Origin of the sequence: Streptomyces sp. NEAU-W12 (genome assembly GCF_026242095.1) — a bacterium.
GTDB lineage: Bacteria > Actinomycetota > Actinomycetes > Streptomycetales > Streptomycetaceae > Streptomyces.
In genome coordinates this window covers 1-57,671 of record NZ_JAPJDM010000024.1, presented here as the reverse complement: position 1 = coordinate 57,671, position 57,671 = coordinate 1, and the positions used below count along the sequence as shown (strand labels likewise).

General features: G+C 73.9%; 19 protein-coding genes and 2 pseudogenes (1 of these 21 running past the window's edge). 13 read left to right on the top strand and 8 right to left on the bottom strand.

The features are described from left to right. A protein-coding gene (locus tag ORI94_RS26955; RefSeq protein ID WP_266080268.1) for a non-ribosomal peptide synthetase/type I polyketide synthase crosses the window boundary here: on the bottom strand, window positions 1-8,289 show its 5' portion. Its footprint begins 4,155 nt before the window's first position; only the first 8,289 of its 12,444 coding nucleotides appear in the window; it begins with the start codon at window positions 8,287-8,289; the stop codon falls past the left edge of the window. Between the two features lie 208 nt (window positions 8,290-8,497). Here ORI94_RS26955 and ORI94_RS26950 point away from each other — a divergent pair, with 208 nt between their 5' ends. Both ORI94_RS26950 and ORI94_RS26945 read left to right on the top strand, forming a co-directional pair. Continuing rightward, entirely contained in the window at window positions 8,498-9,946 is a 1,449-nt protein-coding gene (locus ORI94_RS26950; RefSeq protein WP_266080266.1) for a WGR domain-containing protein, read from the top strand. 205 nt (window positions 9,947-10,151) lie between these two features. Next, window positions 10,152-10,874, top strand: coding sequence for an FAD binding domain-containing protein (locus ORI94_RS26945; protein ID WP_266080264.1), 723 nt, complete (start codon window positions 10,152-10,154; stop codon window positions 10,872-10,874). 291 nt (window positions 10,875-11,165) lie between these two features. On the opposite strand, the gene ORI94_RS26940 is transcribed toward ORI94_RS26945, so the two are convergent. Then, entirely contained in the window at window positions 11,166-12,644 is a 1,479-nt protein-coding gene (locus ORI94_RS26940) for a glutamate--cysteine ligase (RefSeq protein ID WP_266080262.1), read from the bottom strand. A 744-nt stretch (window positions 12,645-13,388) separates the two neighbouring features. On the opposite strand from ORI94_RS26940, the gene ORI94_RS26935 reads away from it, so the two are divergent. Then, window positions 13,389-16,763, top strand: coding sequence for a pyruvate carboxylase (locus ORI94_RS26935; RefSeq protein WP_266080260.1), 3,375 nt, complete (start codon window positions 13,389-13,391; stop codon window positions 16,761-16,763). A 72-nt stretch (window positions 16,764-16,835) separates the two neighbouring features. Here the strand turns inward: ORI94_RS26935 and ORI94_RS26930 are convergent. Both ORI94_RS26930 and ORI94_RS26925 read right to left on the bottom strand, forming a co-directional pair. Further along, window positions 16,836-17,675, bottom strand: a pseudogene (locus ORI94_RS26930) (YceI family protein); the annotation flags it as partial. 230 nt (window positions 17,676-17,905) lie between these two features. Then, a complete protein-coding gene (locus ORI94_RS26925) occupies window positions 17,906-18,283 on the bottom strand; it encodes an ASCH domain-containing protein (RefSeq protein ID WP_266080258.1) in 378 nt (125 codons plus the stop codon). A 166-nt stretch (window positions 18,284-18,449) separates the two neighbouring features. On the opposite strand from ORI94_RS26925, the gene ORI94_RS26920 reads away from it, so the two are divergent. Then, complete coding sequence (locus ORI94_RS26920; RefSeq protein WP_266080256.1) at window positions 18,450-19,646, top strand: 4-hydroxybenzoate 3-monooxygenase; 1,197 nt, start codon at window positions 18,450-18,452, stop codon at window positions 19,644-19,646. A 177-nt stretch (window positions 19,647-19,823) separates the two neighbouring features. Here the strand turns inward: ORI94_RS26920 and ORI94_RS26915 are convergent, their stop codons facing one another. Continuing rightward, the gene (locus tag ORI94_RS26915; RefSeq protein ID WP_266080254.1) at window positions 19,824-20,429 is read right to left on the bottom strand and encodes a TetR/AcrR family transcriptional regulator; all 606 of its coding nucleotides are present in this window, start codon (window positions 20,427-20,429) and stop codon (window positions 19,824-19,826) included. A gap of 840 nt (window positions 20,430-21,269) precedes the next feature. On the opposite strand from ORI94_RS26915, the gene ORI94_RS26910 reads away from it, so the two are divergent. Further along, on the top strand, window positions 21,270-22,586 hold the full coding sequence (locus tag ORI94_RS26910; RefSeq protein WP_266080252.1) for an MFS transporter: 1,317 nt from the start codon (window positions 21,270-21,272) through the stop codon (window positions 22,584-22,586). A gap of 115 nt (window positions 22,587-22,701) precedes the next feature. Here ORI94_RS26910 and ORI94_RS26905 read toward each other — a convergent pair whose 3' ends face one another. Beyond that, complete coding sequence (locus ORI94_RS26905; RefSeq protein WP_266080250.1) at window positions 22,702-25,707, bottom strand: family 16 glycoside hydrolase; 3,006 nt, start codon at window positions 25,705-25,707, stop codon at window positions 22,702-22,704. A 569-nt stretch (window positions 25,708-26,276) separates the two neighbouring features. On the opposite strand from ORI94_RS26905, the gene ORI94_RS26900 reads away from it, so the two are divergent. Then, window positions 26,277-26,849: a chloramphenicol phosphotransferase CPT family protein gene (locus ORI94_RS26900; RefSeq protein ID WP_266080248.1), complete on the top strand. Its 573-nt coding sequence runs from the start codon at window positions 26,277-26,279 to the stop codon at window positions 26,847-26,849. A gap of 10 nt (window positions 26,850-26,859) precedes the next feature. Here ORI94_RS26900 and ORI94_RS26895 read toward each other — a convergent pair whose 3' ends face one another. Further along, entirely contained in the window at window positions 26,860-27,873 is a 1,014-nt protein-coding gene (locus ORI94_RS26895) for a LacI family DNA-binding transcriptional regulator (RefSeq protein WP_266080246.1), read from the bottom strand. Between the two features lie 302 nt (window positions 27,874-28,175). Between ORI94_RS26895 and ORI94_RS26890 the strand changes: the two genes are divergently transcribed. The 5 genes and pseudogenes from ORI94_RS26890 to ORI94_RS26870 form a co-directional block, all read left to right on the top strand. Next, window positions 28,176-29,486, top strand: a complete 1,311-nt coding sequence (locus ORI94_RS26890) for an ABC transporter substrate-binding protein (protein ID WP_266080244.1) — start codon at window positions 28,176-28,178, stop codon at window positions 29,484-29,486. Between the two features lie 98 nt (window positions 29,487-29,584). Beyond that, window positions 29,585-30,580: a carbohydrate ABC transporter permease gene (locus tag ORI94_RS26885; protein ID WP_266080242.1), complete on the top strand. Its 996-nt coding sequence runs from the start codon at window positions 29,585-29,587 to the stop codon at window positions 30,578-30,580. A gap of 12 nt (window positions 30,581-30,592) precedes the next feature. Further along, window positions 30,593-31,513, top strand: coding sequence for a carbohydrate ABC transporter permease (locus tag ORI94_RS26880; RefSeq protein WP_266080240.1), 921 nt, complete (start codon window positions 30,593-30,595; stop codon window positions 31,511-31,513). 110 nt (window positions 31,514-31,623) lie between these two features. Then, window positions 31,624-33,063: a GH1 family beta-glucosidase gene (locus ORI94_RS26875; RefSeq protein WP_266080238.1), complete on the top strand. Its 1,440-nt coding sequence runs from the start codon at window positions 31,624-31,626 to the stop codon at window positions 33,061-33,063. Between the two features lie 235 nt (window positions 33,064-33,298). Beyond that, a pseudogene (locus ORI94_RS26870) lies at window positions 33,299-33,579 on the top strand (hypothetical protein); the annotation flags it as partial. Window positions 33,580-33,785: 206 nt separating this feature from the next. On the opposite strand, the gene ORI94_RS26865 reads toward ORI94_RS26870, so the two are convergent. Beyond that, window positions 33,786-34,454, bottom strand: coding sequence for a lysophospholipid acyltransferase family protein (locus ORI94_RS26865; protein ID WP_266080396.1), 669 nt, complete (start codon window positions 34,452-34,454; stop codon window positions 33,786-33,788). An 891-nt stretch (window positions 34,455-35,345) separates the two neighbouring features. On the opposite strand from ORI94_RS26865, the gene ORI94_RS26860 reads away from it, so the two are divergent. Then, entirely contained in the window at window positions 35,346-36,383 is a 1,038-nt protein-coding gene (locus tag ORI94_RS26860) for a GDP-mannose 4,6-dehydratase (RefSeq protein WP_266080236.1), read from the top strand. Between the two features lie 410 nt (window positions 36,384-36,793). Then, the coding region (locus ORI94_RS26855; RefSeq protein WP_266080234.1) for a type I polyketide synthase at window positions 36,794-57,671 on the top strand (20,878 nt) is incomplete at its 3' end.

Here is a 57,671-nt window from a genome sequence, read left to right as displayed (position 1 = left end):
GGTGTGCCGGGTGGGGGGGTGGCACACCACGGTGGTCGCACCGGTGCGTGCCAGCTGGTCGGCCAGCCGCGCGGTGGGGTGCCCCGGGTCGAGCGGGACCCAGCCGGCTCCGGCGCGCAGGATACCCACGACACCGACGACGGTGTCGGCGCCCGGCTCGGTGAGGAGTCCCACCAGATCACCGGGGCGTACGCCGCGGGCGTACAGGCGCGCGGCGAGCCGAGCGGAGGCGCGGTCGAGCGCTCCGTACGTGAGCGCCGCGTCCGCCGCGTCCGCGGCATCGACGGCGTCCACGGCGATCGCGCCGGGTGCCGTCCGGAACCGGTCGAGCAGCCGCGCGACCAGCGGGACGCTTCCGTCGTCCCGCACGGACGGGGACGGCACGACGAGTGCGGGGCCGGTGTCCGGCGACGGCGGCGACGACCGCGGTGTGCACAGCGCGGCCAGTTCGGCGCGCAACTCCCGGTCCAGACGCGCCACGGTGGTCCGCCGGAACAACGGCTCCGGATAGTTCCACGACAGCCGTAGCTGCGGACCGTCCGCCCAGCACAGCAGACTCAGCCGGGTCGCCGCCGACCCGGTGCCGGCGGCGGTGGCCCGTACCTCCACCGGACAGCCGGCGGCCGGCTCCGCGGGGAAGCGGGCGAAGCTGAAGCCCGCGGGACTCACCGTGCGGCTGCCGAAACCGGCACCAGCACCAGTGCCGGCACCGGGACGCGCGCCGGGGAGCAGCGCGGCCAGGTCCAGACTGCTCAGCCCGGCGTGCCGCTCGTTGCGCAGCCATATCCCGCGCAACCGCTCCGCCAGGTCGGGAACCGACTCGCCGTCCGCCGTCTCACAGAGCAGGGGGAGGGTGTCAGCGAGTGGGCCGACCAGCCGCTCCACGTCCTCGAAGCGGTCCTCGCGACGCGCCCTGGCCACGTTGACCGCCACGTCCGGGCGCCCCGACCACCGTGCCAGACAGCGCACATACGTGGCGAGCAGCAAATGGAACAGGGAGACACCGTGCGCGGCGGCCAGCCGTTCCAGGCCGGTGGTGAGATCGGCGCCGAGCTCGCCGTAGTACTGCACGATCGGGCCTGACGGGCCTGACCGGTCGGGCGCGAGCGCGTCGGGATCGCCGTCGTAAGGCAGCCGGAGCGGTTCGTCGCGCGTGGCGAGCCGCTCGGCCCAGTACTGCCGGTCGGCGTGCCGCCCGGCGGGGCCGGAAGGCGGCAGACTCGTCACGTACCGTGCGAAGTCCGGTGCGGGAAACGCTTGTTGCGGACGCCGTCCGTGGTACAGATCCGTGTACGTGCTCCACAGCTCCTCGGCGAGAATGTTCAGGCTGTAGCCGTCCGCCGCCGCGTGGTGCGCCACCAGCACCAGATGGGCGAGCCCCGGAGCCTGGCGGAGCAGCACGGCCCGGACCGGAGGCACCGCCGCAAGGTCGAACGGCCGGTTGCAGAGGGCCGTCTCGGTGCCGGCCACTTCGTCGGCAGCGCAGTCGCGCACCTCGAACCAGTCCCGCAGCAAAACCGGAGGCACCACGCGCTGCGCGGGCAGCCCGTCCGGGGCCTCCACCCGCAGCCGGAGCATGCCGTGCCGTTCGGCCAGCGCCGCCAGCGCCCGGCCCAGCAGTCCGGTGTCCAGCGGGCCCCGGACGGTCAGCCGCAGATGCCCCCGCGCCGGGACGTCCGGATGCAGCCGGCTGCTGGTGTACAGAGCCAGTTGCACGGGGGTCAGTGCGAAGGCCAGGCCTTCCTCGCACCCGGCCTCCCTCCCGCCCCCGGGCACTGCCCCCGCTCCTCGGTCCCCCGCAGGTGCCTGGACCTGCAGGGGCGCCCCGGTGTGCCCCTCCAGGTCCAGGTGGGCGGAGAGTTCACGCACCGTCCGGTGTTCGAAGAAGAGCGTGGTGGGCAGCTGCCGCCCCAGTTTCCGCTCCAGCCGCTTGACGAGGTCGACGGCGCCCAGCGAGTCCAGACCGAGCCGCAGGAACGGCGTGTCGTCGTCGACGTCCGATGCCGGGACGCCGAGCGACTGGGCCAGCAGTTCCCGCAGGACGGCAGCGGTACCGGACGATGCCACGGTCCGGTGGTGGCGCCGGTCGGTGTCAGGGGGCGCGGCGGAGTCCTCGGCGTCCGTGGACCGCACCGGACGCGCCGGGGCAGTGACCGGTTGCGCCTCGGAGGCCAGGTCGGCGACGACCAGCTGCGTCGCGCCGGTGATGCACGCCGCTCGCAGCGCGGCCAGTGCGGGCGCGGTCGCCAGCGGTCGTCCCCCGCCGCCCGCTCCGGCACCCGCGGTGACCGCGAGGCCCGTCTCGGCGAACGGACCCAGGTTCACCGACAGCCAGCGACGGCCCGCCAGGCGCTCGGCTCCGGCGAAGGAGTCGAGGAAGGCGTTCGCCGCGGCGTAGGCGCCCAACGCCCCCGCCAGCCCGTGCAGCACCGACGACACCGAGGAGAACGCGACGCACACCCCGGGGCGCTGCCCGTGCCGACGCAGCGCCCCGGCCAGCAGGACCGTCCCGAGGGTCTTCACCTCCAGCGCCTCCACGGTCTCCGACGCGTCCGTCCCCCGCAGACTGCCGGGACGTACGACGCCCGCCGCGTGGAACACGGCGTCCAGCGAGGGAAGTTCGCGGACGAGCCGCTCCACGTCGGCGGGCACCGTGAGGTCGGCCGCGACGTAGCGTGCCTCGGCACCGAGACCGGTGAGCTCCTTCAGCAGGCCCGTGGGCGGGTGCGGGGAACGTCCCGCCAGCACCAGAACAGGCCGGCCCCGGCCCGCCAGGTCCCGGGCCAGCGCGGACCCGATGCCGCCCGCACCACCCGTGATCAGGAACGTACCGTCGGCCGGCAGCTGCTCCCGGTCGTACGGCCTGCCCGCTTCTCCCACCGGGCTCGGCTCTCCCCCCGCTCCCGGTACGACGGAACGCACGAGACGCCGTCCGGTCCGCCAGGCGATCGCTCCCGTCGCCTGCGGAGCCGTCAACTCGGCGGCCAGGGAACGCAGCCACCCCTCGTCGTGGGGAGCGCCGGGAACCTCGTGGGACGCGAGGTCGATCCAGTTCGCGACCACACCGGCCGACTCCTCCGGTACGGCCAGGGCCAGACCACCCAGGACCGCCTGCACGGGCACCGGCTGCTCCACACCGTGTCCCGTGACGTGTGCGTCCTCGGTCACGACCAGCAGACGGCGGGCTCCGGTGCGGTCCAGCAGCGCGAGGGCGTCCCGGAACGCCCCGACCGCCTGCCGCAGCTCCTCGCCGAGGCCGCCCGCCGGGCCCGCGGGATCCGCCGCGCGCATCCGGTCCGTCGCGTCCCGTCGGACCGGGCCGCCCAGAAGGACCACAGCCTGCGGACGGACGTCGGCGTGGTCCGCCGTGACCGCCCGTACGCCGAGGCCCGCGAACCCGTCCACCAGCCGGCGCACCGCCGAGGCGTTCGCTCCGGTCACCAGCACCGGGCCGGGAAGACCGGTTCCGGGAAGGCCGGTGCGGGGGAGACCGCCGCCGGAGAGGGGCGCGGGATGCCACTCGACGCGGTGCAGCAGCCCGCGTCCACCGGGCCCGGGCCAGTACCTGCGCCGCTGGTACGGGTACGGCGGCAGCGGCACCCTGCGACACCCCGCGTCGAGCGCCGTACGGTCGAGGGGCACCCCGCGCACCCACAGCCGTGCCACCGTCCCCATCAACTCCCGGGCCCCGCCAGGCGTCTCTCCGCCGTCGAACGCTGCCACGGGGGCGGGCACCACGAGGGCCTCCTGCGTCGTGCCGTCCGTGCCGTCGGCCCGGTGCCGGGCGGCCACCGCGCGGATCGGACCCGCGAGGTCCCCACCCGCGCCGAGTTCCACGAACGTGTCGTAGCCCTCGCCCAGCAGCCGTTCCACGGCCCGGCCGAACAGCACCGGCCGCAGGGCGTGTTCCCGCAGGTGGTCCGGATCCATCCGCGGCTGCCACCGGGCGGTGAGCGTGCTCATCACCGCGAGCGTGGGGGCCGACACCGTCAGCCTGCGCGCCGCGTCGCCCAGGGCGTGCGCGACCGGCTCCATCAGGGGCGAGTGGAAGGCGCGCGGCACCCGCAGCGCACGGACCGTCGCACCGTGCGCGGTGAGCCGCTCCGAAGCCCGCCGGACCGCGTCCGGGGTCCCGGACAGCACCAGCCGCCCGGGGCCGTTGTACGCCGCCACCGCCAGGTCACCCGGGGACGCGGCCACCAGCGCCTCCACCTCCCGTTCCTCGGCGCCCCGCACCGCCGCCATGGCACCCGGCGCGGTCGACCCGCCCATGAGCCGTCCGCGTTCCGCCGCGAACAGCAGCGTGTCGGCCAGCGACAGCATGCCGCCGACACAGGCGGCCGCCAGCTCGCCGACGCTGTGTCCGACCAGCGCGTCGGGCCGCACCCCCCAGGCCGCCAACTGCCGGGCGAGCGCGACGCCGTGCGCCACCAGCAGGGGCTGCGCCACCTCGGTGGCGGCGAGAGCGCCGCCGTCCACGCCGCCGTCCACGCACCAGGCCGTCAACTCCCGCCCGTGCACCGATCCCACCAGCGTCGACGCCTCGTCCAGCGTCGCGCGGTACACGGGTGCCGTGGCGTACAACTCCCTTCCCTGACCCGGCCGCAGCCCACCCTGGCCGGGGAACACGTAGACGGTCCGAGGCCGTCCCGTCACCGTCCCGGCGGCCGCACCCGGCACAAGCGAGCCGTCGGCGGTGCGCACCGAGGCGACCCGATCACGCAGGTCCCCGGCGGCCACGACGGCAAGACGGTGCGGTCGTTCGTCGCGAGCGGCACCCGCCGTCAGACAGACGTCTCCCTCCTCGAACTCCGGATGGCCGCCCAGGTGGTCCGAGATGCGCGCCGTCCACGCGTCGAGTCCGGCCGCGCTGCCCGCCGAGAGGGTGAGCAGGTTCGGGCCGTGGCCGTCTTGGAGCGCCCCGCGGTCGTTCCCGCGCGGCGGCGCCTGCTCCAGGACCGCGTGCGCGTTGGTGCCGCCGAAGCCGAAGGCGTTGATCCCCGCCCTGCGCGGCCCGGACGATTCCCAGGCCGTCACCTCCGTCACCAGGGCGAATCCGGACCGCCCGACGGCGGGGGAGACCGGTGTGTGATGCAGCGAGGCCGGAAGCCGCCCGTGCCCGAGGGCCAGGACCACCTTCACGAGCGAGGGCAGCGCCGCCGCGTTCAGCAGGTGCCCGATGTTGGTCTTCACCGAGCCGAGCAGCCGGGGCCGGCCGTCCGGGCGGGCCGGGAACGCATGGGCGAGGGACCGCAGTTCGATCGGATCGCCCACGGCCGTGCCCGTGCCGTGGGCCTCGACGTACGAGACCGACGCCGGGTCGACCCCGCACTGCTCGTAGGCACGGCCGATCACCTCGCGCTGGCGCAGCGGGTTGGGAGCCATCAGGCTCAGCGACGTACCGTCGTTGTTGACGGCGGTGCCGCGTACCACGGCCAGCACCTCGTCACCGTCCCGCCGGGCCTCGTCGAGCCGCCGCAGGACGAGAACCGCGCCGCCCTCGCCGGGCACGAACCCGTCGGCCGACGCGCCGAAGGCACGGCTGCGCCCGGTCGGCGAAAGGGCCTGAGCCGCCTCCAGGGCCTGGTGGGCCGTCGCGGTGAGATGCAGGTTGACCCCGCCGACGACCGCGATGTCGCACTCGCCGTCCGCGAGACTGCGCCGGGCCAGATGCAGCGCCACCAGGCCCGAGGAACACGCGGTGTCCACGGCGAGCGCCGGGCCGTCCAGATCGAGGCAGTGGGCCAGTCGCGCGGCGACCAGATGGGGAAGGTTGCCGGTCAGGGCCGACGCGGTCGGCGGCGTGCCGGCGGTGTTCGCGTCGGCCAGGAGCTGCCGGTAGCCGCTGTCGCCGACGGCTGCGAAGACTCCGGCCCGCAGGACCCGGCGTCGGGGCCCGGCGTACCCGGCGCGTTCCAGTGCCTCGTGGGCGAGTTCGAGGAAGACGCGGGCCTGCGGGTCCAGCGCGCGTGCCTCCTCGTCGCCGATACCGAAGTGACCGGCGTCGAAGGCGGCGGGGTCGTCCAGGAAGGCTCCCCAGCGTCCTGCCGCCCCGGGCCCTTCGGAACCGTCCGCGGACCGGCTCCCCGTGTTCCAGCGGCCCGGGGGCACCGCGGACACGGCGTCGCGGCCGGCGATCAGCAGGTCCCAGAACTCCTCCGGCGTGTCGGCCCCGGGGAACCGGCAGGCCAAACCCACCACGGCGGTCGCGGACGCCCCGCCCGCGGCGGACGCGCCCTCCTGCCGGTCCGTGCCCGTGCCCGCGCCGTCCGTCGAGGTGCTGTCCGCCCCCGCGTCGTCCGCCTCGACGACGCCCATGAGATGGTCGGTGAGCGTGGCGACCGTGTCGTTGCGCATCACCGCCGGCCCCAGCGGGACACCGAGGGAACGTTCCAGCGCGGCGAGCACCTCCATGGCCCGGAGCGAGGTGCCGCCGAGTTCGGCGAACCGTTCCCGGTCCCCGAACGACGCCCCGGGCACCCCCAGGACCGCGGCCCACACATCCCGCACCACGCGCCGTACGTCCCCACGCGAACGTGGCACCGCGCCCCGGCCCCCGGATGCCGACGGCTGCCGAGACCGTTCCACCGGGCCGCCCGCCACCGCATCCGGCCCCGCCACTGCCCCCGGGCCGGCCACCGCCCCGGAACGGGCCGACGGCCGGTATCCGTCCGCCTCGAACCGGGACCGCATCCGCTGCCGCTGGACCTTGCCGCTCGTCGTCCGGGGGAACGCGGACGGCGGCAGCGCGAACACCCGCACGTCGTCGTGGCCCAGCGCCGCACGGACCCGCCGGGCGACCCGGTCCAGCACCCCGGACGCGGTGCGCGGCGGTCGCGCCCAGGCGACGAACACCACCACCCGCTCCCCACCGGTCACCGGATCGGTCGACCCGACCACCACCGTGGTACCGGCCGGCACCCCCGGCGTGCCGGACGCCACCTCTTCCAGGTCCGGGGCGTGGAACGTACGGCCGTTGACGAACAGGACATCCTTGGAGCGGCCGCTGACACACAGTCGGCCGTCCCGCAGGAAACCCAGGTCGCCGGTGCGCAGCCAGCCGTCGGCGAAGGACCGCGCCGTCGCGTCCGGCAGGCCGTGGTAACCGCGGGCGACCTGCGGGCCGCTCACCTCGACGTGCCCCACCCGCCGGTCGCCCAGGGGCCGGCCCGCGTCGTCGGTGATCCGCACCGAGCAGCCCGCGACCGGCACCCCGACGTCCATCAGCTCCACCAATCCGGTGGCGTCACCACCGGGTTCCCGCTCCACCACGCGGCCCCGACCGAGCGCGGACCGCTCCACGGCCACCGGCACGGCCACCTCGCCCAGCGGCGGGAACGCCACGGCAAGCGTCGCCTCGGCCAGGCCGTACACGGGCGTCGCCGCCCGCGGATCCAGCCCCGACGCCCTGGTCCTGGCGGCGAAGTCCCGCCACACCGCCGCCGATATCGGTTCGGCCCCCACCGTGATCAGCCGGACCGAGCTCAGGTCCAGCCCGGCGAACACCTCCTCGGGGACCCGGCGAAGGGTCAGCGCCAGCGCGAAGTTGGCGGCCGAGAGGACGGTGGCCCGGTGCGCGGCGGCCACGTCGAACCAGAGCCGGGGGTTCTTCGCGAACGCCAGGGGACCGATCTTCACCTGCCTGGCCCGCGCGGCCAGCGGCGCCAGATGCGTACCGATGAGCCCCATGTCGTGGAAGTAGGGCATCCAGCTGACCACCACGTCGTGCTCCGTGAGGGCGGAGGCCTCCGTCAGCTGCCGCAGGTTCGCCAGCACGGCCGCGTGGGTCAGCTCCACGCCCTTGGGCGCCCCGGTGCTGCCGGACGAGAACTGCAGGAAGGCCAGTCCGTCCGGCTCCGGTGCGGCGGGGGAGTCCAGGGGCGGACCCTCCCGCAGCACCTCCGTGCGCAGGACCCGGGCACCGTCCGGAAGTCCGGCGGCCACCGGCACACAGGCCGCGTCCACCACGACCGGGGGACGGCCCAGGTGCTCCCACACCGGCAGGACCCGCCGTACGTCCGGCGCCAGCGGCACGGGCACCAGACCGGCCGCGAGCGCGCCCCAGAACATGGGCTGGAAGTCGGCGCTGTGCTCCGCGAGCAGCGGAACGCAGGTGCCCGGCGCGACGCCCGCGGCACGGAGACCGCCCGCGACGCGCAGCGACCCGGCCACGAGCTCCCGGAAGGTGACGGCCGTCTCGCCGCCGTCGCCCCTGACGTGGACGATCAACTGGTCGGGGGACTGGCGGGCGGCGTCCAGCAGGACGTCCAGCAGGGTCGCGGTGTTCATGAGTCCGTTCGTCGATCGCTCGTGGTGTGCCCGAAGCCGGGGACGCGCGGCGGCGCAGAGGCAGGCGATACAGGGGACTCGCCGCAACCGGGACAGGTTGCTTCCGCGTGCTGATCACCGGCGGCCCCATTGTCGGTGGCGTCGCCTACGGTTCGGTCGGTGGGGCCTGTCGGAACGGCCGGGGGCCCGCTTTGGGGAGGGTTCTGTCATGTCTGGCGGGTCGGTGTCGACGACGTATCTGGAGCTGTCGCAGGATGACGGTGCCGCACACAAGTTCTACGAGGTGGCCGTCGACGGCCTGGTGGTGACCGTTCGCTACGGACGGATCGGCGCCTCGGGGCAGACCCAGATCACCACCTTCCCCTCGGCGGACAAGGCGCGGGCCGCCGCCGCGAGGAAGGTCGGGGAGAAGGTCCGCAAGGGGTATGCCCCCGCCGTTCCCGGGCAGCGCGCGCCGCGCGCGGTGACCCGGCGTCAGGTGGTGTCCGCCCCTTCCACCGCGCGCGCGGTGGCCCCCGTGCTGTGGCGGTTCGGCACCGGCTCCGCGGCGTTCGGCATCCATGTCGACGGCGAGCACTGCTGGGTCGGCAACCAGGCGGGCGACGTCTACACCCTGGACCACGACGGCCGGGTACTGGCCCGCTTCAACCTGCCGGACGGCGTGAAGTGCCTGGTGGCCGACGATTTCTGGATCTACGCGGGCTGTGACGACGGCAAGGTCTACGACCTGTCCTCCAAGCTGCCGTTCGCGGCGTACGACATCGCCGCGGACGTCGACATCTTCTGGCTGGACATCCACGAGGGCGTGCTGGACGTCTCGGACCGCGACGGCAAGCTCACCGTCATCGACCACGAGGACGAGCACCAGTGGTCCCGCCGCAGCCAGGGCGACCACGCCTGGATGGTGCGTGCCGACGACCGGGCCGTCTACCACGGTCATCACAGTGGCGTCACCGCCTACGCGCCCGACGGGGGCGGCGAGTTGTGGCACACGCCCACCCGCGGCGGTGTGCTGTTCGGCTGGCAGGAGGACGACACCGTGTACGCGGGCACGGCGCACCGCGTGGTGCAGCGGCTGTCGAAGGCGAGCGGGACCATCGAGGCCACCTACGCCTGCGACAGTGCCGTGTACTCGTGCGCCACCTCGCCCGGCGGCCGGTTCGTGTTCGCCGGTGACGCGGCGTCGTCCGTCTACTGCTTCGACCAGGACGGCACCAGGCTGTGGAAGCTCGGCACGGGCGGCGGCTCCGCCCTGTCGATGCAGTACCGGGACGAGCGGCTGTACCTGGTCACCACCGACGGTTCGCTGGTCTGTGTCGACGCCGGCGAGACGGCCGTCTCCGCCGCCCAGCAGGGCACGGTGCCGGTCGCGCGGGACGTCAAGCTCGCCGAGGCGCTGCCGACCTACGAGCCGGCCACGACGGCGAGCGCGGTGAGCGCGGTGGCCCAGGCCCCGGCCGGGGCGATCGTCGTCCAATGCGTTCAGGACTCCGGCCGCCTGCGCGTGCACGTGGTGTCCGAGGGGTACGACTCGTCGTGGAACGTGCAGTTCCCGCGCGCGATACGAGAGCCCGGAGCCCGCTATGTCGTGGACGCCCTGCACCCGGCGGCCGGTGGCTTCTACCGGGTCCGCGGGGACATCCGCCGGCTGCTCTGACGCGCCGAGGCCCTTCACGGGCGAGGGCCCTGGCGAAGTTCCCGGGGGCCGGGCGCCGGCCCTCCGGGGCGTAGCACAGGCTCACACGGGGTTCGTGTGAGCCCTGTACGCGCCCCCTCGCCCGTGCGGAGAATGCAGTGTCCATGATCATGCAGCGGAACGGCCGGTTCCGTCGGCCGAAGCCCAGGAAAGCAGGTCGACCGCCGTGCTCTTGCGTCTGCCCACGTCCCTGACCGAAGCACAGAACTGCATGGCCGAGGGAGCGGTGCCCATCGGCGGAGCCACCCTCGTGTGGGCGCTCTGGCAACGGGACGGCTTCCCCGAGCAGGCGATGTCCCTGCGCAGCCTGCCGGAGGCCAACGTGATCGAGCGCGAGGCGCTGGGTGCTGCCGTTCCGCTGCACCGCATCGACGACCGGGTGCCGGAGGTCATGCGCGGCGCGGCCTCCACCGTGGGCACCGGGGCGGTGCGCCGGACGGCGACGGTCGGCGGCAACATCGTGGGCAGCACCCTGCGGTGTCTGCTGCCGGCAGCGCTCGTCCTGGACACACGCGCCACCGTGCTGGACCGGGACGGCGCCTTCGAGACCGACCTGGCCGAGGTGGTGGCCAAGCGCCACCTGCTCCTCAGCCTGCGCTGGCGCGCCCCGACAACCAGCGGATACCACAAGGCGCCCGCCGAAGCGGGCGGACCGCCGCCCCTCGTCGTCGCCACAGCCGTGCACGCGCAGGAGGACGGAGGACGCAGGGTCCGCGTCGCGGTCCGTGACGGCTACGAGGTGACCGGCGGGAGCGCGGACTGCGCGGCCGGTACGGACGAGGCACTGCGGGCCCTGGACACCACGGACCTCGGTTCGCTCCCCCCGGAGATCGGCGACGTGATGCGCAGGGAGGTGTCCGGAGTCCTCGGCCGGACCACCGGCGGCTGACCGGTACGACTGCCGTTCGTGCGGGCCGGCCGTCGCGACGGCCGGCCCGCGGAGGCGCCACCGCCTCCGGTACGGCTCGGCCGACCGCCCGGGCGTGCCGGCCGTGGGGTCCCGGGCCCCGGACCGGCGCAGCGACTGCGGCAGTGCGGGGGGGGGGGGGGGGCCCCCCCGCCCGCGGGGGGGGGGGGGGGCGCGGCCCCGGTCCGTCCACGCCTCGACCGCAGCGGCGCCGGGCGGGGGCGGCGAACGGGATGGGGACAGGAGCGGCGACTGCCCCGGCAGTCGTCCGCGTCAGTCGACGGGCCAGGTGTGCACCGGGGCGTTGAGGTGCATGTAGTCGATGTACTGCTGCGTCATCCGGCGCAGGGCCTCATGGCGGCCGCAGTGGGCGGTGGCGTCGATGTGGTGGAACATCTCCTTCTGCCACACCGCCCCGTTGCGTCCGGTGACGCAGCGCTGCTCGATGATGCCGAGCAGCGGCTCCCGCCAGGCCTCGTCCATCCCGGAGAGTTCCAGCCCGCGGTGCGCCAGGGGCAGCAGACGCCGCAGCACCAGCTCGGGCACCGGCACCTCGCCCATCCCGGGCCAGTACAGCCGGGCCTCGATGCCGTGCCGTGCCGCCGTGTGCAGGTTCTCCTCGGCGGCCGAGAAGGACATCCGGGACCACACCGGCCGTTCCTCCTCCACCAGGGCACGGGTGAGCCCGTAGTAGAAGGCGCCGTTGGCCAGGGTGTCGGCGACGGTGGGGCCGGCCGGCAGCACCCGGTTCTCCACCCGCACGTGCGGCTTGTCGTGCGCGATGGCGTAGACCGGGCGGTTCCAGCGGTAGATGGTGCCGTTGTGCAGGGTCAGTTCGCCCAACTCGGGGACGTCGCCCCGGTCCAGCGTCTCGGCGGGGTTCTCTTCGTCGCACAGCGGGAGCAGCGCCGGGAAGTACCGCAGGTTCTCCTCGAAAAGGTCGAAGACGCTGTTGATCCACCGCTCTCCGAACCACACCCGGGGCCGGACCCCCTGCACCTTGATCTCCTGCGGGCGGGTGTCGGTGGCCTGCTCGAACAGCGGGACGCGGGTCTCGTGCCACAGTTCCTTGCCGAACAGGAACGGCGAGTTGGCGGCCAGGGCGACCTGGACCCCGGCGATCGACTGTGCCGCGTTCCAGTAGTCGGCGAACTGCTCCGGGAACACCTGGAGGTGGAACTGGGTGCTGGTGCAGGCGGCCTCGGGCGTGATCGTGTCCGCGTAGGTGCGCAGCCGGTCGACGCCGTCGACCTCGATGTGCAGGTCCTCGCCCCGGGCCGCGAAGATCTGGTCGTTCAGCAGCCGGTAGCGCGGGTTCTCCGACAGCGCCGACTCACCCACGTCCTCCTGCCGCAGAGTCGGCAGGATCCCGGTCATGATCAGATGCGTGCCGACCGACTTGGCGCGGTCCTCGGCGTGGTTCAGCGCGGCACGGATCTCGGACTCCCACGAGTCGGGGCCGCCCGCCGTCAGCCGGCGCGGCGGAACGTTGACCTCGAGGTTGAACCGGCCCAGTTCCGTGGACCAGGCGGGGTCCGCGATCGCTTCGAGCGCGTCGCTGTTGCGCATCGCGGGCTCCGCCCGGTCGTCGACCAGGTTCAGCTCGATCTCCAGCCCGACCTGGGGCCGCTCGGCCTCGAAGCGGGCCTCCCGCAGCATCTGCGCGAACGTGTCGAGGCACTCCTGCATCTTGATCCGGTACCGGCGGCGGTCCTCACGGGTGAACACCAGCGCCGGGACATCGCGTCCCATCGGATTCCCTCCCGGCCTCCCGTCCGCGGACACCTCTCCACCCCAGCGTCGCACCACCGGCCGGCTCCGACCAGGCGGGACGGGATCCGCCACGACACCCGGTACCCCGCACGGGTACGGGGTACCGGCGGTCGGCGCCGTGCCCGGGACCGCCCGCGGGCGGACGCGCCGATGACGGCGCGTCCGCCCACCAGTGTCCCCCGTCGTCACCGGCAGGTCCGTACGGTGCCCGGCCGGCGGGCAGACGCAGTTCTCCCCGGTGCGGACGGCCGGGGTGGGCTGCGGGGGCGAGGCGGGACCGCGGGAGTGCTCGGTGCCGTCCTGAAGACAGACGTCCGCGGCGCGACGTCCGGGGCGGTGCGGGCGCGGCGGTGACCCGGGGGCCGGGGAAGCGGTACGGCGGGTGGGCATCCGGGCGTCCGTGCCCGGCAGTGGCCACGGTCTGCCGCGGCACCCCCGTCCCCGTACCCGCGGGGGCCGGCGAGCCGCGAGCCGGCCCGGTCGAGTTCGACGACCCGGGCCGCTTCGGTGTCCCGGAGGAGGCCAGCCGTACGAGCCCGGGGAGGACGCACCCGACCCCCGACACCGGTCCCGAGGGCACGATGCGGGAGAGGCACGCACTCAGGTACCCACGGAACCCGAACGCCCCCAGCCCCGCGCCGGACGAGTGGCCCGGCTCACATGGCGTACCCGGCCTGTCACCGACACGATGGTCTTCGTCACCGGAAGGCTGAAGGGATCAACATGTTCCGCAAGGTGCTGGTAGCCAACCGTGGCGAGATCGCGATTCGGGCGTTCCGCGCGGGCTACGAGCTGGGTGCCCGAACGGTTGCGGTCTTCCCGCACGAGGACCGCAACTCGCTCCACCGGCTCAAGGCGGACGAGGCGTACCAGATCGGCCAGGCCGGGCACCCTGTGCGCGCCTATCTCTCGGTCGAGGAGATCGTCGGCGCGGCACGCCGGGCGGGCGCCGACGCCGTCTACCCGGGCTACGGATTCCTGTCGGAGAATCCCGAGCTGGCCCTGGCGTGCGAAGAGGCGGGCATCACCTTCGTCGGACCGGATGCCCGCATCCTGGAGCTGACCGGGAACAAGGCGCGTGCCGTCGCCGCGGCTCGCGCTGCGGACGTGCCGGTGCTGGGCTCCTCGGAACCCTCCACCGACGTGGAAGCGCTGGCCCGCGCCGCCGACGACATCGGCTTCCCCGTGTTCGTCAAGGCGGTCGCCGGCGGAGGCGGGCGCGGGATGCGACGGGTCGAGGACCCCGCCCAGCTGCGGGAATCCATCGAGGCTGCCTCGCGGGAGGCCGCGTCCGCGTTCGGCGACCCCACGGTCTTCCTGGAGCGGGCCGTCGTCGATCCCCGCCACATCGAGGTGCAGATCCTCGCCGACGGCCAGGGCGACGTCATTCACCTGTTCGAGCGCGACTGCTCGGTGCAGCGCCGCCACCAGAAGGTGATCGAACTCGCGCCCGCGCCGAACCTCGACCCCGGGCTGCGGGACCGCATCTGCGCCGACGCCGTGCGCTTCGCCCGCCAGATCGGATACCGCAACGCCGGAACCGTGGAATTCCTCGTCGACCGCGACGGGAACCACGTCTTCATCGAGATGAACCCCCGCATCCAGGTCGAGCACACGGTGACCGAGGAGGTCACCGACGTCGACCTCGTCCAGGCGCAGCTGCGCATCGCCACCGGTGAGACACTCGCCGACCTCGGACTCGCCCAGGAGAACATCACCCTGCGCGGCGCCGCGCTGCAGTGCCGCATCACCACCGAGGACCCGGCCAACGGCTTCCGCCCCGACACCGGCCGGATCAGCGCCTACCGCTCGCCCGGCGGCTCCGGCATCCGTCTGGACGGCGGCACCACCCACGCCGGTACGGAGATCAGCGCACACTTCGACTCCATGCTGGTCAAACTGACCTGCCGAGGACGGGACTTCGCCACCGCCGTGGGCCGGGCCCGGCGCGCCGTGGCCGAGTTCCGCATCCGCGGCGTCTCCACCAACATCCCCTTCCTCCAGGCAGTGCTCGACGACCCGCAGTTCCGGGCCGGACAGGTCACCACGTCGTTCATCGAGCAGCGCCCGCACCTGCTCACCGCGCGCCACTCCGCCGACCGCGGCACGAAGCTGCTGACCTACCTCGCCGACGTCACGGTGAACAAGCCGCACGGCGAGCGCCCCGTACTGACCGACCCGACGACCAAGCTGCCCCGGCCCACCGCGGCCGAGCCGGCGCCAGGGTCCCGGCAGCTGCTCGCGGAACTCGGCCCCGAGGGGTTCGCGAGCCGACTGCGCGCCTCACCCACCGTCGGCGTCACCGACACCACCTTCCGCGACGCACACCAGTCGCTGCTCGCCACCCGGGTCCGCACCAAGGACCTGCTCGCCGTCGCCCCCGTGGTGGCGCGCACCCTGCCCGAGCTCCTCTCCCTGGAGTGCTGGGGCGGCGCCACCTACGACGTCGCCCTGCGCTTCCTCGCCGAGGACCCGTGGGAACGCCTGGCCGCCCTGCGGGAAGCCGTCCCCAACATCTGCCTGCAGATGCTGCTGCGGGGCCGCAACACCGTGGGCTACACGCCGTACCCGACCGAGGTGACCGACGCCTTCGTCGAGGAGGCGGCGGCCACCGGCATCGACGTCTTCCGCATCTTCGACGCGCTGAACGACGTCGCCCAGATGCGGCCCGCCATCGACGCCGTGCGGGAGACCGGGACGGCCGTCGCGGAGGTCGCCCTGTGCTACACCTCCGACCTGTCCGACCCGTCCGAGCGGCTCTACACCCTGGACTACTACCTGCGTCTGGCCGAGCAGATCGTGGACGCCGGTGCGCACGTCCTGGCCGTCAAGGACATGGCCGGCCTGCTGAGGGCGCCCGCGGCGGCCACCCTGGTGTCCGCCCTGCGCCGGGAGTTCGACCTGCCGGTCCACCTGCACACCCATGACACCTCCGGCGGGCAGCTCGCCACCTACCTCGCCGCGATCCGGGCCGGGGCGGACGCGGTCGACGGAGCGGTGGCGTCCATGGCGGGCACCACCTCGCAGCCCAGCCTGTCGGCGATCGTCGCGGCGACCGACCACTCCGAGCGCCCCACCGGCCTCGACCTCCAGGCCGTCGGAGACCTGGAGCCGTACTGGGAGAGCGTCCGCAAGGTCTACGCACCCTTCGAAGCGGGCCTCGCCTCTCCCACCGGCCGCGTCTACCACCACGAGATTCCCGGCGGGCAGCTCTCCAACCTGCGTACCCAGGCCGTCGCCCTCGGCCTGGGCGACCGTTTCGAGGACATCGAGGCGATGTACGCCGCCGCCGACCGGATCCTCGGCCGACTCGTCAAGGTCACCCCGTCCTCGAAGGTGGTCGGCGACCTGGCCCTGCACCTGGTGGGCGCCGGGGTGTCCCCCGAGGACTTCGAGCAGGACCCCGACCGGTTCGACATCCCCGACTCCGTCATCGGCTTCCTGCGCGGCGAGCTCGGCACCCCGCCCGGCGGCTGGCCCGAGCCGTTCCGGACCAAGGCACTGCGCGGCCGGGCCGACGCCAAGCCCGTGCAGGAACTGACCGCCGACGACCGCGCCGGGCTGGCGAAGGACCGCCGCGCCACGCTCAACCGGCTGCTGTTCGCCGGTCCGGCCCGCGAGTTCGAGGCGCACCGGCAGACCTTCGGCGACACCAGCGTCCTGGACAGCAAGGCCTTCTTCTACGGGCTGCGCCCCGACAAGGAGTACACCGTCGACCTCGACCCCGGGGTGCGGCTGCTCATCGAACTCCAGGCCGTGGGCGACGCCGACGAGCGCGGCATGCGCACCGTGATGTCCACCCTGAACGGCCAGATGAGGCCGATCCAGGTCCGCGACCGGGCCGCCGCCTCCGACGTCCCGGTCACCGAGAAAGCCGACCGGAACGACCCCGGGCATGTCGCGGCGCCGTTCGCCGGAGTGGTGACCCTCGCGGTCGCCGAGGGCGACGAGGTGGCGGCGGGGGCCACGGTGGCCACCATCGAGGCGATGAAGATGGAGGCCTCGATCACCGCCCCGAAGTCCGGCACGGTGACCCGGCTGGCCATCAACCGCATCCAGCAGGTGGAGGGGGGCGACCTCCTCGTGGAACTCGCCTGAGCCGACCACTGCCCGACGCCCGCCGACCCGCCCCTGCCCCCGCCACCGCCCGGCGTGACGGCGGCGTCCTCGCTGCGGCGGTGTCGGTGTGCCGTGGGTCCGGTACACGGCCTGCGCGTCGAGCTCCAGCTGGACGGCGGGCCCCACCACGGTGATGCCGCGGGCTGGCATCTAACGCCGGTCGAGGGTGAGGTCCTCGCGGTGCAGTTCGGCCTTCGCGAGAGCGGCGCAGCGCAGTTCCTGCTCGTAGCCGCCGTTCACGGTGCCGAGGTACTCGGTGTCGGGGCCCGCGGAGTGGCTGGTGCCCTGCAGGGTGAGGGTGCCCGTGCACGGCCCACCTGGAGCCGCCGCGACAGGCGAACCGGGTACTGGGGAAATCGATGTACGGGTAGTTCTCCACGTCGAGGAAGTCCGCGGACCGCAGAGGGTTGTCGCGCGTCTGGTTGCCCGTGGTGATGCCGGACGCGTCGATGCGCACCTGCACCTGGGAGTCGTCATGGTCTGCGTGACCCGGATGCCGCCCTCGAACCGCGTGAAGCGGCCGTGCACATGGGCCGTGCCCCCGTGCTTGGCGATGAACCGGATCGCGGTGTGCGGCGGGTCGAACAGCCAGGTGCCGGACGGCGGGAGCTCCAGCTGACGCGCGGGCTCGAGCACGACGCGCTGCGGAGGAAGCACCACGCCTGCGGCTGTCTCGACGGTCTCACGGACCGGTGACAGGCCCTCCGGCGCCGTCATCACGCTGGAGGTGCCCGGGGGCAGGGCCGCCATGAAGGAGCCGTACGGGGCGGTGGTGCCGCGGACCGCGACCCGGTGGCCGCTCAGCCCGGTCACCGTGCCCTCGGCTCCTCCCAGCGGCCGCGCCGGCGTGTCGACGACCTCGCAGCCGAACGCCCCCGCCCCGGGCGGCAGGGTCTGCCTTCCGGCGGTGAAGTCCGGTCGGCCCGACCAAGAGGTCGACACCTGACCGGCTTTGGTTTCGGGGACGGGCGGGTGCCGGACTTCCGCTGCTCCGGGACGGGAGACCGGCTGTGCGGGGGCGCGAGAGCCGCCCACGGCCGGACTCCGCAGTCCCACCGCGCCCAGGGGCGGCGATGTCGCCGGGGAGAGAGGCAAGGAGAGGCGAGGGATCGCCAGGCACGTCAGCCGGCCCGCACCACGCGGAAGGTGAGGCACACGAGGGGGGTGCCGTCCTCGACCGGGGTGCCCTCGCGCTGCCAGAAGCGGCGGTGGCCGGCCCGCCAGTCCTCCAGGGAGGCGTCGCCCTCGCCCTCGGCGGCAGCGTGTTCCCGGGTGACCTCCGCGAAGGACGTCGTCTCCACGCCGGTGATCTCGACCGTGGCGACGGCACGGCCGTCGTTGTCCAGGAGGGCCAGCCGCTCACCGGGGAACTCCAGTCCTTCGGTCTCCTCGACGTACTCGGCCAGCAGGCCGGTCGTGGCGGTCTTCCGGCCGGCCAGGACGAGAGCGTTCAGCTCGTCGCGCAGCCCGTCGGGGGTGCCGAGTTCCAGTGCGCGCATACCGCCGACTCGTGGCCACATGTGCCTCATCGCCTCACTCGATCAGCCGTGGAAAACACGGATCGTCTTCGGGCGGCCATTATGGATCGAAACCACGGCCGATCCGTTTCCACTGGACGGAAGCGGTTCCTGGCCGGGTGGCCCGGACGGACGCAGAATGGCGGTCATGTCCTCCTCGCGCGTCCACAGCCGTACGCAGATCGGCGTCGTCGGTGCCGGTCCCGCCGGGCTCATGCTCTCCCACCTGCTCGCCCGTGCCGGGATCGACTCCGTCGCGGTCGACCTGCGCAGCCGTCGCGAGATCGAGGAGACCCACCGCGCCGGGGTCCTCGAGCAGGGCTCCGTCGACCTGCTGACCGGAACCGGCGTCAGTGACCGGGTGCACCGCGACGGCTACCGCCACGACGGGATAGAACTGGCCTTCGGCGGGGGCGCCCACCGGATCGACTTCCGGAGCCTGGTCGGCGCCTCGACCCAGCTCTATCCCCAGACGGACGTCTTCATCGACCTCGCCGACGCCCGTGAGCGCGACGGAGGCGACGTCCGGTTCGGCGTCACCGACGTGTCGGTCGACGGCCTCACCTCCAGCGCCCCGGCCATGCGGTTCACCGATGCCGACGGCACCGCCCACGAGGTACGCGCCGACTTCCTGGTGGGCGCCGACGGGTCGCGCGGCCTGTGCCGCCGCGAGGTGCCCGAGGCCCGGCGCACGCAGTACTTCCGGGAGTATCCGTTCGCCTGGTTCGGCATCCTCGCCGAGGCGCCGCCCAGCGCTCCGGAACTGATCTACAACCACTCGCCGCGCGGCTTCGCGCTGATCAGCCGGCGCACCGAGACCCTCCAGCGGATGTACTTCCAGTGCGACCCCGCGGAGGACGCCGCCGCCTGGTCCGACGACCGGATATGGGAGGAACTCCAGTCCCGTGTAGGGGCCAACGGGCACACGCTCAAAGAGGGGCCGATCACCTCCAGGGCCGTGCTCCCGTTCCGCAGTTTCGTCCAGGAACCGATGCACCACGGACGGCTCGTGCTCGCCGGTGACGCCGCGCACACGGTGCCGCCGACCGGCGCCAAGGGCCTCAACCTGGCTCTCGCCGATGTACGGATCCTGGCCGAGGAACTCGAGCGAGCCGTCGCGAGCGGCGACACCGCCCCGCTGGAGACGTACAGCGAGCGCGCGCTCGGCCGGGTCTGGAAGGCCCAGCACTTCTCGTACTGGATGACCACGATGCTGCACACCCTGCCGGAGGCCACCCCGTTCGACGTACGGCGCCAGGAGGGCGAGCTGGCCGCGGTGACCGACTCCACCGCGGGTTCGGCCTACCTCGCCGAGGCCTACACCGGCTGGCCGGAAGGGAGATGACCACGGCACCGTCCCGCAGCGCGCCCACCACGACCGGCCTTCCTGGGTCTCGGACGCCTTCGGCCGCGTCGTCCCGGCGATCCGGGGCACGCCTCGACGCCGTCCGGCTCGCCGGCCGGTCCCTCGTGGGCCGGTCCGGTACGCGGACGTAGCGGCGGAAGAGGGCACCCGCAGGCCTCAGTGCGGCTGACGCAGTCCGGTGACAAGGAGGCCGACCAGCCGGCGTGCGTCGTAGCGGGGATCGCTGTCCGCACCGATACAGAGGTTCCCGACGCCGCGCATGAGCGCGTAGGCCTCCACGTCGGTGCGGATCTCCCCGGACGCGGCCGCGGCGGCGAGGAGTTCGGCGCACACGGGCACGAGCCGGTCGAGGAAGTAGGAGTGCAGCGTCTCGAAGCCGGTGCTGTCGGACTGCAGGACACCGGCGAGTCCGTGCTTGGTGACCAGGAAGTCGACGAAGAGACCGATCCACTCCCGCAGCGCCTCGTGCGGCGTCGCACGGCTCTCCAGAAGGGCCGGACCGGCCTCGGCGCAGGCCTCGACCTGGTGCCGGTAGACGGCGATGATCAGATCCGCCCGGGTCGGGAAGTGGCGGTAGAACGTGCCCACCCCGACACCGGCCTCGGCCGCGATGTCGCGCACCGGCGCGTCCACGCCCGACGTGACGAAGACGGTGGCGGCCGCGTCGAGCAGGGTCTTCTCGTTGCGCCGGGCGTCCGTCCGCTTGGGCCGACCCGCGCGTCCCGGGTCCCTGTCACCGCCGCTGCTGCCGGTGTCGCTCACCGAGCCGCTCCCTCCACTGCCGGACCTGTCGTACGGAACGTGGTTCCGTACCCTTGTTCCGGAGCGGAGTTCCGTTTGGTTCATGATGTCAGAACACGGGGCCGGCGGCGACAGTCGGCCGGACGGACCGGCGACGGGCCCCGACCCGGGTCGTGCGCAGCGCGGGCCCGTACGGTCCGGCCCTTCCCGTACGCGGCGCTCCCCGCCCCCCCCAGTGCTCCGACACGGCCCTGACCAGCAGCAGCCCGCGTCCGACCTCGTCCCGGGAACCGGCCCGTCGCGGCCGGGGCGCCGATGGGACGCTGCCGTCGTCCGTCTCCTGGGGCAGCCGTCGCGGAGACCGGTACGAGCTTCGTGCGCCGGGTCGTCTCGGTCCGTGCCCAGCGCGCGGTCACCCTCCTGACACGGGGCCGGGAAGGGGAAGCGGGCGCCCCCGAGGTGGGGTACGGGCCGGCGAGCGCGTCCGATGCGGCCTCCCGGCGGACGGCGGGACTCGACGCGGGAGCCTTCCGCGCCTCCTGAACCGCACCCCGGACGCATCCCGGGCCCGCCCTGCTGCGGCACTCGCCTCCCGGTCGCTGCATCGGGTGTCCCGAACGGTCGATTGCGGCAGCCGGGACCGTTCGCTTACTGTGCTCAACGCAAAGGCAAGGCTTACCTAAACCCTTGCTGCTGGTGCGGTGCACACACTCCCTGACGGCATCCCGGGCCCCGGGCGTGGGTGGACCGGTGCCTCCCCCACCCAGAACCGTGGAGTTCGACCATGCGCTCAACCCGCCGCCCGCGACTGCTCGTCGCGGCCACCGTGTCCTCCTCCGAGCCGGCGGCGCGGAGCGGGATGTGACCTCCGGACTCTCCGCCGTCCTGCCCGACCTCTCGCCCTGGCGGTCCTCCCGCGACTTCCGCCTCCTGTGGGTGCAGGGGCTGGTCACGACCTTCGGCAGCTTCATGGCCCTGGTCGCCCTGCCGCTCCAGATCAAGGAGCTGACCGGATCACCCCTCGCCGTGGGCGCCATGGGCGCGGTCGAACTGGTGCCCCTGGTGGTCTTCGGGCTGTACGGCGGCGCACTCGCCGACGCCGTGGACCGGCGCAGGCTCATCCTGCTCACCGAGGCCGGACTGGGCGTGCTCGCGGTCGTCCTCCTGGTCAACGCGACGCTGCCGGAACCGATGCTGTGGCCGCTGTACGTGGTCGCGGCCGGGGTGGCGGCCCTGGCGGGGCTCCAACGGCCCGCGCTGGACTCGCTGATGGCCCGGATCGTGCCGCACGACCAGCTCCCGGCGGCGGCCGCCCTGAACGCGCTGCGCTGGCAGATCGGCGCCATCGCCGGACCCGCCCTGGCCGGCCTGGTCGTGGCCTACGCGGGCAACGCCCCGGCCTACGCGACGACGGCGGCCGGCTTCGCCGTCTCGATCCTGCTGTGCCTGCGGCTCGCGCCCATGCCTGCGGCCGAGAACGCCGGCAAGCCGTCGCTGAGGGGCATCGCCGAAGGGGCACGGTACGCCTGGTCACGGCCGGTGCTCCTCGGCACGTACGCGGTGGACATGGCGGCGATGTTCTTCGCCTTTCCGAACACGATCTTCCCGTTCCTCGCCGACGAACTGGACGCCGACTGGTCACTGGGGCTGATGTACGCGGCGGGTTCCGTCGGCTCGGTGGTGGTGAGTCTGACCAGCGGCTGGGTCTCCCGGGTGCGCCGGCACGGACTCCTGGTGGTGTGCGGCGCGACCGGCTGGGGCCTGGCCATCGCGGCGGCAGGCTGGTTGTCGGACGTCTGGCTGGTACTGGTCTGTCTGGCACTGGCCGGGGCCGGCGACATGCTGAGCGGGTTGGGACGCTCGACCATCTGGAACCAGACCATCCCCGATGAACTGCGCGGCCGGCTCGCGGGCATCGAGGTGTTGTCGTACAGCGTCGGCCCGCAGCTCGGACAGGTCAGGGCGGGCGCGATGGCCGGCTGGACCGGCACCCGTCCCGCCTTCTGGACCGGAGGCCTCGCCTGCGTGGCCTCGGTGGGTCTGCTCGCCGTCGCGCTGCCGAGGCTGCTCACCTACGACGCGCTGACGGACGAGGACGCCCTCCGCCGCCGCGCCGCCCACACCCCCGTGCCCGGCGGTCCCGGCCCGGCCGAAACGGCCGGAAAGCCGGACGTGTGACGGTCGTGGGGGGGGGGGGCCCCCCCCCCCCGCCCCCCCCCCGGCCCCCGGCCCGGGGGGGGGGGGGGGGGGCCGGCGCCCGCGCCCCCCCCCCCCCCCCCCCACGACGGGGGAATCACGGCAGGGGAGTGATCCGGATGTCGCGGAACCTCACCTTGTTCCCGTGGTCCTGCCGGATCGCTCCCGCGGCAGGAGTCTCGGACCGGCCCGAGGCGGTCGGCCCGTCGAGGGCGATGCCGTCGTGGACCTTCTGCCCGTTCCACACCACCGTGACCCGGGCATCGGCGGTCTTGCGGCCGCTGTCGTCGAAGCGGGCCGCGCGGAAGTCGATGTCGTAGGTCTGCCAGGTCTCCGGCGCCGTCGCCGCGTTGGTGTCGGGCGCCCGCTTCAGATAGAACGCCCCCGCCTCGTTGGTGTCGAGCGTGGTGTCACCGTAGGAGTCGAGGATCTGGAGCTCGTAGCGGTCCTGGAGGAAGATGCCGCTGTTCCCGCGGTCCTGTCCGGTGACATCGGGGGGAAGCAGCGGGACCCGGAACTCCACGTGCAGTCTGAAGTCCTGGTACGCGTCCTTGGTGCGGATGTCGCCGCAGCACACCTCCATCGACTTCTCGTCGCTCAGCGGCCATCGCAGGTTCCTGCCGTCCGTGTGCTGCCACTGCGCCTGCGAGGCGGCCGTACCGTCGAAGAGCGGGACCCGGGCTCCGTGCGGACGGACACTGAGCATGTCGAGATTGACATGACCGGTGTCGCCCGTGTCGAACCGGTAGGAGACCGTGTTGCTCCCGGCGCGCAGGGCCAGTCGCTCGGTCCGCGTCGACCAGGAGTCCCAGTCGTCGGTGGGCGGGAGCTGCGTCTGCCGCAGCTTCTTCCCGTTGACGTACAGGGACAGGGACTTGGTGCCCCGGAACGGGTCCGGCCCGTTGGAATAGCGCAGCCCCACGTCGTAGGCGCCCGACTTCGGGACCGTCACGTCGAACGTCGTGCCGGCCCTGCCCTCGGTGGCGTACCGGTCCACGAAGCCGCTGCCGGAGTAGCCGGTGTGGTCGGTGTCGACACCGGCCGTGCCCGTCAGGCGCGCCTCCTCGGCCTCGTACCGGGTCGCGGGAGCCGGCTGCTGGCCGGGGATCCGGTTGAGGGTGTACCAGGCCTCGGTGTTCCACAGCTGCTCACCGGAGTCCGACGTGAAGGGACGCGGGGAGCGGATGTGCACGACACGGCCCGGCTTGAGGTCGTCCAGCCGCAGCCTGACGGTACGCCGGTCCTTCGAGAGCGTCGCCGAGCGCACCGACAACCGCTCCTCGGCGATCTTCGGGCCGCCGTAGTCCGCGGTCGGCGTGTAGCGCCACTGCTCCGCGCGGTAGTGGGCCGCCAACTGCTCGGCGGTGGCGTCGGACACCGGCTGGGTGTAGGTCAGATCGAAGCCGCCGGGCACGGCACGCATGGTCCTGACGTCGAACGTGTTCCGGCCGTTCGGTGTCAGCTTCTGCAGACCGAACCTGAGTTTGCCCTCCTGGCCCCAGTTGCCGTCGGCCCCCAGCCCGCCGACGTAGATCGCGCCGTCGGGCCCCTGGGTCACCCGGTTGATGCCGGCCTCGAGCCCCTGGGTGTAGCGGAAGACGGCGCCCTGGTACTGGCCCTTCACCTTCTCCAGGTAGGCGCGCTGCAGGCCGCCGTAGGTGACGTCGCCCAGCAGCATCTGGCCGGCGAACGGGCCCTTCTTCAGGTACAGGGGGGTGGAGGGGGAGTTGGCGATCTCGTTCTGCGGCAGCCACAGCACCGGCTCGGTGACGGGGGAGTCGTCGAAGGGGCCGGCGGGCTCGGTGTAGTGGTTGAAGAAGCGGTCCTGCTTGATCTGGACGAGCTTCGAGGAGGGAAGCCATCCGCCCTGGTTGTCGGTGGCGAAGATGCTGCCGCCGGGCCCCCAGCCGATGCCGTTGGGCGTCCGCAGCCCTCCCGCGACCGGGCTGATCCTCCCCGTCTTCTTGCTGACCTTGTACGTGGCCCCGCGGCCCGGCGCCGGCTGCGGCACGGTGGTCGCGCCGCCGAGGTCGATGGCGACGGAGAGGTTCACGTAGAAGTGGCCGTTCCGGTAGAGCAGCCCGAAGGCGAACTCGTGGAAGTTGCCGCCGTACGGCCAGGTCGCGACCGTCCGGTACTCGTCGGTGACCTCGTCGCCGTCGCGGTCGACGAGTCGTGTCAGCTCGTGCTTCTGCGAGACGTACAGGGATCCGTCGACGTACTTGATCCCCATGGGCTCGCGCAGCCCGCTCGCCACCTTCGTGACGGTGACCTTGTCGCGGCTGGTGGCGCCGGTGACGTTGTCGAGCAGGTACACCTCTCCGGCAACGTTGTCCGTGCCGCCCCAGGTGCTGATCGCCAGACGTCCGTCGGGCAACCAGTCCATACCGCTGACCTGCGGCTCGAAGCCGTCCGGGCGCAGATCGGTGAGGTTCAGGTCGGGGCGTACATCGGTGAGCGGGAGGCCGTCACCGGGGGAGTCGCCGCCCGCCTCGCACTCCTTGCGGCCCGGCGCCGTGACCCGGACGACCCCGGCGTCGGTGCTCAGCACCTCCCGGGGCACGACGGTGAAGTCGCTCGCGCCCGGTGGCTTCCAGGCCAGCTGGAGCTGCTGCCCGCCGTCGCGCTCGAAGTGGTCGATGCGCAACGGGTGCGCCCCGGCGGTGAGATGGACCGTGCCGTCCTTCGGCTCGGCACCGTGGAGCCCGTCGTGATCGATCACCGTGTCGCCGTCGATCGCCAGCCGTGAGCCGTCGTCACTGGTCAGGCGGAACACGTACGAGCCGTCGCTCGGAACGTTCAGGTAGCCCGACGCCTCGGTGACGAAGTGGTCGGACAGCCCGCCGAAGTCGGCCTCCGTGGACCAGTCGACCGTCGGCATCAGCTTGTCGTGGTTGGGAGTCTGACCCGGTTTCAGGGTGCACAGCTTGCTCAGCGGCGTCTGCACGTCGAACACGCGCAGTGTGACCCCGGGTTCCTGGGGCGGGATGTCCGCGGGAGCGGCGGCGGCCGGCGGCGCGGAGCACAGCCCCGCGGCCAGGGCCCCCGCGAACAACAGGGGGATGAGGTGTCTTCGAGCGCGTGGGAACAGAAGGTTGCGCAATGGTCCTCCACGAGTCGGGGACCGGACCGTGCCGGATTTCGCTCCGGTCTGCTGCGGTGGTGCTGTACTTGCGCCGTCAAGCTAGATGACTTCCGCTTGACATGTCCATACTTTGTCATCGGAGAGTTCAAAGTCCGGGACCCGGCGGGACCGGAGAGAGGCCTCCCCTTCCCGCGAGTCGTGGGGGGGCTCCCCCACGACTCCGGAGCCCGAAGGGAGGGGCGGCTCCCCGCGACACCGGTCGCAGTCCGCGTCCTCGTCCTGACACCCGCTCCCGGTGCCACGCGGCAGGCGGCGGCGGGCGCGTCGAGGTGTGGCTCACCACGTCGTCCGACGCGGGCGGCCACAACGTCACCCGGGTGCAGCTCTGCGGCTGCAACGGCGGCCGGCGCGGCAGCCCGCGTCGGACGACCCCATGACCCACGACGTGGACACCACCGGCGCCGCCCACCAGAAACGGACTCCGGGCACCGCCCGGCCCGCCCGGCCCGCCCGGCCGTCGGGCCCACCCGGTACCGGCCCCCCAGGCGGGCGGCCGGTACCGGGCTCCACCGTGTGATCATGTCCGCATGGCAGCCGGTCGGATCATCTTCCTCAACGGCACGTCGAGTTCAGGGAAGTCGAGCATCGCCCGGGAACTGCTCGACATCCTGGACGACGGTGTCTTCTTCCACCTGGCGGTGGACGGCTTCAACGCGATGCGCACGAAGCGCCCTCTCGCACAGGAGGACCTCGACACCGCTCTGCGCCGGACGAGGAGGGGCTTCCACCGTTCGATCGCGGCCATGGCCGAGGTGGGCAACGACATCGTCGTCGACCACGTTCTCAGTGAGCCGTGGCGGCTGGTCGACTGCCTGACCGTACTGCGTCCCACGGACGTGCTGTTCGTCGGCGTCCACTGCCCACCGGACGAACTGGCCCGCCGCGAAAAGGCCCGTGGCGACCGCCCCCTCGGCCTCGCGGCACTCCAGTACGACCTGGTCCATCGGCACGACGACTACGACCTCGAATGCGACACCGGCGCGGCGAGTCCGCGCGAGTGCGCCGAACTGATCAAGGATTTCCTCCCGCGCCGGCCGACGCCCACCGCCTTCACCCGCCTCCGCGCCCGGTATCCGGCGGACGGTGATCCGATGAGCTGAGAGCGGCGGTTCAGGACGACTCGCGCACCACCAACTCCGTCGGCAGCGTCAACTGCTTTCGGGGTGCGCCGTGCTGGGTGATGTCGGTGAGGATCCGCGCCATCCTGCGACCCAGTTCCTCCACCGGCTGACGCACCGTCGTCAAAGGCGGGTGGGTGTGACGGGCGAGGACGGAGTCCTCGAATCCGACGACGGCGACATCGTCGGGCACCCGCCGCCTGTGGCGGCGCAGTTCGGCCAGGGCACCGACCGCCATCAGGTCGGAGGCGGCGAAGACGGCATCCAGGTCCGGGGCGCGTTCAAGAAGCGAACGCATCGCGCGGCTGCCGCCCTCCTCGGTGAAGTCACCTGTCTCAGCCAGGAGTTCATTCACCGTCACCCCTGCCTCCCGGTGGGCGTCACGCCAGCCGGCGAGCCGGCTGCGGCCGACGTCCATGTCCAGCGGTCCGGTGATGGTGGCGATCCTGGTTCTGCCGCCGCGCAGCAGGTGCCGGACCGCCTCGGCGGCGCCTCCGGCGTTGTCGGAGCTGACGTAGCTCAGCCGCTCGCCCGCGTCGCGGCGGCCGGCCAGCACGGTGGGCAGCCCCATCTCCTCCAGTATGCCGGGCAGCCGGTCCTCGGCGTGGACGGAGACCAGGAGAACGCCGTCCACGCGGCGCGTTGCCACCGACTCGGTCAGCTGGTCCCGTTCGGCCTGGTCACGGACGAGCATCAGCTGGAGCTGGGTCCGGCTCTCGGCGAGGGCGCCGCTGACGCCCCGGATCAGCGCGGCGAAGAACGGTTCCGAACCGAGCCGGCTCTCCGACTCCGGGATCACCAGGGCCACGGCGTTGGTGCGGTTGGTCACCAGGCCGCGGGCGACCGAGTTCGGAACGTAGTTGAGCTCCTTGATCGCCGCCAGGACCCTGGACCGCGCATCGGCACTGACGAGATCGGAGCCGTTGACGACGCGGGAAACCGTGGTCCGGCCCACGCCGGCACGGGCGGCGACGGTCTTGATCGTGGGACGGCGGTCTTCGGCCATGTACTCCCCCTCTTCGGCGGTCGCGGCGACACCGGCCGCGGAGTCGACCGGCGGCAATTCTTGCAGACAGGGCAAGAGCGCCGGTGCGTCGGGGCCCGGGGGCCGAACGGCGGACACCGGCCCCGAGCCACAAGTTGTGTTCAAGTCATTGACAGACCGGCTGTGCTGCCAGGAGTCTTCGGTCCAGCGATGGGAACGTGCCCACCCCGAAGTGGGCACGTTCCCACCCCATTGCCAGAGCCGCTGTGGTCATCGCGGAAACCGTCACTCCGGTGCTCAGCGCCGTCGCTAGGAGGAGATCCATGGGCAGTCCCGGTTCGTTGCGCACGAGGGCGTTGGCGGCGACCGCGGTCGCCGGTGCGCTGACGCTCGTCGTCGGTTGCAGCAGCAGTGACGACTCGGCCACGGGTGGTGGCAGGAAGGACGGCAAGGTCACCATCACCATGGGCCTGTACGGGGTGATGGGCATCAAGGAGACGGGCCTTCTCGAGCAGTACGAGAAGGAGAACCCGGACGTCGACATCAAGGCCGAGATCGCCGGTGACGAGCAGACGTACTACACCGCGCTGCAGACCAGGCTCGCCGCCGGCAAGGGCCTGAAGGACATCCAGGGCATCGAGATCGGCCGGGCCAAGGAGATCACCGAGACCCAGGCCGACAAGTTCGCGGACTTCTCCGACGTATCGGGCACCGACCACTTCCTGCCGTGGAAGGAGTCCCAGATCAGCACCCAGGACGGCAAGGTGCTGGGCCTGGGCACCGACATCGGACCGATGGCCGTCTGCTACCGCAAGGACTACTTCGGGCAGGCCGGCCTGCCCACCGACCGCGAGGAGGTCGCCAAGCTGTGGGAGGGCGACTGGAAGAAGTACGTCGAGGTCGGCCGCACCTTCAAGAAGGACTTCAAGGGTGACGACGTGTCCTACATGGACGCGTCCAGCGGCCTGTTCAACGCCATGGTCTACGGCCACCCCGAGCAGTTCTACGACGCCGAGGGCGAGCTGATCTACGAGAAGAACCCGGCCGTCAAGGAGGCGTGGAACCTCGCCGCCGACGCCGCCGAGGACGGCCTGAGCGCCAAGCTCCGCCAGTTCCAGCCGGGTTGGGACCCGGGCCTGGCCAACGGCACGTTCGCCACGGCCGTGTGCCCGGCGTGGATGCTCAGCCACATCAGCGAGAAGGCCGGCGAGCCGAACAAGGGCAAGTGGGACGTCGCCAGGGCCCCCAAGGGTGCCAACTGGGGCGGGTCCTTCCTCGGTGTGATCGACCAAAGCCCGGTGAAGGAGGAGGCCAAGAAGCTCGTCGCCTGGCTGACCGCGCCGGAGCAGCAGGCCCACGTCTTCAAGGAGATCGGCAACATCCCGTCCTCGCGAGAGGCGCTGGAGAGCGACGACGTGAAGAGCGCCGAGTCAAAGTATTTCAGCGACGCGCCGATCGGCGAGATCTTCGGCGCCGCCGCCCAGGAGATACCCGACAAGCAGGTCCTGGGCCGCAAGGACGGCACGATCAAGGACACCTTCTCCCAGGGCCTGACTCTGATCGAGCAGCAGGGCGCCCCGCGTGACGAGGCGTGGAAGACCACCGCGGAGCGCATCGAGAAGGCCGTCGGCTGACCCTGGCCCGCCGTCCACCGAGGCCCTCCGGGTCCGCCGGCAGTCCGTCGGCGGGCCCGGAGCGGCTCACACATCCGCTCCCAGGAAGGAGAAGTCGGGTGGCCACCTCCACCACCAAGGCCCCGGCCGGCGGGGAACCCTCGGGCCCGCCCCCGAAGACGGACGGCGAGGGCACCGCCCGGCGGCGCGGCGCGCTGCTGCACCGGCTGGACGTCAGAGGCGCCCCGTACGCGTTCGTCGCCCCGTTCTTCGTCGTCTTCGCCGCCTTCAGCTTCTACCCCCTCGTCTACACCTCGTGGATCTCCCTGCACCGGGTGGAACTGGCCACCCTCGACATCATGGAATGGGTGGCGTTCGACAACTACGTCGAACTCTGGAACGACACACGGTTCTGGAACGCGCTGGCGAACACCCTCACCATCGGTGTCCTCTCCACGGTGCCGCAGCTGCTGATGGCGCTCGGTCTGGCCCACCTGCTCAACTACCGGATGCGCGCCTCGCTGTTCTTCCGCGTCGCCTCGCTGGTCCCCTACGCCACCTCGGTCGCCGCCGCGGCCCTCGTGTTCACCATGATCTTCGAACGCGACTTCGGCATGATCAACTGGGCGCTCGGCGCGGTCGGTATCGACCCGGTGAACTGGGAGGCCGACAAGTGGCCCGCCCAGGTCGCGATCTCCACCATCGTCATCTGGCGCTGGACCGGCTACAACGCGCTGCTCTACCTGGCCGCCATGCAGGCGATCCCCGCCGAACGGTACGAGGCCGCCGCCATCGACGGCGCCTCCCGGTGGAAGCAGTTCACCCACGTCACCGTTCCCGGAATCCGCTCCACCATCGTCTTCACCATCGTGCTCTCCACGATCGGCGCCACCCAGCTGTTCGGCGAGCCGCTGATCTTCGGCCAGGGGCCCAACGGCGTCACCGGTGGTGCGGACAACCAGTACCAGACCCTGGGCCTGCTGCTGTACGAGGAGGGCTGGAAGAACTACCAGATGGGCCGCTCGGCCACCGTCGCATGGGCGATGTTCCTGCTGCTCGTCCTCGTCTTCGTGGCGCAGCGCCTGATCAAGCGGCTGCGTTCCCGTACGTCCTGACCTGGAGTCGCCATGACCATCCACAGCCTCCCGGCCCGGACGGACACCCCGACCGGGCCCCCCGCCGAGAAGCCGGGCCGCGGCGGACGCCGGCTGATGCGCCCGCGCGCCGGCCGCCAGCACCACGCCGGCCCGCTCGCCTACGTCCTGCTCGCCGTCATGGCGGTGCTGTCGATCTTCCCGCTGTACTGGACGATGGTGGCGGCCTCCACCGACAACACCCGGGTCAGCCAGACGCCGCCGCCGTTCCTGCCCGGTCCGAACCTGTTCAGCAACCTCGCCCGCGCCTGGGACGAGGCGGCGATGGGCAAGGCCATGGTCAACAGCCTGATCGTGGCCGGAGTGATCGCCCTGTCCACGGTGATGTTCGCGACCCTGGCGGGGTTCGCCTTCGCCAAACTGCGGTTCACGGGGCGCAACGCCCTGCTCATGCTGGTGATCGGCACCATGCTGGTGCCGCCCCAGCTCGGCGTCGTACCGCTGTTCATGATGATGTCCGAGCTGGGCTGGTCGCAGCAGCTGCCCGCCGTCATCTTCCCCACCCTGGTGAGCGCGGTCGGTGTCTTCTTCATGCGGCAGTACCTCTCGGAGGCGCTGCCGGACGAACTCGTCGAGGCCGGACGGGTGGACGGGGCGCACTCGCTGCGGATCTTCTGGAGCATCGTGCTGCCCGTCGCGCGGCCCGCGATGGCGGTCCTGTTCATGATCACCTTCGTGCACGCGTGGAACGACTTCTTCTGGCCCTTCGTGGTGCTCGACATGACCAACCCGACGGTCCCCGTCGCCCTCACCCAGCTCAGCGCGGGCTATGTCCGCGACCAGTCGCTGATCATGGCCGGCGCGCTGCTCGGCACGCTCCCGCTGCTGGTCATGTTCATCGTCTTCGGCCGCCAGATCGTCAGCGGCATCATGGCGGGCGCCGTCAAGGGCTGACCGCCGCGTCGAGGGCCGGCAGAACGCGCCCGCCGGCGCGGCGTGCAGGCACCCGCGAACCATCCACGCCCTTGCCCCGCTCCCACCCCCACCACCTCGAAAGGACTTACGTGGTCACCGCAGCACAGCAGACCGCGTCCACCCCGGACGCCGCCCGTACCTTCCCCAAGGGCTTCCTCTGGGGCTCCGCGACCGCCTCCTACCAGATCGAGGGGGCCGCCGCCGAGGACGGCCGCACACCGTCCATCTGGGACACCTACGCACGCACCCCCGGCCGGGTCCGCAACGGCGACACCGGTGACACCGCCACCGACCACTATCACCGCTGGCGTGAGGACGTCGCCCTCATGGCGGAACTCGGCCTGGGCGCCTACCGGTTCTCCCTCGCCTGGCCCCGCATCCAGCCCACCGGCCGCGGCCCCGCCGTCCAGAAGGGACTGGACTTCTACCGGCGCCTCGTCGACGAGCTGCTGGACAAGGGCATCCAGCCCGTCGCCACCCTCTACCACTGGGACCTGCCGCAGGAGACGGAGGACGCCGGCGGCTGGCCCGAGCGCGCCACGGCCGAGCGCTTCGCCGAGTACGCGGCCCTCGCCGCGGACGCCCTGGGTGACCGGGTGAAGACCTGGACCACCCTCAACGAGCCCTGGTGCAGCGCCTTCCTCGGCTACGGCTCCGGTGTGCACGCACCCGGCCGCACCGACCCGGTCGCCGCCCTGCGCGCCGCCCACCACCTCAACCTGGGCCACGGCCTGGCCGTCCAGGCGCTGCGCGAGCGCCTCCCCGCCGACGCCCGGTGCTCGGTCACCCTCAACATCCACCAGGTCCGCCCGCTCACCGACGACGACGCCGACACCGACGCGGTCCGCCGCATCGACGCGCTCGCCAACCGGGTCTTCACCGGCCCGATGCTCCAGGGCGCCTACCCGGAGGACCTGCTCAAGGACACCGCGGCACTGACCGACTGGTCCTTCGTGCGCGACGGCGACCTGCGGCAGATCCACCAGCCGCTGGACTTCCTCGGCGTCAACTACTACAGCCCCACCCTCGTCTCCGCGTCCGACGGCAAGGGCACCCACACCTCCGACGGACACGGAAGGAGCGCCCACAGCCCCTGGCCGGGCGCCGACGAGGTCGCCTTCCACCAGCCGCCCGGCGAGACCACCGCCATGGGCTGGGCCGTCGACCCCACCGGCCTGTACGACCTGCTGCACCGCCTGGCCGCCGACTTCCCGCGGCTGCCGTTGTACATCACCGAGAACGGCGCGGCGTTCGACGACTACGCAGACCCCTCGGGCCAGGTCAACGATCCCGCACGCATCGCGTACGTGCGCGGTCACCTGGCCGCCGTCCACCAGGCCATCGTGGACGGCGTCGACGTACGCGGCTACTTCCTCTGGTCCCTGCTGGACAACTTCGAGTGGGCGCACGGTTACAGCAAGCGCTTCGGCGCCGTCTACGTGGACTACCCGACCGGCACCCGCATCCCGAAGGCCAGCGCCCGCTGGTACGCCGAGGTGGTCCGCAGTGGAGTCCTCCCCGGCGCCTGACCGCAGGCCGGCCCGGTGCGGCACCCTCGCGGGTCCCGCACCGGGGCGGGGAGGAGCCGCCCGCGCGGTGGACCAGGGTCGCGTCCATGGCCCGGTTCAAGGACTTCAACTCCAAGCCCGTCGTCGTCGAGCAGCTCATGCAGCGATCGTCGCCGGAGCGCCCCTCACCGGTGACCACAGCGTTCTGGACACGGTGCTCCAGGAGGGCTCGACGGCGCTCGCCGCGACCATGCTCGCCGTGTTCATCGGCGGGCCGCATCTGCTCACCCGGGGCGGCAGCGCGTACGTCGCGTACAACACCGACAAGGGCAGCGGCGGAGACATCCTGATCACCGAGGTGGGCAGGGACTTCTCACGCCGCGACCGTCTCGGTGTGTTCTACGCCTCCGGTACCGCGGCGCCGGAGAACGGGCGCGCGGCGTCGCCGTCGTTCGGCTCGGCACCGACGGCGGGGCTCCGTACATGATCTACGAGGCGGGAGAGCGGCTGTCGGGTCCCGTCGCGCTCGCCCGCGGCGCCGCGACCACGTTCATCTGGTGCCCCGGGTGTCGGCGAGCGGTGCGCTGCGGTGCCACATCGGGATCCCCGATCACCCCCACTGGGCCGTGGTGTTGCACCTCATGGCCGACGACGCCGCCGCGGCGACCGATTTCCACCAACGGGCGTCCGGCGCACGTGAGGACTTCGCGCCCGGGGCTCCGGGCGGAGGGATTCCGCCACTCTCAACGGGCTCCGGGCTCGAGGGCCGGTTCACCGACGGCGTGTGCCGCTCGCCGCCAGGCGGCACTGACCGCACCGTGCGCGATCGCCGTACCTCGCGCCGTCTCCGCCGGCAGATGCACAGGACTGCCGATGTGCACGTGGAACCGGGGGCGGCGCACCGGAGCGGTGAGCACACCGGACAGTTGCTTCGCGACCGTTCCCGAACAAAGACGCCGGGCCCCGACCTGACCGACCGGAACCACCGGTGCACCGGTCGCGGCCACGAGCCGTGCGAGACCGGTGCGGAAGGGCAGGGGCGCGGCACCCCCCGCGTCCTTGCGCCGGGGGAGACCCCCTTCGGCGTAGATGAGTACATGACGCCCCGCCCCGAGCACCTCGGCCGCTGCGGAGAGGGCCTCCGCCGCCCGCGCCGAGCCCCGGTGGACGGGAATGTGCCCCTCCTTGGACAACGCCCGGCCCAGCACCGGCACGCGCCAGAGGCCCGCCGTCGCCAGGACCGCCGGCCTCACGCCCACGGAGCGCAGGGCGGCCAGGACGACCGCGGGGTCGGCCGGCGAGTCGTGGTTGGCGACGAAGACACTGCCCCCGGGGTACGGTCCGTCCGCCTCACGGGTGACGGTGAGGTGCCCGAGGAGGGGCAGCAGGACAGCGGCGGCACGGCTGAGCATGGACGGCCTTTCGACACGGGAATCCCTGCTCCCCAGCTTCACGTGCCGACCCCTTCCGGCACATGAGTACCCGCACCCATGGGTACCGCGCGGTTTCCCCCACGACGCGGGGTGAGGACAGCGTCCGGGTTTTCCGGCTTCCGCCGGGCGCTCGGCGTGCCGGGCGGGACCGCGGCACGGACGGGGTTGCGCCCGCACCTGGACCACCGGGCCGACCCGTCGGTCCGCGAGGCCCAGGGGGCGGACATGCCGGAGGTGCCGGCCGCCGCCTGGGGCCGGGGATCCTGGTCGGAGACTTCAACGCGGAGGTGACGGCTCCGGAACCGGCGCCGCCGTGGCGGAAGCCGCGGGACGCCGGTCCGGCCGGCGGCGGGACGTGCCCGGCGGCCGACCCGGTCAAGCGCATCGACCTGGTGGCCGTCTCCCGCGACATCACCGTGACCGGTGCCGAAGCGGTGCCGACAAGGCACCGGACCACCGCCCCGTCGTCACGGACCTCAGGGCCCACCGGCGCGGCCGTTGAACGATCCGAATCACCCGGAACCAGGGGCCCGGGGCGACCGACCGCACACCAGGCACGCGAGCGGCTGGACCGCGTCGGCTGGTCGTACGTGCCGGTCCGGGCCGCCCCTGCCCCGACAGGGCCGTCCCCGGGCCGGCTCGTCGCCGGAAGACTCGGAAATTCCTTAGCCGCTTCGGTGCTTGCATGGCCGTCACGAGGACGGCTCGTGAGTCAACGCAGGCTGCGCGTCTCGGGATCCGGCAGGACCGACCTTTCGGTCGGTGCACCGGAGAGTGCGCGCCTCGCATCGAATGCCGCCGCTTCCGGTCCGCGGGCGCGGTGCGGACTCCCGCCGACCGGTCCTCCCCGTGGCGGTGGAAAGAGAGAAGATGTCCAAGCGCGCACTGATCACCGGAATCACCGGACAGGACGGCTCGTACCTGGCGGAGCACCTGCTGAGCCAGGGGTACCGGGTGTGGGGGCTCTGCCGTGGCCAGGCCAATCCGCGGAGGGACCGGATCGCCGAGCTGGTCCCCGGTCTGTCCTTCGTGGACGGCGACCTGATGGACCAGGGGAGCCTGGTCTCCGCGGTCGACCTGGTCCAGCCCGACGAGGTCTACAACCTGGGAGCGATCTCCTTCGTCCCCATGTCCTGGCAGCAGCCGGAACTGGTCACCGAGGTCAACGGCACCGGTGTCCTGCGCATGCTCGAAGCCATCCGTATGGTCAGCGGGCTCAGCAGGTCCTCCGGTGGCGGCACCCGGGGCCAGATCCGCTTCTACCAGGCGTCCTCCTCGGAGATGTTCGGCCAGGTCGCCGAGAGCCCGCAGAGCGAGACGACCCGGTTCCACCCGCGCAGCCCGTACGGTGTGGCCAAGACCTTCGGTCACTACATCACCCGCAACTACCGTGAGTCGTTCGGGATGTACGGCGTCTCCGGGATCCTCTTCAACCACGAGTCCCCGCGCCGTGGCGCCGAGTTCGTGACCCGGAAGATCACCCTGGCCGTCGCCCAGATCAAGCTGGGCATGATGGACAAGGTCAGCCTCGGCAACCTGGACGCCGAGCGCGACTGGGGGTACGCCGGTGACTACGTGCGTGCCATGCACCTGATGCTCCAGCAGGAGGAGCCCGGCGACTACGTCGTGGGCACGGGGCGGATGCACACCGTACGGGACGCGGCACGCATCGCCTTCGAGCATGTGGGCCTGGACTGGCGTGATCACGTCGTGGTCGACCCCGGCCTGGTGCGGCCCGCCGAGGTCGAGACGCTGTGCGCCGATGTGACCAACGCCCGCAAGGAACTGGGCTGGGAGCCCGAAGTCGATTTCGAGCAGCTGATGCGCATGATGGTCGAGTCCGACCTGCGCCAGGCCTCGCGCGAGCGTGACTACAGCCGGCTGGTGGCCGCCGCCGGCGGCTGGTAGGCCCCGCCCGGCCCACCGGCGGTGACACGCTCCGGCAGACCCGCCTTCCGGCCGCCCACATACTAGGGATTTCCGCAGACGTACCGCCCGAGACTGGGCCCATGGTCTGCGGAATCGTGTGCACGGCACGCGCGCTGCGCGCGTGCTCCGAAGGAACTGCCGCAGCGGTCCCCGCCCGGCGTCGTGCCGGGGGTCCGCCCCGGACGGGCGGGCCCCGGCACTCCGCACGGCCCGGTCCGCCCGACGGCTGAGGCCCCGTGCCGGGCACGCCTTCCCGGCCCTCGCCCCAGTCGTCCCCACTCCTTCGGACACCCCGGTCGTCCCGGCGCCGAACGGCCGCCCCGAACACCCGGTGTCCCCACCGGACCGCCAGCCGTCCGCCGGTCTTCTTCCAGATGGGTTGCGTTGAAATGGACAAGGAACAGAAGCTCCGGGACTACCTCAAGCGAGCGAGCGCCGATCTGAAGCGTTCGCGGCAGCGGGTGAGCGAGCTGGAGGCGGCGGCCACCGAACCCATCGCGATCGTCGGCATGGGCTGCCGGTACCCGGGCGGCGTGAACAGTCCGGAAGAGCTGTGGCGGATACTGGTCGCCGGTGAGGACGGCATCACCCCGATGCCCGGCGACCGGGGCTGGGAGGCCGCCATCGGCGACGGGCCCGCCGACTTCGCCGGCGGTTTCCTGCACGACGCCCCCGCCTTCGACGCGGACTTCTTCGGTATCTCGCCCCGCGAGGCCCTTTCCATGGACCCGCAGCAACGCCTGCTCCTGGAAACGTCCTGGGAGGCCTTCGAGCGCGCCGGGATCGACCCGTCCGGCGTCCGCGGCAGCCGTACCGGCATGTTCGTCGGCGCCATGCCGCAGGACTACCGCGTCGGCCCCGACGACGACGTCCAGGGCTTCCAGCTGACCGGCAACGCCACCAGCATCCTGTCCGGCCGGCTGTCCTACTTCTACGGAGCCGTGGGGCCCGCCGTCACCGTCGACACGGCATGCTCCTCCTCACTGGTCGCCCTGCACATGGCCGCCCAGGCACTGCGCGCGGGGGAGTGCTCGCTGGCACTGGCGGCCGGCGTCACCGTGATGGCGAGCCCCACCACCTTCGTCGAGTTCGCCCGCCAGGGCGGCCTCGCGGGCGACGGCCGCTGCAAGTCCTTCGCCGACGCCGCCGACGGCACCGGCTGGTCCGAGGGTGTCGGCGTCCTCGTCCTGGAGCGGCTCTCCGAGGCCCGCCGCAACGGCCACCAGGTGCTCGCCGTGGTGCGCGGCTCGGCCGTCAACCAGGACGGCGCCTCCAACGGCCTGACCGCTCCCAACGGCCCCTCCCAGCAGCGGGTCATCGAGGCCGCCCTGGTCAACGCCCGGCTCTCCGCCACGGAGGTCGACGCCGTGGAGGCGCACGGCACCGGCACCGTCCTCGGCGACCCCGTCGAAGCGCAGGCGCTGCTCGCCACCTACGGTCAGGGCCGCGACCCCGAACAGCCGCTGCTGCTCGGCTCGGTGAAGTCCAACATCAGCCACACCCAGGCCGCCGCCGGTGTCGCCGGCATCATCAAGATGGTCATGGCGATGCGCCACGACCTGCTCCCGCGCACCCTGCACGTGGACCGGCCGTCCACCCACGTCGACTGGACCGAGGGAGCCGTCCGCCTCCTCACCGAGCCCGTCGCGTGGCCGCGCCGGGAGAACGCCCCGCGCCGGGCCGGCGTCTCCTCGTTCGGCCTGTCCGGCACCAACGCGCACACCATCATCGAGGAGGCTCCCGCCGAGGAGCCCGCCGCCGACGGAGCCGAGGAGACCCCCACGGCACCCGCCGCCGAGCCCGGCGTCCTGCCGTGGCTGCTGTCCGGCCGCACCGCCGACGCCCTGCGCGAACAGGCCGGCCGGCTGCTGGCCCACCTGCGCGACCGGCCCGCGCTCACCGCCCTCGACACCGCCCACGCGCTGGCCACCACCCGGTCCGCCTTCGAGCACCGCGCCGCGTTCACCACCGCAGACCGGGACACCGCCCTCGTCGCCCTCACCGCACTCGCCGCCGGCGAGGACGCGCCGGGCCTCACCGTCCACCGGACGCGCGAACGCCCCAAGCTCGCCGTGCTCTTCTCCGGCCAGGGCTCCCAGCGCCCCGGCATGGGCCGCGACCTGTACGTCCGCTTCCCCGTCTTCGCGCGCGCCCTCGACGAGATCCTCGGCCACCTCGACGCCGGGCTCGACCGCCCGCTGCGCCCCCTCCTGCTGGCCGAGGAGGGCACCACCGAGGCGGCTCTCCTGGACCGCACCGGATACGCGCAACCCGCCCTCTTCGCCCTCGAAGTCGCCCTGTACCGGCTGGTCGAGTCCTGGGGCCTCACCCCCGACCACGTCACCGGCCACTCGGTCGGCGAGATCGCCGCCGCGCACGTCGCGGGCGTCTTCTCCCTGGAGGACGCCTGCGCCCTGGTCCTCGCCCGCGGACGGCTGATGGAGGCGCTGCCCGAGGGCGGCGCCATGGTCTCCGTCGAAGCCACCGAGGACGAGGTGGCCCCGCTCGTCGCCGAGCGCGCCGACCGGGTGTCGATCGCCGCCCTCAACGGCCCCTCGGCGGTGGTCGTCGCGGGCACCGCCGACGCCGTCGACGCCGTCGCCGCCCACTTCACCGCTCTCGGCCGCCGCACCCGGCGACTGCGCGTCTCGCACGCCTTCCACTCGCCGCTGATGGAGCCGATGCTCGCGGAGTTCCGGGATGTCGTCGCCGGGCTGGCCCCGCAGGCCCCCGCGCTGCCCGTGGTCTCCAACCTGACCGGCCGGCCCGCCACGGTCGAGCAGCTGACCTCCGCCGACTACTGGGCCGACCACGTCCGCAGCACCGTCCGCTTCGCCGACGGCGTCGGCTGGCTGGCCGGACACGGTACCGGCGTCTTCCTCGAACTCGGCCCCGACAGCACCCTGTCCGCACTCAGCCGCGCCTGCCTGGACGCCGCCGGACACGAGGACGCCGCCGTCCTGCCCGCCCTGCGCAAGGACCGCCCCGGGGCCACCGCGCTCACCGAGACCGCCGCCGGCCTGTACCTGCACGGTGCGCCGCTGCGCTGGGAGCGCTGGTTCGAGGGCACCGGCGCCCGCCGCGCCGACCTGCCGACGTACGCCTTCCAGCACCGCCGGTACTGGCCGAAGGGCGTCACCGGACTCACCGGCGACGTACGGGCCGCCGGCCTGGGCGCCGCCCACCACCCGCTGCTGGCCGCCGCCGTCACCCTCGCCAACTCCGACGGACTGCTGCTCACCGGCCGCCTCTCGGTGCGCACCCACCCCTGGCTCGCCGACCACACGGTGCGCGGCACCGTCCTGCTGCCCGGCACCGCCTTCCTGGAACTGGCGGTACGGGCCGGCGACGAGGTCGGCTGCGACCGCGTCGAGGACCTCACCCTCGCCGCCCCGCTCGCCCTGCCCGAGGACGGCGGCGTCCAGGTGCAGGTGTGGATCGGCAGCCCCGACGACACCGGCCGCCGCACTCTCAGCCTCTACGCCCGCCCCGACGGCGACGACGACCAGCCGTGGACCCGGCACGCCACCGGCACCCTCGCCCCCGGCGCCCGCCACGAGGACGGCTTCGACGCGGCCGTGTGGCCCCCGGCCGGCGCCGAACCGGTCGACCTGGACGGCTTCCACGACTCACTCGCCGACGCCGGATTCGGCTACGGACCGGCCTTCCGCGGCCTGCGGGCGGTGTGGCGGCGCGGCGAGGAGACCTTCGCCGAGGTCGCCCTCGACGCCGGAGCAGCCGATGACGCGCCCTCCTTCGGCCTCCACCCCGCGCTCCTCGACGCCGCCCTGCACGCCACCGCCTTCGCTCCGCTCGGCGAGGACGCGCGCGGCGGCCTGCCCTTCTCCTGGCAGGACGTCACCCTGCACGCCGGCGGCGCCGCCGAGGTCCGGGTCCGGCTCGTCCCGGCCGCCGACGACGCCGTGTCGATCGCCGTCACCGACGCCACCGGGGCGCCCGTCGCCTCCGTGGCCTCCCTGGTGCTGCGCGCCACCCCGGACGCACGCGCCACCGCGGCCTCCGCCCTGGAGCGGGACGCGCTGTTCGCCCTGGACTGGACCCGGCTCACGGCCTCGTCCGACGGCACCGCCCTGCCCGCCACCGTCGGCCTGCTCGGCACCGACCCCTTCGGCCTGTCCGCCGCCCTGTCCGCCGTCGGCGCGACCGTCACCGACGGCGGCGACGAGACGCCGGACCTGGTGCTCGCCCCCGTCGCCGGCGCGGGCGACGACCACCTGCTCACCTCGGTGCACGAGGTCGCCTCCCGCGCGCTCGGACACCTGAAGGACTGGCTCGACGGCCCGGCCCGTTCCGGTTCCCGGCTGGTGTTCGTCACCCGGGGAGCCGTCGCCACCGACGGCGGCGGTGTCACCGACCCCGCCGCGGCGGCCGTCTGGGGCCTGGTCCGCTCCGCGCAGACCGAGCACCCCGGCCGCTTCGGGCTGCTGGACCTCGACCCCGCGTCCACGGCCGACCCCGCCTCGGCCCTCCCGGCCGCCCTCACCGCCGACGAGCCGCAGACCGCCGTCCGCGACGGCGCGGTCCTCGGCGCCCGCCTCGCCCGGGTCCGCCCGCCCGCCGAGCGGGACACCCCTGCCTGGAACCCCGACGGCACCGTCGTGATCACCGGCGGCACCGGCGGCCTGGGCGGCGTCCTCGCCCGCCACCTCGTCGCCGAACACGGCGTACGGCACCTGCTGCTGGCCGGCCGGCGCGGCCCCGACGCGCCCGGTGCCGCCGAGCTGGCCGACACCCTGCGCGAGTCCGGCGCCGAGGTCACGCTCCGGGCGTGCGACGCCGCCGACCCCGACGCCGTCGCCGCGCTCTTCGCCGCGGTACCCGAGGACCGCCCCGTCACCGCCGTGGTGCACACCGCGGGCGTCCTCGACGACGGGCTGGTGGAATCCTTCACCAGCGACCGCCTCACCGCCGTCCTGCGGCCCAAGGCCGACGCCGTCTGGCACCTGCACCGGGCCACGCGCGACCTCGACCTCGCCGCGTTCGTCGTCTTCTCCTCCTTCGCCGGCACCGCCGGCGCCCCCGGCCAGGCCGGCTACGCCGCCGCCAACGCCTTCCTCGACGCCCTCGCCGCGACCCGGCGCGCCACCGGACTGCCCGGCCTCTCCCTCGGCTGGGGCCCCTGGGCGCCCGGCACCGGCATGACCGGCGAACTCACCGGGCACGACCTGCGCCGCCTGTCCCGCTCCGGCACGCCCCCGCTCGCCCCCGAGGACGGCCTCGCCCTCTTCGACACCGCCCTCACCCTGCCCCGCGCCGCCGTCCTGCCCGTCCGGCTCGACCTGACCGCGCTGCGCGGCGGGGGAGAGGTGCCGCCGCTGCTGCGCGGCCTGATCCGGGCCCGCCGCCGCACCGTGCGCACCGGCTCCGGGGCCGCCCTCGGCCTCACCCAGCGGCTGTCCCGGCTCGACGCGGAGGCCCGCACCGAGACCGTCACCGACCTGGTGCGCGCCCAGGTGGCCGCCGTCCTCGGCCACGCCTCCGCCACCGACGTCGACCCCGAACGCGCCTTCCAGGACCTCGGCTTCGACTCCCTGACCGCCGTCGAACTGCGCAACCGGCTCGCCTCCGTCACCGGCCTGCGCACCTCCGCCACCGTCGTCTTCGACTACCCCACGGTCACCGCGCTCGCCGCCCACCTGCTCGAGGAGCTGACCGGCGACGCCGAGCCGGACGCCCCCGCCCCCGCCGCCGCCCCGGCGGCCACCGCCACCGCCGACGACCCGATCGTCATCGTCGGCATGAGCTGCCGCTACCCCGGCGGCGTCAGCTCCCCCGACGACCTGTGGCGCCTGGTCACCGAGGGCACCGACGCGGTCGGCGGCCTGCCCGCCAACCGCGGCTGGGACCTGGACTCGCTGTACCACCCGGACCCCGACCACCCCGGCACCTCGTACACCCGCTACGGCGGATTCCTGCACGACGCGGGCGACTTCGACCCCGGCTTCTTCGGCATGAGCCCCCGCGAGGCGCTGGCCACCGACTCCCAGCAGCGGCTGCTCCTGGAGGCGTCCTGGACCGCCGTGGAACACGCCGGCATCGACCCGGTCTCCCTGCGCGGCAGCCGCACCGGCGTGTTCGCCGGCGTCATGTACAGCGACTACTCCGCCACCCTCGCCGACGAGCGCTTCGAGGGCCACCAGGGCAGCGGCACCGCGCCCAGCATCGCCTCCGGCCGGGTCTCCTACGCCCTCGGCCTGGAGGGCCCGGCGGTCACCGTCGACACCGCCTGCTCCTCCTCCCTGGTCGCCATGCACTGGGCGATGCAGGCCCTGCGCTCCAAAGAATGCTCCCTCGCCCTGGCCGGCGGCGTCACCGTGATGTCCACGCCGACCTCCCTGATCGAGTTCTCCCGTCAGCGCGGCCTGTCGCCCGACGGCCGCTGCAAGGCCTTCTCCGACGACGCCGACGGCGTCGGCTGGTCCGAGGGCGTCGGCGTCCTCGTCCTGGAACGCCTCTCCGACGCGCGCCGCAACGGTCACCGCGTCCTGGCCGTGGTCCGCGGCTCCGCCGTCAACCAGGACGGCGCCTCCAACGGCCTGACCGCGCCCAACGGGCCCTCCCAGCAGCGCGTCATCCGCCAGGCCCTGGGCACCGCCGGACTGGCCCCCGCCGACGTGGACGCCGTCGAGGCGCACGGCACCGGTACCAGCCTCGGCGACCCCATCGAGGCGCAGGCCCTGCTCGCCACCTACGGCCGGGACCGCGACCCCGAACGCCCCCTGCTGCTCGGCTCGGTGAAGTCCAACCTGGGTCACACCCAGGCCGCCGCCGGTGTCGCCGGCGTCATCAAGATGGTCATGGCGATGCGCCACGGCGAACTGCCGCGCACCCTGCACGCCGACCGCCCCTCCAGCCACGTCGACTGGGAGTCCGGCGCGGTCGCCCTGCTCCAGGAGCACACCGCCTGGCCCGAGACGGGCCGCCCCCGCCGCGCCGCCGTCTCCTCCTTCGGCATCAGCGGCACCAACGCGCACGTCGTCCTGGAACAGCCCGCGCCACAACCCGTGCCCCGCCCCGCGGGCACCGACGCCGAGGTTCCCGCCGTCCTGCCGTGGCTCCTGTCCGGCCGTACCCGGCCCGCGCTGCGCGCCCAGGCCGCCCGCCTGCTCGCATACCTGGACGAGCGCCCGGCCCTCGCCCCCGCCGATGTCACCCTCTCCCTGGCCACCACCCGGCCCGCGTTCGAGCAGCGCGCCGTCGCCGTCGGCACCCCCGGCGACGTACGGCGAGCCCTGGCCGCGCTCGCCGCCGACCGGCCCGACCCGGCGCTGGTCCTCGGCGAGAGCGGCGGAGCCGGCCGCACCGCCCTGCTGTTCACCGGGCAGGGCAGCCAGCGCCCCGGCACCGGCCGCGAACTGTACGCCCGGTACCCGAAGTTCGCCGAAGCCCTCGACGAGGTCGTGGCGAAGCTCGACCCGCTGCTCGCCGGTCCGGAGGGGGACTCCACGCCGCGCTCCCTCAAGGACGTCCTGTTCGCCGGGGAGGGCACCCCCGAGGCCGCCGCGCTCTACGAGACCGGCTGGACCCAGCCTGCCCTGTTCGCCCTCGAAACCGCCCTGTACCACCTGGTCCGCTCCTGGGGCGTGCGCCCCGGCGTGCTCCTCGGGCACTCCATCGGCGGGATCACCGCCGCCCACGCCGCCGGTGTCCTGTCCCTGGACGACGCCTGCACCCTGGTCGCCGCGCGCGCCCGGCTCATGCAGGCGCTGCCCGAGGGCGGCGCCATGTACTCCGTGCAGGCCACCGAGGACGAGGTGATGCCGCTGCTGGAGGGCCTGGAGGACCAGGTCTGTCTGGCCGCCGTCAACAGCCCCGGCTCCGTCGTCGTCGCCGGGGACGAGGACGCCGCCGAGCGCGTCGCCGCCCACTTCGCCGGCCAGGGCCGCACCACCCGCCGGCTGCGGGTCAGCCACGCCTTCCACTCGCCGCGCATGGACGCCATGCTCGACGCCTACCGCCGGGTCGCCGAGGGCCTGACCTACCACGAGCCGGCCGTCCCGGTCGTCTCCGACCTCACCGGCCGCCCCGCCACCGGCGACGACCTGCGCACCGCCGACTACTGGGTGCGCCACGTCCGCGGCACCGTCCGCTTCGCCGACGCGGTGCGCGCCGCCCACGAGGCGGGCGCCGCCACCTACCTCGAACTCGGCCCCGGCGGCTCCCTCGCCGCGCTCGCCGAGGACACCCTCGGTGGCGAGGCCGGCACCGACGCCGTCCCGCTGCTGCGCACCGACCGCCCGGAGGACGTCAGCGCCCTCGCCGCCCTCGCCCGCCTGCACGTGCGCGGGGTCCGCCTGGACTGGTCCGCCCTGCACACCGGCGCCGCCACCGTCGAACTGCCCACCTACGCCTTCCAGCACGAGACGTACTGGCCCGACACCACCGCCCCCGGCGCCCGCCGCGCCGCATCCGACCCCGCCGACGCCGCCCTGTGGACCGCCGTCGAACGCGGCGACGCCGACGGACTCGCCGGACTGCTCGGGCTGCGCGACGAGGAGCACGCCTCCCTGTACGCGCTGCTGCCCTCGCTGTCCTCCTGGCGGCGCGCCCGGCAGGAGAAGGCCGTCCTGGACGCCGCCCGCTACCAGGTCGCCTGGCGGCCCGCCACCGCCACCGGCGCCCCCGTCCTGGACGGCACCTGGCTGGCCCTCACCACCGCCGGCGACGAGGCCGGCGAGGTCCTCGACGCGCTGCGCGGCCACGGCGCCCTGCTCCAGCGCCTCGAACTCGACGCCTCCCACCTCGACCGCGACCGGCTCGCCGACGCCCTGCGCGCCGCCGGGGCCCCCGATGCCACCGGCATCCTGAACCTGCTGCCGCTCGCCGACGGCCCCCAGCCGACCGACAAGACATCCGGGGGCACCGCGGCCGGCGGCCTCCCGCCCGGCTTCGCCCTCGGCGTCGTCCTCGCCCAGGCCTGCGGCGACACCGGCACCACCGCCCCGCTGTGGACCGTCACCCGCGGCGCCGTCTCCACCGGCACCGACGACCCGCCGACCCACCCCGCCCGCGCCGCCCACTGGGGCCTGGGCCGGGTCACCGCCCTGGAACGCCCCGAGCAGCCCGGCGGCCTCGTCGACCTGCCGGCCGTCCTCGACGCGCCCGCCGCGCAGCGCCTGGCCGGCGTACTCGCCGCCCGCGACGGCGACGACCAGGTCGCCGTCCGCGCCTCCGGTGTGCTCGCCCGCCGCATCGTCCGCCACCCCGGCGCCGACCTGCCGCGCGAGGACGCCCTCACCGCCTCCGGCACCGTCCTCATCACCGGCGGCACCGGCGGTCTCGGCGCCGAGACCGCCCGCCTGCTGGCCCGCGCCGGCGCCGCCCACCTGGTCCTCACCAGCCGGCGCGGCCCCGACGCGCCGGGCGCCGCCGAACTCGCCGCCGAACTGGAGGAGTCGGGAACCCGCGTCACCCTCGCCGCCTGCGACAGCGCCGATCGCGACGCCCTCGCGGCCGTCCTCGCCGCCGTCCCCGAGGACACCCCGCTCACCGGTGTGGTGCACGCCGCCGGCGTCGGCCAGGCCGCGCCCCTGTCCACCACCCCGCTGGCCGACACCGCCGCCGCGATGGCCGCCAAGACCCTCGGCGCCGCCCACCTCGACAGCCTGCTCGACGGTCACGACCTGGACTTCTTCCTGCTGTACTCGTCCGTCGCCGGAGTGTGGGGCAGCGCCGGACAGAGCGCCTACGCCGCCGCAAACGCCTACCTCGACGCCCTCGCCGAGCACCGGCGCGCCCGCGGCCTGGCCGCCACCGCCGTCGCCTGGGGCCCGTGGGCCGGGACCGGCATGGCCCACACGCACCACTCCGTCTCCGACACCCTCGAACGCAGCGGACTGCGCCTGCTGGCCCCCGCCACCGCCGTCACGGAACTGCGCCGCGCCCTCGTCCAGAAGGACACCGCGGTCACCGTCGCCGACGTCGACTGGGAGCAGTACCACCCGGTCTTCACCGCCGTACGCGCCAGCCGCCTGTTCGACGAGATCGACACCGTACGCGCCCTGGCCGCCCCGGCGGGCACCACCGCGACCGTCTCCGAACTGGCCGGACGGCTGCGCGGACTGACCGGCGACGAGCAGGAGCGGCTCCTGCTGGACCTGGTGCGCTCCGAGGCCGCCCTCGTCCTCGGCCACACCTCCGCCGACGGCGTCCCCGCCAAGCGCGCCTTCCGCGACGCGGGCTTCGACTCGCTGACCGCCGTGGAACTGCGCAAGCGCCTCGCCGCGCTCACCGGCCTCGCCCTGCCCACCACCCTGGTCTTCGACCACCCCAACCCGGCCGCCCTCGCCCGCCACCTGCGGAACGAACTCCTCGGTACCGGCGACAGCGCGTCCGTCGCCACCGCCGGCCCGGGCGCCACCGACGAGCCCATCGCCATCATCGGCATGAGCTGCCGCTTCCCCGGCGGCGCCCGCTCCGCCGACGCGTTCTGGCGGCTCGTCGCAGACGGCACCGACACCATCTCCGAGTTCCCCGTCAACCGGGGCTGGGACGCCGACGCCCTCTACGACCCCGACCCCGACAACCCCGGCACCACCTACTCCACCCTCGGCGGCTTCCTGCACGACGCGGGCGAGTTCGACCCCGGTTTCTTCGGCATCTCGCCCCGCGAGGCCGTCACCATGGACCCGCAGCAGCGGCTGCTGCTCGAGACCACCTGGGAGGCGTTCGAGCACGCAGGGATCGACCCCGCTTCGGTGCACTCCACGCCCACCGGCACCTTCATCGGCTCCACCTACCAGGACTACGGCGTCGCCATGGACGACGGCTCCGCCGGGCACGCCGTCACCGGCTCCAGCCCCAGCGTCCTGTCCGGACGACTCGCCTACACCTTCGGCCTGGAGGGCCCGGCGGTCACCGTCGACACCGCCTGCTCCTCCTCCCTGGTCGCGCTGCACCTGGCCTGCCAGTCGCTGCGCAACGGCGAGAGCAGCCTCGCCCTCGCGGGCGGCGCCACCGTCATGACCAACCCGATGTCGTTCATCGCGTTCAGCCGGCAGCGGGCCCTGGCCCGCGACGGACGCTGCAAGGCGTTCTCCGACGACGCCGACGGCATGACCCTCGCCGAGGGCGTCGGCGTCCTCGTCCTGGAACGCCTCTCCGACGCCCGCCGCAACGGACACGAGGTCCTCGCCGTGGTCCGCGGCTCGGCCATCAACCAGGACGGCGCCTCCAACGGCCTGACCGCGCCCAACGGGCCCTCCCAGGTCCGCGTCATCCGCCAGGCCCTGGGCGCCGCCGGACTGGCCCCCGCCGACGTGGACGCCGTCGAGGCGCACGGCACCGGTACCAGCCTCGGCGACCCCATCGAGGCGCAGGCCCTGCTCGCCACCTACGGCCGGGACCGCGACCCCGAACGCCCCCTGCTGCTCGGCTCGGTGAAGTCCAACATCGGCCACACCCAGTCGGCCGCCGGTGTCGCCGGCATCATCAAGATGGTCATGGCGATGCGCCACGGCACCCTGCCGCGCACCCTGCACGCCGACCGCCCCTCCAGCCACGTCGACTGGGCCGACGGCGCCGTCCGCCTCGTCACCGGGACCACCGACTGGCACAAGGACGACGCCCCGCTGCGCTGTGCCGTCTCCTCCTTCGGCATCAGCGGCACCAACGCGCACGCCGTCCTGGAACAGGCGCCCGCCGGCCCGGGACCCGCCGAGGCCCCCGAGCCCGCCCTCCCGGCCGGTGGCACCCTGCCCTGGATCCTGTCCGCCGCCGCCCCCGCGGCGCTGCGCGGCCAGGCCCGCAACCTCGCCGACCACGTGACCGCCGCCGAGCCGCACCCCGCCGACGTCGGCCACACCCTGATCACCGCCCGCTCCGTGCTGGAGCACCGCGCCGTCGCCCTCGGCACCACCACCGGCGAACTCACCGACGCGCTCACCGCGTTCGCCGACGGCGAGTCCACCGCCCAGGTCGTGAGCGGCACCGCCGACACCGACGGCCGCACCGTGTTCGTCTTCCCGGGACAGGGCTCCCAGTGGGCCGGCATGGGCGCCGAACTCCTCGACGTCTCAACCGTGTTCGCCGAGCGGCTGCAGGAGTGCGCCGCCGCGCTCGCCCCGTTCACCGACTGGTCCCTCGTCGACGTCATCCGCGGCGCCGACGGCGCACCCGACTTCGAGCGCGTCGACGTCGTCCAGCCCGCCACCTGGGCCGTGATGGTGTCCCTGGCCGAGCTGTGGCGTGCCCACGGCGTCACCCCGGACGCCGTCGTCGGCCACTCCCAGGGCGAGATCGCCGCCGCCGTCGTCTCCGGCGCCCTGTCCCTGGAGGACGGCGCCCGTGTCGTCGCCCTGCGCAGCCAGGCCATCGGCCGCGTCCTGGCCGGCGCCGGCGGCATGATGTCCGTCCAGCTTCCCGCCGCCGAGGCCGAGGAGTACCTGACCGCCCACGACGGCGCCGTCTCCGTCGCCGCCGTCAACGGGCCCCGCTCCGTGGTCCTCGCCGGCACCCCCGACGCGCTCGACGCCCTGCACGCCGAGTTCACCGCCCGGGACGTACGCGCCCGCCGCGTCGCCGTGGACTACGCCTCCCACTCCCCGCAGGTCGAGCGCATCCACGACGAACTCCTCGACCTGCTCGCCCCCGTGACGCCCCGCCAGCCACGGGTACCGTTCCACTCCACGGTCACCGGCGAGATCCTCGGCACCGCCGCCACGGACGCCGCCTACTGGTACCGCAACCTGCGCCGGACCGTCCGCTTCGAGGACGCCGTACGCGCCCTCCTCGGCGCCGGGCACACCGTGTTCGTCGAGATCAGCCCGCACCCCGTGCTCACCATGGCGGTGCAGGCCACCGCCGAGGAGACCGGCGACCACGTCGCCGTCACCGGCACCCTGCGCCGCGAACAGGGCGGCACCGGCCGCTTCCTGTCCTCCCTCGCCGAGCAGTGGGTCCGCGGCGGCCGCGCCGACTGGACCGCCGTCTACGCCGGATGCGGCACCCGCAGGACACCCCTGCCCACCTACGCCTTCCAGCGCGAGCACCTGTGGACCGAGGCGGCGCCGCCGCGCACCACGGGCGAAGGCGACCCCGCCGACGCCGAGTTCTGGACCGAGGTCGAGCAGGAGGACGTCGACTCCCTCGCCACCCGCCTGCACCTGGACCGTGACGCACTCGCCCCCGTCCTGCCCGCCCTGTCCACCTGGCGCCGCCGGCGCCGCGACCGCTCCACCGTCGGCTCCTGGCGCTACCGCGCCACCTGGAAGCCGCTCGGCGCCCTGCCCGACGCCGCCCTCACCGGCACCTGGCTGCTGGTCACCGCCGACGGCACCGACTCCGCCCACACCACCGCCGTACGGGAGGCGCTCACCGCGCACGGCGCCGACGCGGTGCCGCTGCACCTCGATGCCGCCGACACCGACCGCGGCCACCTCGCCGCCCGCCTGCGCGACCTGCCCGAACCCACCGGCGTGGTGTCGCTGCTGGCCGCCGCCGAGGACACCGGCACCCTCCACCCCGCGCTGCCCGCCGGGCTCGCACTCTCCGTCACCCTGGTGCAGGCCCTCGGCGACGCCGGAATCGACGCGCCCCTGTGGGCGCTGACCCGCGGCGCCGTCTCCACCGGCCGCGCCGACCGGCTCACCCGGCCCGCGCAGGCCATGGTGCACGGCCTCGGCTGGACCGCCGCGCTGGAACACCCGCAGCGCTGGGGCGGCACCGTCGACCTGCCCGAGACCCTCGACCACCGCGCGGCGCAAAGGCTCGCCGCCGTCCTCACCGGCAGCACCGGCGAGGACCAGCTCGCCGTCCGCGCCTCCGGCGTCCTCGCCCGCCGTGTCGCCCCCGCGCCCGCCCCGGCCGGCGGCCCCGGCTGGAGCCCGCGCGGCACCGTCCTGGTCACCGGCGGCACCGGCACCCTCGGCCCCCACCTGGCCCGCTGGCTCGCCGACCAGGGCGCCCGCGACCTGGTGCTCACCAGCCGCCGCGGCGACAGCGCGCCCGGAGCGGCCGAACTCGTCGCCGAGCTCGCCGACCGAGGCTGCACCGCCACCGTCGCCGCCTGCGACGTCACCGACCGGGACGCCGTCGCCGCGCTCCTGGACCGGCTCGCCGCCGAGGGGCGCACCGTCCGCAGCGTCTTCCACACCGCCGCCGTCATCGAACTCCAGTCGATCGACGAGACCAGCCTCGACGCCTTCGCCAGGGTCGTGCACGCCAAGACCGCCGGCGCCGCCCACCTCGACGACCTCCTCGACGACGACCAGCTCGACGCCTTCGTCCTCTACTCCTCCACCGCCGGCCTGTGGGGCAGCGGCCGGCACGCCGCCTACGTCGCCGCCAACGCCCACCTCAACGCGCTCGCCGAGCACCGCCGCGCCCGTGGCGCCCGCGCCACCGCGATCTCGTGGGGCATCTGGGCCGACGACATGAAGCTCGGCCGCGTCGACCCCAGCCAGATCCGCCGCAGCGGACTGGTCTTCATGAACCCCGAGCTGGCCCTCGCCGGGCTCCGGGGGGCCCTCGACGCCGACGAGGGCGTCCTCGCCGTCGCCGACGTCGACTGGGACCGCTACCACCCGGTGTTCACCTCCTCGCGACCCACCGACCTGTTCGAGGACGTCCCCGACGTACGGCGCCTGACCGAGGAGTCGCAAACCCGCGCCGCCGACGGCGGTGAGTTCGCCGGCCGGCTGCGCGCGCTGCCCGCCGGCGAACAGGACCGCCTCCTGCTGGACCTGGTCCGCTCCGAGGCCGCCACCGTCCTCGGCCACGCCTCCCCGGACGTACTGTCCGAGCGCCGTGCCTTCCGCGACGTCGGCTTCGACTCCCTGACCGCCGTCGACCTGCGCAACCGGCTCGCCGCAGTCACCGGCCTCACCCTCCCGAGCACCCTCGTCTTCGACTACCCGGACCCGCTCACCCTCGTCGCGCACCTGCGCGGCCTCATCGGCGGCCCCGGCACCGAGGACGGCGGACCGGTGCGCACCACCGCCGCCGCCGACGACGAGCCCATCGCCGTCGTCGCCATGAGCTGCCGCTACCCCGGCGGCGTCACCTCCCCCGAGGCCCTGTGGGACCTCGTCGCGGCCGGCGGCGACGCCATCACCGGCTTCCCCGCCGACCGCGGCTGGGACGCCGACGCCCTCTACGACCCCGACCCCGACAAGCCCGGCACCACCTACTCCACCCAGGGCGGCTTCCTCCACGACGTCGCCGACTTCGACGCCGGCTTCTTCGGGATCTCCCCGCGCGAGGCCCTCGCCATGGACCCGCAGCAGCGGCTCCTGCTGGAGACGGGCTGGGAGGTCCTGGAACGCGCCGGCATCGACCCCGCCACCCTCCGCGGCAGCCTCACCGGCACCTTCATCGGCGCCAGCTACCAGGACTACACGGCGGGCGGCGCCTCCTCCGAGGGCGCCGAGGGCCACCTCATCACCGGCACCATCTCCAGCGTGATGTCCGGCCGCCTCGCCTACACCTTCGGCCTGGAGGGCCCGGCCGTCACCCTGGACACCGCCTGCTCCTCCTCGCTCGTCGCACTGCACCTGGCCTGCCAGTCGCTGCGCAACGGCGAGAGCACCCTCGCCCTCGCCGGCGGCGTCAGCGTCATGGCCACCCCCAGCGCCTTCACCGGCTTCAGCCGCCAGCGCGCCATGGCCCCCGACGGCCGCTGCAAGGCGTACGCCGAGGGCGCCGACGGCATGAGCCTCGCCGAGGGCGTCGGCCTCGTCCTGGTCGAACGGCTCTCCGACGCCCGCCGCAACGGCCACCCCGTGCTCGCCGTGATCCGCGGCTCCGCCGTCAACCAGGACGGCGCCTCCAACGGCCTGACCGCCCCCAACGGCCCCTCCCAGGCCCGGGTGATCCGCCAGGCCCTCACCAACGCGCACCTCACCCCGGCCGACGTCGACGTGGTCGAGGGGCACGGCACCGGCACCGCGCTCGGCGACCCCATCGAGGCGCAGGCCCTCCTCGCCACCTACGGCCAGGGCAGGCCCGCCGGCCGGCCGCTGCTGCTCGGCTCGGTGAAGTCCAACATCGGCCACACCCAGATGGCGTCCGGCATCGCCGGCGTCATGAAGATGGTCATGGCGATGCGCCACGGCACCGTCCCGCCCACCCTGCACGTGGACACCCCTTCCAGCCACGTCGACTGGAACTCCGGCGCCATCGACCTGGCCACCGGCACCGTGCCGTGGCCCGAGACCGGCCGGCCCCGCCGCGCCGCCGTCTCCTCCTTCGGCCTCAGCGGCACCAACGTCCACACCGTCGTCGAACAGGCCCCCGACACCCCGGACGTGGAGGTGCCGCAGTCCGCGCCCGCCGCGGACCCCGGCACCCTGCCGGCCGGCGTGCCGCTGGTCCTGTCCGCCCGCACCGCCCCCGCCCTGCGCGCCCAGGCCGCCCGCCTCCTCGAGTACACCGAGGCCCACCCGGAGCTGCCGCTGCTCGACGTGGCCCACTCCCTGGCCACCACCCGCGGCACCCTGGAACACCGCGCCACCGTCCTCGCCGGCGACCGCGACGGGGTCCTGCGCGCCCTGACCGCCCTGCGCGACGGCACACCCGACGGCGCCCTCGTCGCCGGCGCCCCCTCCCGAGGCCGCCTCGCCTTCCTGTTCACCGGACAGGGCAGCCAGCGCGCCGCCATGGGCCGCGAACTGTACGGCCGCTACCCGGCCTTCGCGGACGCCCTGGACGACGTCCTCACCCGCTTCGACCAGGAACTCGAACACCCGCTGCGGGACGTGCTGTTCGCCGAGGAGGGCACCCGGAAAGCGGACCTCCTGCACGACACCGCCTACACCCAGCCCGCCCTGTTCGCCCTCGAAGTGGCCCTCTACCGGCTCGTGGAGTCCTGGGGCACCGTCCCCGACAGCGTCGCCGGCCACTCCATCGGCGAACTCGCCGCCGCCCACGTCGCGGGCGTCCTCTCCCTGGACGACGCCTGCACCCTCGTCGCCGCCCGGGGCCGCCTCATGGCCGCCCTGCCGGCCGGCGGCGCCATGGTCGCCGTACAGGCCGCCGAGGACGAGGTGATGCCGCTGCTGGAGGGCCTGGGGGACCAGGTCTGTCTGGCCGCCGTCAACGGCCCGCGCGCCGTCGTCCTGTCCGGCGAGGAGGACGCCGTCACCCGGACCGCCGCCCGGCTCGCCCGGGACGGCCGCAAGACCCGCGCCCTGCGCGTCAGCCACGCCTTCCACTCGCCGCGCATGGACGCCATGCTCGACGACTTCGCCCGGGTCGCCCGCAGCCTCACCTACCACCTGCCGTCCGTCCCGCTGGTGTCCACCGTCACCGGCGAGCCCGCCGCCACCGACGCGCTGCGCAGCCCCGACTACTGGGTCCAGCAGGTCCGCGCCACCGTCCGCTTCGCCGACGCCGTGCGCACCCTCGCCCGGCAGGGCCACACCTCCTTCCTGGAACTCGGCCCCGACGGCATCCTGTCCGCCGCCGCACGCGACACCCTCGACGCCGCCGAAGACGCCGACACGCCGGCGCACACCGACGTGACCACGGTGCCCGCGCTGCGCCGCGACCGCGACGAGGCCACCGCCCTCACCACCGCCCTGGCCCGCGTCCACGTCCACGGCACCCGTGTGGACTGGTCCGGCGTCCTGCACGGCACCGGCGCCCGCCGCGTCGACCTGCCCACCTACGCCTTCCAGCACAGCCGCTACTGGCCCGACACCACCCACGGGCCGGCCCCGGCGACCGCGGCCGGCCCGGCCGACGGCGCGGACGCCGCGTTCTGGTCCGCCGTGGAGCGAGCCGACCTGCCCGCCCTCGGCGCCGACCTCGGCCTCGACGACGACACCCTCGCCGCCCTCGTGCCCGCCCTGTCCGCGTGGCGGCGCCGCCGCACCGAACGGGTCGCCGCCGACGCCCGCCGCCACCGCGCCGTGTGGAAGCCGCTGGACGGTGCCCCCACCGCGCGGCCGGGTGGTACCTGGCTCGTCCTGCTCCCGGCCACCGGTCCCGAGACCGACACCGACGTGACCGAACTGCCGGACATCCTCGGCCTGCACGCCCTACGCGTGACCACCGACGGCCGGGACCGCACGGGCCTCGTCGGCCTGCTGCGGGAACTCCCCGTGCCCGACGGCGGTTTCACCGGCGTCCTGTCCCTGCTCGCCCTCGGTGCGGACGACTCCGGCACGGACGACCCCGCCGGCCTCGGCGGTGTCCTGCCCACGGCCACCGCCGTGCAGGCCCTCGGGGACGCGGGGATCCACGCCCCGCTGTGGCTCCTCACCCGCCAGGCCGTCACCACCGGCCGCGCCGACCGCCTCGCCCACCCCGGGCAGGCCGCCGCACGGGGCCTCGTCCGGGTCGCCGCCCTGGAACACCCCGAACGACGCTTCGGCGTCGTCGACCTCCCCGAACACCTCGACCCCCAGGCCGTACGCCGCCTGGCCCACCTCCTGGCCGAACCCGGCGACGAGACCGACCTCGCCGTCCGCACCTCGGCCACCTACGCCCGCCGTCTGACCCACCACCCCGCCCCCGACGGCACGGCCCCCCGACGGTTCGCCCCCGAGGGCACCGCCCTGATCACCGGCGGCACCGGCGCGCTCGGTGCCCACGTCGCCCGCCGCCTCGCCGAACGCGGCACCCCGCACCTGCTGCTGGCCAGCCGCCGCGGCATCGACGCGCCCGGTGCCGACGACCTCGCGGCCGAACTGCGGGAACTGGGCGCCGAGGTGACCGTGGCCGCCTGCGACACCGCCGACCGCGACGCCCTCGCCGCCCTCCTCGCGGCCGTCCCCGCCGAACATCCCCTCACCGCGGTCATCCACACCGCCGGCGTCCTCGACGACGGCGTCCTCGACGCGCTCACCCCCGAACGGTTCGACACCGTCCTGCGGGCCAAGGCACACTCCGCCGCCCACCTGCACGAACTGACCCGCGAGAGCGGCCTCACCGACTTCGTGCTGTTCTCCTCCACCGCCGGCAGCCTCGGCGCCGCCGGCCAGGGCAACTACGCGGCCGCCAACGCCTACCTGGACGCCCTCGCCGAACACCGCCGCGCCGCCGGCCTGCCGGCCACCTCCGTCGCCTGGGGACCCTGGGCCGGCACCGGCATGGCCGGCCACGGCACCGGAGTGGAGGACCGGGTCCGCCGCGGCGGCTTCACCCCGATGAGCGCCGAGGACGCGCTCGCCGCCCTCGACACCGCCGTCGAGCACGGCGACACCGCGCTCACCGTCGCCGACATCGACTGGCAGCGGTACGCGACGGTCTTCGCCGCCAACCGCCCGCTCGTGCGCGACCTGCCCGAACTGCGCGCCACCACCGCCGGCTCCGCGACCGCGGCCACGACCGCCGGCCCGGTGCTCGGCCGGGAACTCGCCGCGCTCACCGGCCCCGCCCGGCAGCGGTACGTCCTGGACCTCGTGCGCGCCCAGGTCGCCGGCGTCCTCGGCCACCCCGACCCGGCCGCCGTCGAACCCGACCAGGCCTTCACCGACCTCGGCTTCGACTCGCTGACCACCGTCGAACTGCGCAACACCCTCAACGCCACCACCGGCCTGAAGCTGCCCGCCACCCTCGTCTACGACCACCCCACCACCCGCGACCTGGCCGCCCACCTCCTCACCGAACTGCTCGGCACCCTGCCCGAGCCGGCCGACGGCCGCGCCGCCGTGGACACCACCGCACGCGCGACGGACGACGACCCCGTGGTCATCGTCGGCATGGGCTGCCGCTTCCCCGGCGGCGTCGACTCACCCGACGACCTGTGGGACCTGCTGTACGACGGCCGCGACGCCATCACCGGCTTCCCCGCCGACCGCGGCTGGGACCTCGACGCCCTCGCCCGCGGAGGCTCCGCCACCCTGGAGGGCGGATTCCTCGACGGCGCCGGCCTCTTCGACGCCGCCTTCTTCGGGATCTCCCCGCGCGAGGCCCTCGCCATGGACCCGCAGCAGCGCCTGCTCCTCGAGACGTCCTGGGAGGCCCTGGAGCGCGCCGGCATCGACCCGGCGGGCCTGCGCGGCAGCGCCACCGGCGTCTTCGTCGGCACCAACGGCCAGGACTACGCGACCATGCTGCGCCGCGGCACCACCGACGTGCAGGGCCACGCCGCCACCGGCACCACCGCCAGCGTCATGTCCGGCCGGCTGTCCTACACCCTCGGCCTGGAGGGCCCGGCCGTCACCGTCGACACCGCCTGCTCCTCGGCGCTCGTCGCCCTGCACATGGCCGCCACGGCACTGCGCTCCGGCGAGTGCTCCCTGGTCCTGGCCGGCGGTGTCTCGGTGATGTCCAGCCCCGACGCCTTCGTCGAGTTCACCGCCCAGGGCGGCCTCGCCGGCGACGGCCGCTGCAAGGCCTTCGCCGACTCCGCCGACGGCACCGCCTGGTCCGAGGGCGCCGGCGTCCTCGTCCTGGAGCGCCTGTCGGACGCCCGCCGCAACGGACACCCCGTGCTCGCCGTGGTCCGCGGCGCGGCCGTCAACCAGGACGGCGCCTCCAACGGCCTGACCGCCCCCAACGGCCGCGCCCAGCAGCGCGTGATCCGCCAGGCCCTCGCCGACGCCCGCCTCACCCCGGCCGACGTCGACATGGTCGAGGCGCACGGCACCGGCACCACCCTCGGCGACCCCATCGAGGCACACGCCCTCATCTCCGCCTACGGCACCGAACGCGACCCGGAGCACCCGCTGCTGCTCGGCACGGTCAAGTCGAACCTGGGCCACACCCAGGCCGCCGCCGGTGTCGCGGGCGTCATCAAGACCGTGCTCGCCCTGCGCCACGGCGAACTGCCCCGGACCCTGCACGTCGACACCCCGTCGACCCACGTCGACTGGTCCGACGGCACGGTCGCCCTGCTCCGCGAGCGCCGCGCCTGGCCGGAGACCGGCCGGCCCCGCCTCGCCGGAGTCTCCGCCTTCGGCGTCAGCGGCACCAACGCCCACGTCCTGCTGGAACAGGCTCCGGCGGACGCGGAGCCCCGCGGTGACGCGGCACCGGTGGCGCCCGCCGAGGTGCCGTGGCTCGTCTCCGCCCGCACCCCCGAGGCCCTCACGGACCAGACCGAGCGACTGGTGTCGTTCACCGCCGCCCACCCGGACGTCCAGGCCCTCGACACCGCCTACACCCTGGCGTCGGGGCGGTCGTTGTTCGAGCACCGGGCGGTGCTTCTCGCGGGCGCGGCGGGTGCGGCGGGGGAGCGGCCGGTGGAGGTGGCGCGTGGTCGTGCTGCCGAGCGGTCGCTGGCGGTGCTGTTCTCGGGTCAGGGTTCGCAGCGGGCCGGCATGGGCCGTGAGCTGTATGCCCGGTTCCCGGTGTTCGCGG

Excerpts from the sequence above, each read along its gene's own strand:
- ORI94_RS26900 (WP_266080248.1), top strand. The coding sequence starts at position 26,277 with ATGGCAGCCGGTCGGATCATCTTCCTCAACGGCACGTCGAGTTCAGGG.
- ORI94_RS26890 (WP_266080244.1), top strand. The coding sequence starts at position 28,176 with ATGGGCAGTCCCGGTTCGTTGCGCACGAGGGCGTTGGCGGCGACCGCG.
- ORI94_RS26925 (WP_266080258.1), bottom strand. The coding sequence starts at position 18,283 with ATGCGCGCACTGGAACTCGGCACCCCCGACGGGCTGCGCGACGAGCTG.
- ORI94_RS26865 (WP_266080396.1), bottom strand. The coding sequence starts at position 34,454 with ATGCTCAGCCGTGCCGCCGCTGTCCTGCTGCCCCTCCTCGGGCACCTC.
- ORI94_RS26895 (WP_266080246.1), bottom strand. The coding sequence starts at position 27,873 with ATGGCCGAAGACCGCCGTCCCACGATCAAGACCGTCGCCGCCCGTGCC.
- ORI94_RS26920 (WP_266080256.1), top strand. The coding sequence starts at position 18,450 with ATGTCCTCCTCGCGCGTCCACAGCCGTACGCAGATCGGCGTCGTCGGT.
- ORI94_RS26940 (WP_266080262.1), bottom strand. The coding sequence starts at position 12,644 with ATGGGACGCGATGTCCCGGCGCTGGTGTTCACCCGTGAGGACCGCCGC.
- ORI94_RS26860 (WP_266080236.1), top strand. The coding sequence starts at position 35,346 with ATGTCCAAGCGCGCACTGATCACCGGAATCACCGGACAGGACGGCTCG.
- ORI94_RS26950 (WP_266080266.1), top strand. The coding sequence starts at position 8,498 with ATGTCTGGCGGGTCGGTGTCGACGACGTATCTGGAGCTGTCGCAGGAT.
- ORI94_RS26935 (WP_266080260.1), top strand. The coding sequence starts at position 13,389 with ATGTTCCGCAAGGTGCTGGTAGCCAACCGTGGCGAGATCGCGATTCGG.
- ORI94_RS26880 (WP_266080240.1), top strand. The coding sequence starts at position 30,593 with ATGACCATCCACAGCCTCCCGGCCCGGACGGACACCCCGACCGGGCCC.